At 68.9% G+C, this 55829-nt stretch carries 58 protein-coding genes and 2 tRNA genes (2 of these 60 running past the window's edge); 30 read left to right on the forward strand and 30 right to left on the reverse strand.

Annotation, left to right across the window (positions count from 1 at the left end):
- From AB0J87_RS30090 to AB0J87_RS30100, 3 genes are all read right to left on the reverse strand, one after another.
- Positions 1-1338, reverse strand: partial view of a DUF4132 domain-containing protein gene (locus tag AB0J87_RS30090; protein ID WP_363970470.1) — the 5' portion only. Its footprint begins 738 nt before the window's first position; only the first 1338 of its 2076 coding nucleotides appear in the window; its start codon is at positions 1336-1338; the stop codon falls past the left edge of the window.
- 118 nt (positions 1339-1456) lie between these two features.
- Positions 1457-1849 (reverse strand): hypothetical protein, encoded by a 393-nt coding sequence (locus AB0J87_RS30095; protein ID WP_363970472.1) that lies wholly within the window; start codon positions 1847-1849, stop codon positions 1457-1459.
- A 126-nt stretch (positions 1850-1975) separates the two neighbouring features.
- A complete protein-coding gene (locus tag AB0J87_RS30100) occupies positions 1976-3229 on the reverse strand; it encodes a hypothetical protein (RefSeq protein WP_363970474.1) in 1254 nt (417 codons plus the stop codon).
- Positions 3230-3463: 234 nt separating this feature from the next.
- On the opposite strand from AB0J87_RS30100, the gene AB0J87_RS30105 reads away from it, so the two are divergent.
- Both AB0J87_RS30105 and AB0J87_RS30110 read left to right on the forward strand, forming a co-directional pair.
- Entirely contained in the window at positions 3464-3775 is a 312-nt protein-coding gene (locus AB0J87_RS30105; protein ID WP_363970476.1) for a hypothetical protein, read from the forward strand.
- A 159-nt stretch (positions 3776-3934) separates the two neighbouring features.
- A complete protein-coding gene (locus AB0J87_RS30110; RefSeq protein ID WP_363970478.1) occupies positions 3935-4453 on the forward strand; it encodes a hypothetical protein in 519 nt (172 codons plus the stop codon).
- Between the two features lie 43 nt (positions 4454-4496).
- Here AB0J87_RS30110 and AB0J87_RS30115 read toward each other — a convergent pair whose 3' ends face one another.
- Positions 4497-7568, reverse strand: a complete 3072-nt coding sequence (locus AB0J87_RS30115; protein ID WP_363970480.1) for a DUF3427 domain-containing protein — start codon at positions 7566-7568, stop codon at positions 4497-4499.
- A 64-nt stretch (positions 7569-7632) separates the two neighbouring features.
- Here AB0J87_RS30115 and AB0J87_RS30120 point away from each other — a divergent pair, with 64 nt between their 5' ends.
- Positions 7633-8511 (forward strand): phosphorothioated DNA-binding restriction endonuclease, encoded by an 879-nt coding sequence (locus tag AB0J87_RS30120; RefSeq protein WP_363970482.1) that lies wholly within the window; start codon positions 7633-7635, stop codon positions 8509-8511.
- Between the two features lie 548 nt (positions 8512-9059).
- Positions 9060-9278: an EF-hand domain-containing protein gene (locus AB0J87_RS30125; protein ID WP_363970484.1), complete on the forward strand. Its 219-nt coding sequence runs from the start codon at positions 9060-9062 to the stop codon at positions 9276-9278.
- 115 nt (positions 9279-9393) lie between these two features.
- Here the strand turns inward: AB0J87_RS30125 and AB0J87_RS30130 are convergent, their stop codons facing one another.
- Positions 9394-9987, reverse strand: coding sequence for a hypothetical protein (locus tag AB0J87_RS30130; protein WP_363970485.1), 594 nt, complete (start codon positions 9985-9987; stop codon positions 9394-9396).
- A gap of 182 nt (positions 9988-10169) precedes the next feature.
- Here AB0J87_RS30130 and AB0J87_RS30135 point away from each other — a divergent pair, with 182 nt between their 5' ends.
- On the forward strand, positions 10170-10391 hold the full coding sequence (locus AB0J87_RS30135; protein WP_363970488.1) for a transposase: 222 nt from the start codon (positions 10170-10172) through the stop codon (positions 10389-10391).
- Positions 10392-10941: 550 nt separating this feature from the next.
- On the opposite strand, the gene prfH is transcribed toward AB0J87_RS30135, so the two are convergent.
- From prfH to AB0J87_RS30150, 3 genes are all read right to left on the reverse strand, one after another.
- Positions 10942-11550, reverse strand: a complete 609-nt coding sequence (gene prfH, locus AB0J87_RS30140; RefSeq protein WP_363970490.1) for a peptide chain release factor H — start codon at positions 11548-11550, stop codon at positions 10942-10944.
- Positions 11547-12734, reverse strand: coding sequence for an RNA ligase RtcB family protein (locus AB0J87_RS30145; protein ID WP_363970492.1), 1188 nt, complete (start codon positions 12732-12734; stop codon positions 11547-11549). Before AB0J87_RS30145 ends, prfH begins: the two co-directional genes overlap by 4 nt.
- Positions 12735-13176: 442 nt before the next feature.
- Positions 13177-13347 carry an isochorismatase family protein gene (locus AB0J87_RS30150; RefSeq protein ID WP_363970494.1) on the reverse strand — a complete coding sequence of 57 codons (171 nt, stop codon included), beginning with the start codon at positions 13345-13347 and terminating at the stop codon, positions 13177-13179.
- Between the two features lie 149 nt (positions 13348-13496).
- Here AB0J87_RS30150 and AB0J87_RS30155 point away from each other — a divergent pair, with 149 nt between their 5' ends.
- Positions 13497-13733 (forward strand): MFS transporter, encoded by a 237-nt coding sequence (locus AB0J87_RS30155; protein ID WP_363970496.1) that lies wholly within the window; start codon positions 13497-13499, stop codon positions 13731-13733.
- Positions 13734-13921: 188 nt separating this feature from the next.
- On the forward strand, positions 13922-14308 hold the full coding sequence (locus AB0J87_RS30160; RefSeq protein ID WP_363971080.1) for a winged helix-turn-helix domain-containing protein: 387 nt from the start codon (positions 13922-13924) through the stop codon (positions 14306-14308).
- A gap of 117 nt (positions 14309-14425) precedes the next feature.
- Here AB0J87_RS30160 and AB0J87_RS30165 read toward each other — a convergent pair whose 3' ends face one another.
- The 4 genes from AB0J87_RS30165 to AB0J87_RS30180 all read right to left on the reverse strand — a co-directional run bounded on the left by AB0J87_RS30165 (position 14426) and on the right by AB0J87_RS30180 (position 16913).
- Entirely contained in the window at positions 14426-14965 is a 540-nt protein-coding gene (locus tag AB0J87_RS30165) for an RDD family protein (protein ID WP_363970498.1), read from the reverse strand.
- Between the two features lie 408 nt (positions 14966-15373).
- Positions 15374-15538 (reverse strand): hypothetical protein, encoded by a 165-nt coding sequence (locus tag AB0J87_RS30170; protein WP_363970500.1) that lies wholly within the window; start codon positions 15536-15538, stop codon positions 15374-15376.
- A 15-nt stretch (positions 15539-15553) separates the two neighbouring features.
- A complete protein-coding gene (locus AB0J87_RS30175) occupies positions 15554-15910 on the reverse strand; it encodes a TetR family transcriptional regulator (RefSeq protein ID WP_363970502.1) in 357 nt (118 codons plus the stop codon).
- Positions 15911-16016: 106 nt separating this feature from the next.
- Positions 16017-16913, reverse strand: a complete 897-nt coding sequence (locus AB0J87_RS30180) for a maleylpyruvate isomerase N-terminal domain-containing protein (RefSeq protein ID WP_363970504.1) — start codon at positions 16911-16913, stop codon at positions 16017-16019.
- Between the two features lie 126 nt (positions 16914-17039).
- Between AB0J87_RS30180 and AB0J87_RS30185 the strand changes: the two genes are divergently transcribed.
- A complete protein-coding gene (locus AB0J87_RS30185) occupies positions 17040-17690 on the forward strand; it encodes a helix-turn-helix domain-containing protein (RefSeq protein WP_363970505.1) in 651 nt (216 codons plus the stop codon).
- A 60-nt stretch (positions 17691-17750) separates the two neighbouring features.
- Here AB0J87_RS30185 and AB0J87_RS30190 read toward each other — a convergent pair whose 3' ends face one another.
- The 3 genes from AB0J87_RS30190 to AB0J87_RS30200 all read right to left on the reverse strand — a co-directional run bounded on the left by AB0J87_RS30190 (position 17751) and on the right by AB0J87_RS30200 (position 20076).
- The gene (locus AB0J87_RS30190; RefSeq protein ID WP_363970507.1) at positions 17751-18995 is read right to left on the reverse strand and encodes a GNAT family N-acetyltransferase; all 1245 of its coding nucleotides are present in this window, start codon (positions 18993-18995) and stop codon (positions 17751-17753) included.
- A gap of 12 nt (positions 18996-19007) precedes the next feature.
- Positions 19008-19343 carry a metalloregulator ArsR/SmtB family transcription factor gene (locus tag AB0J87_RS30195; RefSeq protein ID WP_363970509.1) on the reverse strand — a complete coding sequence of 112 codons (336 nt, stop codon included), beginning with the start codon at positions 19341-19343 and terminating at the stop codon, positions 19008-19010.
- Positions 19344-20000: 657 nt separating this feature from the next.
- A tRNA-Arg gene (locus AB0J87_RS30200) sits at positions 20001-20076 on the reverse strand.
- A gap of 812 nt (positions 20077-20888) precedes the next feature.
- Here AB0J87_RS30200 and AB0J87_RS30205 point away from each other — a divergent pair.
- Positions 20889-21932 carry a D-alanyl-D-alanine carboxypeptidase family protein gene (locus AB0J87_RS30205; protein WP_363970511.1) on the forward strand — a complete coding sequence of 348 codons (1044 nt, stop codon included), beginning with the start codon at positions 20889-20891 and terminating at the stop codon, positions 21930-21932.
- Positions 21933-21936: 4 nt separating this feature from the next.
- On the opposite strand, the gene mscL is transcribed toward AB0J87_RS30205, so the two are convergent.
- The 6 genes from mscL to AB0J87_RS30235 all read right to left on the reverse strand — a co-directional run bounded on the left by mscL (position 21937) and on the right by AB0J87_RS30235 (position 27087).
- Positions 21937-22329: a large conductance mechanosensitive channel protein MscL gene (gene mscL / locus AB0J87_RS30210; protein WP_363970513.1), complete on the reverse strand. Its 393-nt coding sequence runs from the start codon at positions 22327-22329 to the stop codon at positions 21937-21939.
- 22 nt (positions 22330-22351) lie between these two features.
- A complete protein-coding gene (locus AB0J87_RS30215; RefSeq protein ID WP_363970515.1) occupies positions 22352-22939 on the reverse strand; it encodes an RcpC/CpaB family pilus assembly protein in 588 nt (195 codons plus the stop codon).
- On the reverse strand, positions 22936-23742 hold the full coding sequence (locus tag AB0J87_RS30220; protein ID WP_363970517.1) for an S-methyl-5'-thioadenosine phosphorylase: 807 nt from the start codon (positions 23740-23742) through the stop codon (positions 22936-22938). The genes AB0J87_RS30215 and AB0J87_RS30220 overlap by 4 nt, the downstream gene beginning before the upstream one ends.
- A gap of 882 nt (positions 23743-24624) precedes the next feature.
- Complete coding sequence (locus AB0J87_RS30225; protein WP_363970519.1) at positions 24625-24921, reverse strand: FmdB family zinc ribbon protein; 297 nt, start codon at positions 24919-24921, stop codon at positions 24625-24627.
- 67 nt (positions 24922-24988) lie between these two features.
- Entirely contained in the window at positions 24989-26494 is a 1506-nt protein-coding gene (locus AB0J87_RS30230) for a potassium/proton antiporter (RefSeq protein WP_363970522.1), read from the reverse strand.
- A gap of 23 nt (positions 26495-26517) precedes the next feature.
- On the reverse strand, positions 26518-27087 hold the full coding sequence (locus tag AB0J87_RS30235) for a 5-formyltetrahydrofolate cyclo-ligase (RefSeq protein ID WP_363970524.1): 570 nt from the start codon (positions 27085-27087) through the stop codon (positions 26518-26520).
- A gap of 24 nt (positions 27088-27111) precedes the next feature.
- On the opposite strand from AB0J87_RS30235, the gene galU reads away from it, so the two are divergent.
- From galU to AB0J87_RS30275, 8 genes are all read left to right on the forward strand, one after another.
- Positions 27112-28014 (forward strand): UTP--glucose-1-phosphate uridylyltransferase GalU, encoded by a 903-nt coding sequence (gene galU / locus AB0J87_RS30240; RefSeq protein WP_350725960.1) that lies wholly within the window; start codon positions 27112-27114, stop codon positions 28012-28014.
- Positions 28001-29188, forward strand: coding sequence for a gephyrin-like molybdotransferase Glp (glp, locus tag AB0J87_RS30245; protein WP_355197571.1), 1188 nt, complete (start codon positions 28001-28003; stop codon positions 29186-29188). The genes galU and glp overlap by 14 nt, the downstream gene beginning before the upstream one ends.
- Positions 29185-29667 (forward strand): cyclic pyranopterin monophosphate synthase MoaC, encoded by a 483-nt coding sequence (gene moaC / locus AB0J87_RS30250; RefSeq protein WP_185068725.1) that lies wholly within the window; start codon positions 29185-29187, stop codon positions 29665-29667. The genes glp and moaC overlap by 4 nt, the downstream gene beginning before the upstream one ends.
- A complete protein-coding gene (locus AB0J87_RS30255) occupies positions 29664-30143 on the forward strand; it encodes a MogA/MoaB family molybdenum cofactor biosynthesis protein (protein WP_363970527.1) in 480 nt (159 codons plus the stop codon). The genes moaC and AB0J87_RS30255 overlap by 4 nt, the downstream gene beginning before the upstream one ends.
- Positions 30144-30197: 54 nt before the next feature.
- Positions 30198-30842 (forward strand): GNAT family protein, encoded by a 645-nt coding sequence (locus AB0J87_RS30260; protein WP_192788162.1) that lies wholly within the window; start codon positions 30198-30200, stop codon positions 30840-30842.
- A gap of 124 nt (positions 30843-30966) precedes the next feature.
- Positions 30967-31554, forward strand: a complete 588-nt coding sequence (locus AB0J87_RS30265; protein WP_363970529.1) for a hypothetical protein — start codon at positions 30967-30969, stop codon at positions 31552-31554.
- Positions 31555-31603: 49 nt separating this feature from the next.
- Positions 31604-31677: transfer RNA gene (locus AB0J87_RS30270), tRNA-Ala, on the forward strand.
- A 618-nt stretch (positions 31678-32295) separates the two neighbouring features.
- On the forward strand, positions 32296-33165 hold the full coding sequence (locus tag AB0J87_RS30275) for a hypothetical protein (protein WP_363970531.1): 870 nt from the start codon (positions 32296-32298) through the stop codon (positions 33163-33165).
- 57 nt (positions 33166-33222) lie between these two features.
- Here the strand turns inward: AB0J87_RS30275 and AB0J87_RS30280 are convergent, their stop codons facing one another.
- Positions 33223-34149 carry a tyrosine-type recombinase/integrase gene (locus AB0J87_RS30280; RefSeq protein WP_363970533.1) on the reverse strand — a complete coding sequence of 309 codons (927 nt, stop codon included), beginning with the start codon at positions 34147-34149 and terminating at the stop codon, positions 33223-33225.
- A 336-nt stretch (positions 34150-34485) separates the two neighbouring features.
- On the opposite strand from AB0J87_RS30280, the gene AB0J87_RS30285 reads away from it, so the two are divergent.
- Together AB0J87_RS30285 and AB0J87_RS30290 are read left to right on the forward strand one after the other, a co-directional pair.
- Positions 34486-35013, forward strand: coding sequence for an NUDIX domain-containing protein (locus AB0J87_RS30285; RefSeq protein WP_363970535.1), 528 nt, complete (start codon positions 34486-34488; stop codon positions 35011-35013).
- A 263-nt stretch (positions 35014-35276) separates the two neighbouring features.
- On the forward strand, positions 35277-36221 hold the full coding sequence (locus tag AB0J87_RS30290; RefSeq protein ID WP_363970537.1) for a C45 family peptidase: 945 nt from the start codon (positions 35277-35279) through the stop codon (positions 36219-36221).
- A gap of 553 nt (positions 36222-36774) precedes the next feature.
- On the opposite strand, the gene AB0J87_RS30295 is transcribed toward AB0J87_RS30290, so the two are convergent.
- Positions 36775-37578, reverse strand: a complete 804-nt coding sequence (locus AB0J87_RS30295; RefSeq protein WP_363970538.1) for an integrase — start codon at positions 37576-37578, stop codon at positions 36775-36777.
- A gap of 273 nt (positions 37579-37851) precedes the next feature.
- Here AB0J87_RS30295 and AB0J87_RS30300 point away from each other — a divergent pair, with 273 nt between their 5' ends.
- Entirely contained in the window at positions 37852-38784 is a 933-nt protein-coding gene (locus tag AB0J87_RS30300; RefSeq protein WP_363970540.1) for a pyridoxamine 5'-phosphate oxidase family protein, read from the forward strand.
- 24 nt (positions 38785-38808) lie between these two features.
- Here AB0J87_RS30300 and AB0J87_RS30305 read toward each other — a convergent pair whose 3' ends face one another.
- Positions 38809-40095, reverse strand: a complete 1287-nt coding sequence (locus tag AB0J87_RS30305) for an MFS transporter (RefSeq protein WP_363970542.1) — start codon at positions 40093-40095, stop codon at positions 38809-38811.
- Positions 40096-40167: 72 nt separating this feature from the next.
- Here AB0J87_RS30305 and AB0J87_RS30310 point away from each other — a divergent pair, with 72 nt between their 5' ends.
- Entirely contained in the window at positions 40168-41010 is an 843-nt protein-coding gene (locus AB0J87_RS30310) for a LysR family transcriptional regulator (RefSeq protein WP_363970544.1), read from the forward strand.
- A 264-nt stretch (positions 41011-41274) separates the two neighbouring features.
- On the opposite strand, the gene AB0J87_RS30315 is transcribed toward AB0J87_RS30310, so the two are convergent.
- The gene (locus tag AB0J87_RS30315) at positions 41275-42150 is read right to left on the reverse strand and encodes an alpha/beta hydrolase (protein ID WP_363970546.1); all 876 of its coding nucleotides are present in this window, start codon (positions 42148-42150) and stop codon (positions 41275-41277) included.
- 48 nt (positions 42151-42198) lie between these two features.
- Between AB0J87_RS30315 and AB0J87_RS30320 the strand changes: the two genes are divergently transcribed.
- Complete coding sequence (locus tag AB0J87_RS30320; protein WP_363970548.1) at positions 42199-42579, forward strand: hypothetical protein; 381 nt, start codon at positions 42199-42201, stop codon at positions 42577-42579.
- A 102-nt stretch (positions 42580-42681) separates the two neighbouring features.
- Here the strand turns inward: AB0J87_RS30320 and AB0J87_RS30325 are convergent, their stop codons facing one another.
- Positions 42682-43533 (reverse strand): helix-turn-helix transcriptional regulator, encoded by an 852-nt coding sequence (locus tag AB0J87_RS30325; RefSeq protein WP_363970551.1) that lies wholly within the window; start codon positions 43531-43533, stop codon positions 42682-42684.
- 128 nt (positions 43534-43661) lie between these two features.
- Here AB0J87_RS30325 and AB0J87_RS30330 point away from each other — a divergent pair, with 128 nt between their 5' ends.
- The 3 genes from AB0J87_RS30330 (at position 43662) to AB0J87_RS30340 (ending at position 46567) form a co-directional block, all read left to right on the forward strand.
- Complete coding sequence (locus AB0J87_RS30330; protein WP_363970553.1) at positions 43662-44657, forward strand: aldo/keto reductase; 996 nt, start codon at positions 43662-43664, stop codon at positions 44655-44657.
- A gap of 118 nt (positions 44658-44775) precedes the next feature.
- The gene (locus tag AB0J87_RS30335; RefSeq protein WP_363970555.1) at positions 44776-45345 is read left to right on the forward strand and encodes a TetR/AcrR family transcriptional regulator; all 570 of its coding nucleotides are present in this window, start codon (positions 44776-44778) and stop codon (positions 45343-45345) included.
- A gap of 16 nt (positions 45346-45361) precedes the next feature.
- Positions 45362-46567: an FAD-dependent monooxygenase gene (locus AB0J87_RS30340; protein ID WP_363970557.1), complete on the forward strand. Its 1206-nt coding sequence runs from the start codon at positions 45362-45364 to the stop codon at positions 46565-46567.
- On the opposite strand, the gene AB0J87_RS30345 is transcribed toward AB0J87_RS30340, so the two are convergent.
- Both AB0J87_RS30345 and AB0J87_RS30350 read right to left on the reverse strand, forming a co-directional pair.
- Complete coding sequence (locus AB0J87_RS30345) at positions 46554-47414, reverse strand: LLM class F420-dependent oxidoreductase (RefSeq protein WP_363970559.1); 861 nt, start codon at positions 47412-47414, stop codon at positions 46554-46556. The two genes, AB0J87_RS30340 and AB0J87_RS30345, sit on opposite strands and share 14 nt — an antisense overlap.
- 81 nt (positions 47415-47495) lie before the next feature.
- Positions 47496-47789 carry a helix-turn-helix domain-containing protein gene (locus AB0J87_RS30350; RefSeq protein ID WP_350725932.1) on the reverse strand — a complete coding sequence of 98 codons (294 nt, stop codon included), beginning with the start codon at positions 47787-47789 and terminating at the stop codon, positions 47496-47498.
- Between the two features lie 66 nt (positions 47790-47855).
- Between AB0J87_RS30350 and AB0J87_RS30355 the strand changes: the two genes are divergently transcribed.
- Positions 47856-48776, forward strand: a complete 921-nt coding sequence (locus AB0J87_RS30355) for an alpha/beta hydrolase (protein WP_363970561.1) — start codon at positions 47856-47858, stop codon at positions 48774-48776.
- A 43-nt stretch (positions 48777-48819) separates the two neighbouring features.
- Here AB0J87_RS30355 and AB0J87_RS30360 read toward each other — a convergent pair whose 3' ends face one another.
- On the reverse strand, positions 48820-49638 hold the full coding sequence (locus AB0J87_RS30360) for an NmrA family NAD(P)-binding protein (protein ID WP_363970563.1): 819 nt from the start codon (positions 49636-49638) through the stop codon (positions 48820-48822).
- A gap of 173 nt (positions 49639-49811) precedes the next feature.
- Between AB0J87_RS30360 and AB0J87_RS30365 the strand changes: the two genes are divergently transcribed.
- The 4 genes from AB0J87_RS30365 to abc-f all read left to right on the forward strand — a co-directional run bounded on the left by AB0J87_RS30365 (position 49812) and on the right by abc-f (position 54517).
- The gene (locus AB0J87_RS30365) at positions 49812-50666 is read left to right on the forward strand and encodes a hypothetical protein (RefSeq protein WP_363970565.1); all 855 of its coding nucleotides are present in this window, start codon (positions 49812-49814) and stop codon (positions 50664-50666) included.
- On the forward strand, positions 50663-51865 hold the full coding sequence (locus tag AB0J87_RS30370) for a S8 family serine peptidase (protein ID WP_363970567.1): 1203 nt from the start codon (positions 50663-50665) through the stop codon (positions 51863-51865). Before AB0J87_RS30365 ends, AB0J87_RS30370 begins: the two co-directional genes overlap by 4 nt.
- Positions 51866-52007: 142 nt before the next feature.
- Entirely contained in the window at positions 52008-52829 is an 822-nt protein-coding gene (locus AB0J87_RS30375; RefSeq protein WP_363970569.1) for an SDR family NAD(P)-dependent oxidoreductase, read from the forward strand.
- A 20-nt stretch (positions 52830-52849) separates the two neighbouring features.
- Entirely contained in the window at positions 52850-54517 is a 1668-nt protein-coding gene (gene abc-f, locus AB0J87_RS30380) for a ribosomal protection-like ABC-F family protein (protein ID WP_363970571.1), read from the forward strand.
- A 52-nt stretch (positions 54518-54569) separates the two neighbouring features.
- Here abc-f and AB0J87_RS30385 read toward each other — a convergent pair whose 3' ends face one another.
- A protein-coding gene (locus AB0J87_RS30385; protein ID WP_363970573.1) for a carbohydrate-binding protein crosses the window boundary here: on the reverse strand, positions 54570-55829 show its 3' portion. 297 nt of this gene lie beyond the right edge of the window; only the last 1260 of its 1557 coding nucleotides appear in the window; its start codon lies off the right edge, out of view — the gene reads right to left on this strand; the stop codon is at positions 54570-54572.

Here is a 55829-nt window from a genome sequence, read left to right on the forward strand (position 1 = left end):
CTCCTCGGCGGGCGTGAGCAGGTAGACCTCGCGGAAGGCCTGCTTGAACGGCTGGCGCAGCTCCTTGCCCTGCACCACCTCCCGCCAGGCGCGGACCTCCTCCACCGACGCGCGGGCCGGATGCCACAGGCGTACGGGCACGTCCGGCACGCTCATCCCCAGCTCGCCGCGCCACACGCCGGGCGAGACCTCGAACTCCCAGATCAGCCGGTCGACGACCGAGCGGCCCTCCAACTGCCGGTAGGGAGCGGCCTTCTCGCCGGTGTATCCGGCCTCCAGCGCCCTGAACAAGGTCACCTGCTGCTGCATGGTCTGCTTGGCCAGCTCGCGCAGCCGCTTGACCTCGTCCGGGTGCTCCCGCCTGACCGCCGCCGGGACCGCCTTCAGCTTCCTGTCGCCGTGCCACCACGACAGCTCGACCTCGCCGTCGGTCGAGATCACCGCCGTGTGCTCGCCGAACGCCTGCCGTAAGCGCCCGTCGGGCAGTCTGAACGCCACCTCCAGCCGCTCGGCCAGGGCGGGCTCGATGCGCTTGAACATGCGATCCAGCTGCTTGGGCACCCCGGCGTGCCGCGTGACCTGTCGGGCGGCGCGCAGCGCGGAGATCGCCTCGGGCGTCGGGTGATCCCGCACCGCGCGGGCGATCTCGAACAGCAGCCCCTGAGAGGGCAGGGTCCTGGCCTGCGTGGGCGCCACCGCGATCCCGCGCGCCAGCGGGTCCAGCAGGCCGGGCAGCCAGGGCTCGTCCCGGTAGAGCGCCAGCCGTACGGCCCGGCCGAGGGTCGACTTCTCGTCGTCGCCGAACGCCTTCTCCGCCGTGTAGGGAATCTCACCGGCGTGGATCGCCGCGACACGGGCCTCGGCCGCCTCCAGCGCCGTCCGGGCGAAGCCGGGGTAGCCGGGCAGGGCGTCGAGCCATTCGATCACGCCGGGCAGCGACTCCTCCCACCGCACCCGCGTCGCCTCGGCGAACAGCGCCCGGCGTTCCACGTCCCAGCCGAGCAGCATGTCAGTCTCGGCGACCGCGATCGGCCCGCACCTCTCGGCGAGCCGGGCGCTCACTTCGGCGTCCATGCCCGCCAGCCCCGCCGCCACCAGCATGGGGAAGCGTCCGTACGACCATGCGCCGTCCTCCGGCATCAGAAACCCGACCAGCTCGCGGGCCGGCGCGACGAGCTGCTGCCTGGCGCGCTCGTCGACCGCGTACCGCCCCGGTGCCGAGCCGGCGACGCCGGTCAGCCCGACGTTCAGCTGGGAGGCGTCGGGCCAGCGCGTGGGGTCGTTCGCGGTCCCGTTGATCAGATCGAGCAGGCGCTGCGCGAGGGGGGAGAGGTGCATGCCGGTGGGTCCTGTCAGAAGTGGATCTGTCGGGTGATGGACGGGTCGGTGATGGCGGCGTCGGCGGCCAGCAGGAACGCCTTGGACAGAATGATCGACAACATGCCGCCGCCCTCCGTCAGCCTCCGACCAGCGGGACGAGCTTGACGAAGGAGACGACGGGGTCGGCGATCAGGTCGATCTCGTCGTCCAGATCCAGGATCTGCCGGTCACCGACCAGCAGCAGGAAGCCGTTGCGGGCGAACGCGGCCTCGGCGGTGTCGGCCTGCTTCTCCCAGTCCAGCCTGCGCGCGCTCCGCATCCGGTAGCCGTTCAGCTCGGCCTCGGCGTCGGTCGGTTTGACCAGACCGCGGAAATGGTGGGAGGGGGAGGCGTTGTAGCGGGCCACCTCCTCGCGTACGCGCAGCCGTACCAGCTCCCGGGCCGAGATCCGCTCGGGCAGCTCGGGCACGGAGAACTCCTCCAGAGCCCGGCCGGTCGCGGTCTCGTCGCGAAACGTCACTGATGCCATCGGACACCTTGCTTCCATGAAGATCAGGCGGTGCGGCAATCTATAGCAGCGGCGAACGACAGAAACCCCGACGGCGGCGGGCCTGCTGTCCGAGACCTGCGCCGTCTTCCCTGAGGGCTGAATCCGTCAGGGACGTCGCGGCCTGGGCAGCGCCGCGATGACCCCGGCGAGCACCGGCAGTCCGGTGGCCAGGGCGGCGATCGCCCACCACGGGGTCTCGAAGGGCACCCGCGGCAGCACGTCCCAGTCGATCGAGGCCGTCATCGGCCACGCCAGGAACAGCCCGACGACGCACCCCGCGAACGTCCCCAGCGCCGTTCCGCAGAGCATGCTCCAGCCTGCGCGACCCGCGGCGAACATCCGCAGCGCCAGGGGCGAGCCGGCGCCGACCCGCAGCAGCACCCGTCTCGTCCGGCCACCGGCGCCCGCCTGGCCACCCGCGACCAGCGCGCTGGCGATCGCCACGACGATTGCCGCCGCGACCTCGCCCATCCATTCGGCCGACTCCTGGAACGCCCGCTCGACGTAGGTGTTCAGGTCGCCGCCCAATCGCTGGTTGATCCGCTCCTGCTCGGCCTCGGTCGTCCGGTGGGCTGAGGGATCGACGATCAGTTCGATCGGCTCGGGGCGAAGGCCCAGGTCCCGTATGACCTTCGTCGGGATGAAGAGCTCGTTCACGTACGGGTCGGCGGATTCGACGGCGATCGCGGGGATGGACTTGCTCGATAGTTCTTTCGCCTGGTCGTCGTCGGCGTAGAAGATGGTCACCGTGTCGACCTGGATGTCGTTGGGCGTGACCACCACGGCTTTGCCCTCGTCGTACGGCGTGTCCGGATCCCCTGTGAGATAGCGGAGAAGCGCCCGGTCGCCGATGAAACCCTCCGGATCGATGCTCTCCGTGTCCGGCAGGTCCTTGACTTCCATACTGAAGTGCCCGCGATGGTTCGGAGCGTCTCTCTGGGCGATCGGCACCCCGGGCAACTCCTGCTGTACGGCTGCCCGTGAGACTGCCGGGTCATCCGACCGGACATCCACGACAAGCGCGCCCGAACGAGCCTGGGGAAAGTACCCGGCCCGGGTCTGCGCCGCCTCGGCGACCGAGACGATCATCCATGCGATGGCGATGGCGGTCATCACCATCGTGATCGCGATCGGCGGAGCCGTACGGGGGCTGTTACGGGCCACGTCACGGGCGGCCAGGCGGATCGCCGGCGACAGCCGTGCGGTGCGCCGCCGCAGGACGCCCAGCAGCCACGGAGTCAACGGCCCCAACCCGGCGAGAAGCAGCGCACCCCCGTTGATGGCCGCCAAGGTCTGCAGAGCCGATCCGAAGTCGTCATAATGCTTGTCCTCGTGCGTCGCCCGGGCGATGACGGCCATCACCATGAGGCCGAAGGCCGCCGAAGCCGCCCCCCACAACAGGAACCGCGATCTCAGATGGGCATGCCGGGCCGACCCCCACGCCAAGAGCACTGAGCTGCACGCTAACGCCACAGGAATACCCAGGACCACAAAGAACAGCCCTACGCCCACGATCACGGAGGAAGTGTACGCAACACCACCCGGAGAATTAGGATATTTCTACTTTCCCCGTGAAAGAGGTCGACTGTGCGTGTGTGGAGGCTGTTCGCGTACTGGTTCTGGCGCGCGGACAAATCCCTGGGCGGTGATGCGGAGCCGCACCGTGGTCAACGTTTCTCCGCGGCCCACCCCGTGCGCCTCGGCCTGATCATGGGACCCGCTTTCGGCGCTCTGATCGGCATCCTCCTGCTGGTCATCGCCCTGGTCGCCGCGCAGCGACCCCTCACCTTGACCACCCTGCTCTTCTCTCTCGGCCTCTCGATTTTCGTCGGGGTGTTCTTCGTAGGCCTGGGCTACTTCGAACGCCTGCGCCAGCGCCACTATGGCCACTATCGGGAGCCATAGCCCTCTTGGGAAGTGCCAAATTGTCAACAATCGAAGCTTCCGCGCCAAAGAGCCAGTGAGCGATTGCCGTTTCCATCATGGCGCTGATCGTCGGCTACGTGGGCATCTCCATTTACGCCACGATGGCCGTCCGAGCGCTGCCGCTTCTACGCTCGCTCCGTGGCAGACATCGGCTATCTGGACGCCCTGCAGATGTGGTTCTCGGGCAACAGCGCCTTGCAGGACTCCACCATGTACGGCCTGGGCATGCTGTGGTGGGGGCGATTCGGGAAGATCGCCGCGTTCCTCGGCGGAATGACGGTCGTCCTCGACATCCTCGGCCCAGAACGGATCCGTGAATACGGCGGACGCCTCCGAGCCGTCCCCCGGTCCCGCACCCAGGGAACGCTGACAGGTTTGACCACGGGAGGGGGCGCGATCGTCGTCGGTGCCATGGCGGCCGCCGTCGACGTCGCCATGGGTCTCGGCAGCGGCCGGCTCGCCCTGGCGGTCCTGATCGCGACGATCGTCCTCGCCGTCGGCTGGGTGGCGATATCGACCGCCAGGAGCAAGCTGTTCGAGAACACCCTCAAAGGCGTGGCCTGGGTGCTTGAGCATCCGAAATCCCTGGGGTGGTGGCGCGTGATCAGCCTCCTCGGCCTGGTCGTCGGCTTCCACTTCGACCTGCTCGCCTCATGACGCCCGCGTCGGCTCAGCCCGCGTCGGCTCAGCCCGCGTCGGCTCAGCCCGCGGTGGCCTTGGCGTAGTGGAACACCTCGGGTGGAAGCGGGTGTTCCAGGCGCCAGACGAAGCGGATGGGTCGCTCGCCCTCGTGGCTCACGTACCGCATGGGCCCGGCGTAGGTGTACGGCGGAGCACCAAACCCTTCGTCACGTTTGGACTGCCGTACCAGGAGATGGACCGTGGATTCACCCGTCAGATAACGGCGGGCAGTGGCGGCGGAGGCCCGCAGCGTGCTCTGCGACTCCCACTGGAACAGCTCCTCGCTGATCGCCCGGTCGTGGTACAGCGTGGTGGGGGAGTAATGGTCCTCGGCCTTGTCGACGGTGACGAAGAACAGGTCCGCCCGGTGCTCCTGAACGCATTTGACCCCTTCCCGCATGTGCGCGGGCCGGTCGATGCCGAAGGCGGCCAGCACCTCGTTCTTGCTGTAGCGGGCATGGACGTGCAACGGCACGACGGCGTCCAGCCGCGGGGCGACGTGCCGGATTCCCGAGCGGAGCACGTTCGCCAGTTCCCCGAGCTCCACGGCACGGGCACCGGTGAGCCGCGCCAGGCGGGCCTCCACGCCGGAGACGGGCTCGGTGCCGCCCCACAACATCGCATCGAGCATGGCCATGAGGCGTAGCTCGCGCGGAGACCGGGGAGCCCGGCCGGCCAACACGTCGCTCACAAAGGTCAGACGCTCGACGTCGTCGATGTGCAGCATCCGGCCCAAGGCGCGCCCGAGCCCTTCGTCCGGGGCCACGGCGTCGAACCCCGCGGCGTGCCGAAGGGCGGCCCAGCCCTGGCGGCGCCGGTAGAGGTCCTCCACGTCCAGCCCGGTCTCCCGCAGGAACGCGGACATGCTGACGTCCCCCAGCTCGCGGAGCTCGCGCGCCAGGTCCCGCCAGTTCAGGCTGAGCGCCTGCCGTACGTTCTCGAGAACGAGCCGCCGCACGTCACGATCCAGATCGATCACGCACCCGGCGGGCAGCGTCGGAAACCCCCGCTCGATCTCCCGCGCGATGCCGGTACGGCTCGCGCCCGTGAGCGCCCGATAGCGCCGATCGAAGCGGAACTGCTTGTGCTGATGGCCGACGAAGTCGAGCACGGTCAGGCACGGCTTGTCATCGGCCAGCCGCAACCCACGTCCGAGCTGCTGCAGGAAGACGGTGGCGCTGTCGGTGGGCCGCAGGAAGAGCACGGTGTCGATCTCCGGAACGTCGACGCCCTCGTTGAAGAGGTCGACGGTGAAGACCGCGTTGATCCGGCGTTCCCTCAGGTCACGCAGCGCCTGGTCACGCTCGTCGTTCCGGCTCTGCACGGTCACGGCCACCGACGGGAGCCCCGCCCGGGTGAACCGGTCGGCCATGAACCGGGCATGATCGACACTCACGCAGAATCCGATGGCCCGCATCCGTCCGGCCTCGCCGACCTTCCGCCGCAGCGTCTCCAGCACCACGGCGGCGCGGCGGTCGTTGCCGGTGTAGACGTTCGAGAGCTGGCCCACGTCATACCCCTGGCCCCTGCGCCAGCCGATCTGGCGCAGGTCGGTGCCGTCGTGGACGCCGAAATACTGGAACGGGGCCAGCAGCCCGCGCTCCAGCGCCTCCCACAGCCGCAGCTCGGCGGCGATCCGGCCGTCGAACCAGTGCTTGATGTCCTGCCCGTCGGCGCGTTCCGGCGTCGCGGTCAGCCCCAGGAGCACCGTGGGCCGCACGCCGGAGAGCAGCTGCCGGTACGTGGCGGCCTCGGCATGATGGAACTCGTCCACCACCACCATGTCGAACCGGTCCGGCTCCGGCAGCGGGTTGGCGTGCAACGTCTGGACCGAGGCGAACACGTGCCGCCACCGCTCCGGCCGGGCTCCGTCGACGTACAGCTCGCCGAACGTCTCGTCCCGCATCACCTGCCGGAACGTGAGCAGGCTCTGCCGCAGGATCTCCTTCCGGTGCGCGACGAACAGCAGCGACTCCGCCTGCCCGGCCGCACGCAGCCGCCGGTAGTCGAGCGCGGCGACCACGGTCTTGCCGGTGCCGGTGGCCATGACGACCAGGTTCCGCCACCGGTCGTGGATCTGCCGTTCGGCGGCGAGCTCGTCGAGGATCTCCCGCTGGTAGGAGTACGGGCGGACGTCCACGTGCGCGAAGTCGAGCACCACCGCCCGGCCCCCGGCCCGCTCGGTGGACAGGGCTCGGTCGAGCCGCTCCGCGTCATGCGCCGGATTGTAGGGCTCGAACGACGGATCGCCCCAATAGTCGTCGAACGTGGCTGCGAACGTGTCGATCAGATGCGGCTGTTCGGCCTGAGCGAGGCGTACGTTCCACTCCAGCCCATGGCTGAGGGCGGTGCGCGACAGGTTGGAGGAGCCCACATAGGCCGTGGACAGGCCGTTGTCCCGCTGGAACAACCACGCCTTCGCGTGCAGCCGGGTCATCCGCGTGTCATAGGAGACGCGGATCTCGGCGCCCATGGCCGCCAGCCGGTCCAGGGCCAGGCGGTCGGTGGCGCCGATGTACGTGGTGGTCACCACCCTCAGCCGGCCGCCCCGCGCCACGAACTCCTCGATCGCCTCCGCCAGCACCCGCACGCCGTTCCACTTCACGAACGCGCACAGCAGATCCACCCGATCGGCCGAGGCCAGCTCGCGCTTGAGCTCATGGCCGATCTCCGGCTGCCCACGGCCGTTGACCAGCAACGCGCTACCGGTGAGGGGGATCACGGGCCGCGCGGGAAACCGTACCCGACCTGCCGCATCCCGATCCCGGCTCCTGGCGACGCCCAGCAGCTCCTCGGCGGCCTCCAGGAGTTCCTCGGGCGAGGCGGCCTCGGGCACCAGGTCGCCGATGAGGTCGGCGACCTTGTTGACGATCTCCACCTGCCGCGCCAGCCGTACCGCGTCGTTCTCGCCCCGGACGGAGCGCAGCGCCCGGCGGGTGAGCGCGGCCAGATGCCGGGCCAGCGTCTCGTGGGAGTCGGCGATGTCCAGCGCCCGCCGGTCGACCAGGTCGCGATCGGGTACGGCGCGCAGCAGGCCGTCCAGCTCACGAGTGATCAGATGCTGGTAAACGCCCGGCTGGAGATCGCTCACTCGGCGACTATAGGGCGCGGCCGGCCACCGCGACAGGCGGACAATCGCTCTACACTGGCCGATCGTGGACTGGATCGAGCGGGTCGCTGAGATCCGGCGCTGGACCAGAGGCGGCGAGCGCGCACCGCACAAGCCGCTCCTCCTCCTGTACGCCTTGGGCCATTTCCAACGGCACGGCAACCGGCCCATCACGTTCAGCGCCGCCGAGGCCGAGCTCAAGAAACTGCTCAAGGAGTACGGCCCGCCCCGCGACACCAGCCCCGGCTACCCCTTCCACCATCTGACGAACGACGGCCTCTGGCTGGTCGACACCCGCCACGGCCCGGGCTCCCCGGGCCCTGAGCTGGGCCGCCTTCGCGACAGCCAGGCCGCCGGCCGCCTCCACCCCGACCTGGCCCGCGCCCTGTCGGAGGAGCCCGGCCTGCTGGGGCGAATCGCCCGCCACCTCCTGGACGCCAACTTCGCCCCATCCCTGCATCCGGACCTGTGCCTGCTGACCGGCCTCGACCTGGAATCCGGCGAGGAGCTCCGGACACCGCCCGTCGCACGCCGCGACCCGGGCTTCCGTGACCGGGTGCTCATGGCGTACGAGTACTGCTGCGCGTTCTGCTCCTATGACGGCTGGCTGGACGGCGCGGCGGTGGGACTGGATGCGGCACACGTACGCTGGTGGGCCTTCGACGGACCCGACAACCTGACCAACGGGCTGTGCCTGTGCGCCATCCACCACAAACTGTTCGACAAGGGCGTCCTCGGCCTGACCATCGACCGCACCATCGCCGTCTCCGCCAGGTTCGTGGGCCGGTCACAGGCATCCCGCGACCTGGTCCTCTCCCTGTCCGGCCACCCCGCCCGAAGCCCTCAGCCCGGCCTGGACGCGGTGGAGCCTGACCACATCAGCTGGCACAGCCGCCAGGTCTTCCGCACCCCAGCCCGCGGCTGACGCCACCCTGGTCTTCATGCGCAGGCACACGGCATGACGAAGCCACCGAACCCGACAGCCACCGGAGCATCAAGATCCTGCCCCACTCGTCCGGCGCCATAGACGGTTCCCCTTCATCCAGCGCGGACCCAACACGCGCCCGCGCTCCCTGGCGACCTTTCCTCCGGGTCGCGGCCGCCGGGTGCGCGCTTGATCCCGGGTAGCAGCAGGCACGTCACGGGGGCTTCGAGCCTCGTCCACGCACACGCCGTCGTCGAGCACCCCACACCCCGCGACCTGCACCCGCAGCCCAGCGTCCGCAACGCCGTGATCCGCTCCCCCTGGCTGCCCATCCACGGTCACCCGGTCACCTCGGCACGTCCGATCTACGCCGGTTCGTGCGAGCAGACGGTAGCGATCAGCTCGATCGACTTCCTGCCGTCGCGGATCCGAAACAGGGCGCCACGACCGGCGCTTTCGCCCCGTCATTCCTCGCGTGAGGGCACAAGCTCGTGCTTCGATGTTGCTTTGCCGGCACATCGAATGAATCGCACGATGAGAGGTCACCCATGCCAGATCTCAACGACCCGACCGCCACGTTCCAGGAGTTCGACCGTGACGGGGACGGATACATCACGCGCGAGGAGTTCACGCTCGCCATGAACGCGCGCGGCGAGCAGGTCACCACCACCGAGCTCGACTCGATCTTCAAGGTCTCGGACGAGCACGACGGGGACGTGGACGGACGCATTTCGTTGGCGGAGTTCCTGGTGGCCTGGAACAAGTGACGACCCGCTCGCCGACCCCTAAACGATCAGGATTCGAATCTGCGGCCCCCGCTTTGGGAGAGCTCGAGCCGTACGGAGGCAGGGGTTACGTCGTTTCCATGACTCCGGCTCTCAGTTACGGGGCGATGTAGTGGTTCATGAACCGGTGTATTTGCACAGGCATACGGATCTCGACGGCGTGGGGGAGAATCATCGCGCTCTTGAACGTGTGCGCTGAGGAGGGATAGCTGAAGTGGCGGCCGCAGGGGTGCGCGGCGGCGGTTTTCACGTGCCACACACTCGCGCGCAGGGATAGCGAGTCGACTAGCCACAGTTGGTAGTCGTCGCGGTGTTCGGCCAGGTGGGTGATGTAGTGAGTGAGGACGGTATGCGCGACCGCCTCGGCCGTGTCGGCCAGGATGATTCCCTGGGAGTGCTCGCTGGGAGCGGGGTGCCAGCCTTTGGCGTGCAGGTCGGTGTATTCGATGAGATAGGTGTATTCATCGGCAGTGTCGGCCGCATCCGGCCTGCCGAGTTGTTCGGTCGCCTGAGCCGATAGTCGAGCCCAGTCAGCGATGCCGGCGTACAGCACCGCCTGCTGGTTGATTTGCGGAGCGTTTTCGCGCGCGGCGCTCTCATCCAGGCGCGGCATGTTGAGCAGGGCCGCCACCTGGTAAAGCCGGCGGAGAGGAACCAGGCGGTCCCACGCGTCGGTGAGATCGTTCGTCACGGCCTTCAGTGTGGGGGGTCGTAAACGAACGGTCAGGAGAAGACCAAAAGATCTTCCATGGCGCCTTCCAAGAAGTCCTAACAGGATGATTTTGTTGTGCTTTGATCTCTCGCCGGAGCCGAGCGAGAGGGAGCGCGGGTGGCGAAGCTGAAGCCGTGGGAAGTCAGCGACGAGCTGTGGGCGTGATCGAGCCGCTGTTGCCCCAGCGTCAGCGGCGCTTCCGCCATCCGGGACGCAAGCGACTACATGACCGCCTGGCGTTACAGGACATCTTCTTCGTCCTGCACACCGGCATCGCCTGGGAGCACCTGCCACAAGAGCTGGGCTACGGCTCGGGCATGACCTGCTGGCGACGCCTGGCCGAGTGGACGCCTCCGGCGTCTGGCAGCACCTGCACGAGGTGATGCCGGACTGCCTGCGCCCGGCGGACGCGCTCGACCTCTCTTGGGCCGCAGCGGACTCTACCCAGATCAGGGCGGCAGCCCGGCCCGTCCCCGGTCGATCGCGCACGGGCCAGCAGCAAGCACCACCTGATCACCGACACCATCCTCACCGGTCCCAACCGCAACGACTTCACCCGGCTCATCCCGCTCCTGCAGGCCATCCCGGAAGTACGCGGCAAGCGCGGCCGTCCGCGCCAGCGCCCCCGACGCCGTCCTCGCCGGCCTGGGCTCCGACCACGACAAGTATCGGCGTGGTGCGCGAACTACAGATACGCCTACTGATCGCCCGCCACGACACCGCACATGGCTCCGGCCTGGGCAAACACCGCTACATGTCGAGCAGACCTACGCCTTGCTGCACGCCTTCCGACACGGGAGAGCTCGTCAAGGGCAGCACTGCACGCTTTTGCCCCACCGACCTCATGTCGACTGATGCGATCCTCCTTTCACGGTGGGCGTGATCGGGGTGGATTGTCGCCGGCGCCTCTGGGGCCAGCTTCTGTTCCGACGTTTACGGGCGTTCGATGCGGCTGGGGTTGCCGCGTACGAGCTCATCATGGATGCGCCAGCGGGCGGTGGTGACGGCGCGTCCCGCCGCCTCGTCGCCGTGCTCGATGCGCTGTCGCAGCAGCCGCATGGCGATGCGCCGGTTGAGGCTGAACTGCCGCTCGGTGTCGACCACGACGACGATCCCCGTGGGCCGGTGGGTCGCCCGTACGGCCGTGCTGGCCTTGTTCCGATGCTGACCGCCGGGGCCGCCGGTGCGGCAGGCGACGACGTCGACGTCCGCTTCCGCGAACGTCGTACGCGGGGTGTCGACCTGGCATGGCTCGGCGATGACGTACCAGTTCTTCCGGCCGGTGCTGGCCCGGTACGGGCTGGGGGCCTGCCAGCACAGAGTTCCGGTCCACGAAGCGGCGAACGCCGCGGCGCCGTCACCTGCGATCCGGACGAGAACCGATCGATAGGTGCCGGGCCGATCACCGGGAACAGTCTGGGCCCGATGGGTCTCCAGACCCTGCCGGGTGGCGTCAGTTTCCATGCGGTGCAGCAGCTGCGCCAACGCCCAGGCACACTCCTGCGGGCCGCGCCCGGCCGACAGCAGCAGGTGGACGCTCACGGCCGCCCCCGCTTGCGGCGCTGCTCCCGATGGTCCCTCTGGGGCGCCGACCCGAGGTCGGGCGTCTTGTAGGTGACCAGAGGGATCGTGGTGGCCACGGGCGTGGCCAGGTCATGGTCGACGAGGTCGGCGATCACTTGCTCAATGCGCTTGTAGGCCGTCGGCGCCTCCTCGAAGAGCAGTTGCCGGTCGCCGCACACCACCAACGACCCCATCGGCGTACGGCGCAGCTCCTCGACCGTGTGCTTGGCCCGCCCCCGGCGCAGAGCGTCCGCACGCGACATCTTGCGGCCCGCGCCGTGCGCCACGGAATGGCCGGCGTCCGGCCCGGCGTGACCGGCCACCAGGTAGGACGGGGTGCCTCGCGTACCGGCAATGAGCACGTCTCGGCCGTCACCCGGCGCCGCCCCCTTGCGGTGCAGGTAGATCCCGTCGCGGACCTCGACGAGGTTGTGGCACTGGTCGACGATCGGCTCGGTGGGCTCGAACCCCAGAGCATGGGCGACCCGGGCGGCCAGCAGCCGCCGATTGAGCGATCCCCAGCGTACGGCGTCGTCATGCATCGCCAGATAGGCGCCGGGATCTGGGGCGGGGCCCGCTCCATGGACCTCGGTGTGCGCCCGCAGGATCCGTTCGCCCAGCCCACGGGAACCACTGTGGACGATGAGAACCAGGTCACCGGCGGCGAGTTCGAGCCGGCTCGCGTGGTCCGGCTCGAAAACGGTCCCGATGCGCGCCAGCTCGACGAAGTGGTTCCCCCTGCCGACCGTCCCGAGGCCCTCGACGTACCCAGCGGGAATATCACCCTTCACCACGGCCCAGGCCGGGTCGTCGGCATCCTGCTCAGGGTTCAGCGCGCGATCGAGATCGGGAAACCGGGCGGCAAGCTTCTCGGGTACGGCCCGCTTGAGCTTGACGGGGAACACGGCGATGCCACAACCGATGTCGGAGCCCACCAGGAACGGATACAGGATGGTCGATGCCATGGCGGCGCCGATAGGAGCGCCCTTGCCGGGGTGCAGGTCCGGCATGGCGGCGACGTGCATCATGCCGTCGAGAGCGGCCACCTGATGGCACTGCGCGACGGCATCGGACTCGATCCAGCTCGTGGGGGAGGCGAACACGGTGACACTGGCCGACGTGGCCGTCGGCAGGAGCTCGTGCCGGGAGTGTTGTTGAGACAAAGACGCTCTCTTCGCTGAACAGGGCATGGGCGGGCGGCATCACGGCGCGAGTCGGCGCCGTGGCATCTCGAAATAACGGGGGATGTCCGTCAGAGCATCATGGACACCACGTTTCCCTGAGCCCGCCACCAGAGGCAAGCGATTTTCGGCCCTACGGGACAGCGCATATGACGGCGCTGTGGCTTGGTCGTGTTCGGTCAGGCGCGGCGACGCCTGGTCCGGGAGCGGCGCCGTCGCGCGGCAGGGACGTTCACGTCCCGCCTCCGTCGCGGCTTCGCGCGTCGAGTGCTGTCGACTGGTTTTGCTGATGACTGGCAGCAGCGTTTGGCAGGTGGGACCTGTCCCACGACACCGGACCTTGAGCTCTTGTCATCGAAGGCTGAGCGGTCAAGTATGCCGTCCCATCGCGGGCATGGCTCAGATCTTCAATGCTGACGGCCGGTCACAGGCGGGCGGTCCACTCTCGGCCTGTGAGGACGTCAGCACCTCTGGCCGGGAAGACGCGGTTGATCAGGAAATCGTGCACGTTCGGTTCCCCGTCGGCGCAGGCGTCGCTGAGCACGGTCACGTGGTAGTCGCGGTCGGAGGCGTCGTAGAGGGTAGCGGCGATCATCGCCCCGGTCGCGACACGCTCAAAGGCGAAAGAACCACCTATAGCGTTCAGGCGATTACTGATATGGATGGCGGTGCTGGCCGTCGCCTACTTCGTGGAGGGGTTCGGCATCGCGGTGTCGGGCTCACATCACGCTGCGGCAGATCGCCGTGCCCGCCGCCGTGGTCGGGCGCGCCGACGCCGCCTACCGCACGCTGTCGTTCGGCGTACTCCCGCTTGGAGCCATGGCCGGCGGCCTGCTGGGCGATCTGATCGGCCTGCGCCCGGCGCTGCTGGTGGGAGGCATCGGGCTTGCGCTGGCACCCGTGTGGGTGCTGCTGTCGCCCGTACGCCATCTGCGCACTGCTGAGGACGCCCGTCCTCGCCAGGCCGAGGTCAGCGTCTGAATGCGTGGTCAGCGGCGCCCCGCGAAGACCAAGACCGCTCCAAGCCCTGGAGCGCTGTGCTTGGGGCCCATCCCCGCGTGTGCAGGGAGCACAGCGGAGCCGACCGTGGTAGCTCCTGCCGGGGGTCCGTCTTGCTCGGTTAGGGAGCCCCATGAGTTAAGGCAAAACTCAGCCCGCGTACGGCCACGCTGGCCAATGACTTCCGCCAGCGGATCGCGACGCGGAAGTACCCACCGGGCGCGATGATCCCGTCGGAGGCGACTCTGATGGCCGAGTTCGGCGTGCCCCGTGGGACGGTACGCCAAGCGCTCGCGGAGCTCGAACGCGACGGCCTGGTCGTCAGCCAAATGGGCCGAGGCCGCAGGGTCCAGGGTGAGGCGACCCCGGTGGATCGAGGACGAGGAGTATGCACAGGCTGTGGATGCCTATGGCTTCGATATCGCCGAGTGGCCTGGCCTTCGCACGATGCGCCGCATTCGCGAGGGAGCCATGACCACGTGGCTCATGCAAAACGTGGACCACAGTCCCGACATCCGCTCCCAATTCGACCGCCGCATGGCATCGCTGCGGCATGACGACTTGCCGCGCGTCTGGCGCCCCTTCTAGGAGGGTGTTTTGTGAGGATTTGATGCCTGTGTTTCGGTAGGGATTTTCGATCAATAGTCCTCAGCACCGGCACATGACGCGGAGGGCTACTGTGACGGTACGACTCGAGTGGCCACCACCACGTCGTGCAAAGCGGCCCTGTCGCGGCGCACCAGCAGTAGCGCGATCGAGACCCCGGCCAAAGCGTACGCGGCAACCAGAAGGGGCATGGCGATGATTACTTCGTGGCCGCCTGCCAGCCGAGACACCGCCATGTGAGCGCACTGCCACGGGAGCAACTTCACGACATTGCGTACTACGATCCGTACCGCACCGGGCCGCTTCCCCCTCGTAGTGGCCACAACAAGCCCTGCTCGTCGCTTGCCCCACGTGGCCTGGTGCCGTCCTGCCTCGCCGATGGTCAGATACGCTCCGACAGGCAGCACGCTCAGCACAGTGATCAGCAGATCAATGCTCACCATGCCGAGCCCATCGAACGGCCGTACTCCCGCGAGGTACAGCGGGACGAACACCACGGCCAGCAGGGCCAGCCAGGCGACGATCACCAGATAATCCCAGCCGGCCGCCACCAGCCTGGGACGTAACGCCGCCCGACCAGCCTGCGACTTCCTCAACTCGTTCAGCACGCGCTGCCTCCTCGACCAGCACAATGATTCCACCTGGGTTCGTTACGTTCGCGATAGCAGTCGATACAACGCCCCGGCGCCGATCGTGAACCCGGCTACCGAAATCCCAACCGAAACACGTGTATCAACGCCTCAAACCCTCGCAAAACACCCCTAAGGGCCATCCGGCTCTGATGGCCCGCATCGGCGATGGCGGGCGCCCCCACGGCTACACGGCGATGGCGGTCTCCGAGCGCGCGCGGGCTAGTCGAGCCTCGGCGTAGCGTACGGGCGGATCGTTCTGGTACTCACGAACTCCCGTACGTAGCGCCTGGTGCGAGCCGATCGGAGATCGGCCACCGTGGTCACCACTTCGCGTGCCGCCGAGCGGGGTGTGGGCAATGTGGTTGGTGTAGTTCGACAGCGTCTTCATCCCCACCCCAGGACGACGTCGAGCACCTGGCGGCGGGTGTAGCCGGCTGCCAGGAACGCCTCGATCCCGGCGTCGTCCACCCAGCCTCGCTGGGCGACGATGAGCTGGGTCAACCGGCGTACCGCCTCCAGTCCGGCTCCTGCAGCGGTTTGCCCGTGCACAGGTTTTCCACCACCTCAGCGGGCACCCGCGCCTTGAGCGCAAGCGTGAAGTGCGCGGCCACGCAGTACTCGCACCCGTTCTCCACACTCGCGGTATGACCAGGCAACCCCCAGCGGGCATGCTGCACCGGTGCAGCGGGCAGCCACCGACTGCTCGAAGAAGCCGGTGATGGCGGGCAGGCCGCGGCCGTCGGCGGCCAGGGCGTCGAACACCGGCCGTGAGCGCCGCTCCAGGTAACGTCGCAGAGCGGCCACGTGCAATCGTTGCTTGCCGCCGAACGTCGCGTACAGGCTGGAGCGGCTCAGCCCGGTCGCCTGCATCACCTCGGCGATGCCGGCGGTATCCGCGCCGCGCTGCCGAAACAGGCACACCACTTCCTCCTATCTTGGATCGTTCGTTCCAAGTTGGCCCCGATGGTGGGGGCGTGCCCCGGAGCCGACATGACCGATATTCCTGGTCGGCAGTGCGGCGAACGGGCTACGGCGGGCTGATGACAGTGAGCATGCGGGCGAGTTTCCATGGCCGACGGCCCCAGGCGACGAGCTTTCCTTCGACAAGCGGCTTCCCTATTCCTTGCCGGCCGATGAACAGCAGCATGAGAGCCGCGGGGTCGGCAGACAGGTGGGCGTCAACGTCGCGTGCGCTCCCCGCGTCGAGTGTCAACGAACCGCGGTCGAAGACCATCACCGTGCGCCCGCCTCCACGCAGGCGCAGGTCGAAGCGGGCTCGGAAGGATCGAGCCTTCTCCTGGTTCAACAAGGCCGTGGGCGGTAGAGCCGCAATGAGCGGAAGCACGCCGCCCTCGACCGCGAGCAGGGCGTGGTGACGCTGTATCGGCCACGAGCGCCCAGTGGCCGCGGCGATGTCATGGCCATGAATCAAACATTCCTCGAGCAGGTGACACGCCACCGCCGAAGGCGACAGGCGGGCACCTTGCAGCCAATCAACGGTGGCCGCTCGCGAACGCGACGCGACGTCGTCGAACTCGTTTGCCAGCGTGCCGATGCGATCTGCGAGTACGGCTGGGTCCCGTTCGCCGTCCTGGGCCAGCATCGTCGCGTTGGCCTCGGCCATTCCCGCCGCCGTCACCGTGGCCTGCGGGACCGGCCTTCCGGCGACGGCGTCGGTGTCGAAGCGAAAGACATGAGCCAGATGAGCCGCGACATCGCCCACCGTCCAGGCACCGACCGAATCGGCGTTGGCGTCCGGGATGCTCCGCACAAGTTCGACGAGGCTGGGAACAACGTCCCGCAATGCCGTACGCGCCTGGGTCATGGTGTCGGAGGGGCCGCTGTGCGTCGCAGCCGGGACCGTGCCGGCGCCTTCCTGGGCGTCAGGGTCTGGGCCCCGCCTGGAGGATGGGGTGTCGGTCATCGTTTCATTCCTGTGGCGTGAGTGCTGGTGGCGGTGGCCGTCCCATGGCCCGGACGGGGTGACCACACCCTTGCCGGCGCTGTGCTGGATATTGTCAGGCGGACTTGAGAATGTAAAGTGCTTGCCATGAGTCGGAGCTATGGCCAGTACTGCGGTCTCGCCCGGGCGCTCGATGTCGTGGGCGACCGGTGGAATCTGCTCATCGTCCGCCAGCTCCTCATCGCTCCCGCCCGCTACCGCGAGCTGCTCGACGGGCTCGGCGGCGTGGCCACGAACCTGCTCACCGACCGTCTTCGCGACCTGGAGAGCGCCGCAGTGGTCGAGCGGCGACTGGCCGAGGAGGGCAACGCCATCGTGTACGCACTCACCCCATGGGGCACCGAGCTGCGGGAGCCGGTTGAGGGCCTCATCCGCTGGTCCACGCCGCTCATGGCGCGCGGACCCGGCGGCGACAGCTTCCACATCGAATGGCTCACCGTCGCCCTCCGCGCCTTGCTCGCCGGCAGGGCCGCCGCACATGAGGCATCGACGGTGGGGATCGCGGTCGACGGCCAGTTGCTCCAGGTGCGGGCGACGCGCTCGGGCATAGAGGTGACCTTGCATGATGGCGGCGATCTCGATGCCTTCGTGCGCGCTGACGCCCCGATCATTCTCGGGCTGGCAGCAGGTGCGCTCACCCTCGACGACACCTCTGGGCTCGTCGACATCGAAGGCGATGAAGCTGCGGTACGAGCCCTCTTCAACTCCCGGCGGGCCATGCCGGAGGGCCCACTCTGACCGGCATTTCTCGCGCATACCGGCCCTCAGCGCTGTTCGAACTCACCGAAGTAATCACACCTACCTAGACTGTCCGCCACCGCCTACCAGTGAGCTACGGCGCTCCACCGTCAACACGTCCCGCCAGACGCCGTGATGGCAGCCGATGCGCTCACGCGTGCCCAACACGCGGAAGCCGACCGCCTGATGCAGGGCCAGGCTCGCGGTGTTCTCACCGAAGATTCCGGACTGGATCGTCCACACCCCGGCGTCCTCACTCGCCGCGATGAACGCCTCCAGCAGCGCCCGTCCGACGCCCCGCGCCTGGCAGCCAGGGTGAACGTACACGCTGTGCTCCACCACACCCGCGTACACCGGCCTGGCCGACACCTGTGAAGCGGCTACCCAGCCCAGCACCTGACCGGTCGCGGTGTCAGCGGCCACGTAACGCAGGCGCGGCACCTTGGCCGCGGTGAAGCCCTCCCAACTCGGCGCCGTGGTCTCGAAGCTGGCCTGCCCGGTGTCCAGCCCGGCCTGGTAGATGGCCAGCACCTGCTCGGCGTCGTCTTCCCGCATCGGCCTGATCTCCACCCCGGGACCCGCCGCGGGCTTGACGGCCTGGACGATCGCCGAGTGGACACCATCGCCGTGGCCAGCGGTCAACGTGATGCGGATGCCCACGAACCCGGCCGCCGCCAGCAGCTCGCGGTACTCGCTCGCCGGCAGCGCCCCGGCCACGCACCCGATCCGCTGCTCGGCAGCCAGGCGACGGGCCGGGTCAACGTCGCCGTCGACCACCACGTCGCTCACCCCGAACCGACCGCCCGGCCGCAACACCCGGAACGCCTCCGCCAGCACCGCCGCCTTGTCGTCGGACAGGTTGATCACACAGTTGGAGATGACCACGTCCACCGACCGATCCGGCAGCGGCACCCCTTCGATGCCGCCCTGCAAGAACTCGACGTTGCCCACCCCCGCCTGCTCGGCGTTGCGGCGAGCCAGCGCCAGCATGTCCGGACTGGCGTCCAGCCCATACGCCTTGCCGGACGGACCAACCCGCCTTGCCGACAGCAGCACGTCGATGCCGCCACCTGAGCCGAGATCCAGCACGGTTTCGCCCGGACACAGATCGGCAACCGCAACGGGATTGCCGCAGCCCAGGCTGGCCCGCACCGCACCCTCGGGCAGGGCACTGGTGCCGTCATAGCCGGCGGCGCCGAAACAGCCCTCCTCGAAGGCATCCGGCCCGCAGTCGGCGACGACCTGGCCGTCGGTCGCGGCCCGGGCCAGAGCGGAGTAGTGATCGATGATCTCGTCATTCGCCATGACAACGCTCCTTCACTCACAGGTGGGCGCGCCTGGGGCGGGGTTGCCCATGACCACGTCGGCGGCGGTCGGGAAGCAGCTCACGCAGTTCTCGTTGATCCGGTACAGGCTGGAGGTGCCCTGCTTCTCGACCAGCACGAACCGCACCTCGGCCAGGATCTTCAGGTGATGTGAAACGGTGGACTGCCCCACCCCTGAGGCTGTCACGATCTCGCCCACGCTCATCGGCTTCCGCTGCCGGGCCAGCAGCGACACGATCTGGATCCGCGTGGCGTCGGCCAGGGCCTTGAACCAGCTCGCGTACTCCTCGGCCTCCGCCCTCGGCAGAGGTCCCTTCTCTTCGTTCATCGTTAATCGACGATAGACGATAAAAAGGCGACAGGAAAGACCGCGAGTCGATGATCCACACAGGCCAAGGGTACGAGCCCTTCGATGGCTGGCCGCTACTCTCTGTGCGGCAGTAGCTATTCGTCGATCGTGACTCGTGGCAAGCTGATGCCCTCATGCGCACGCAGCCACCTGCGAAAGTTCGGGCTCAAGCGTGCCAGCACCGTCACAGGTTTGGGATAGATCCAGGCGAGAGGGTACTCCTGCCGCTGTCGGCTCCACCATCGGAGACGTCGGGCCTGCTTGCCCTTGATATGGCGGGTCTCCCATACACGTCCTGCATTGTCGACGACCAGCGTCCAGCGGATCCAGCAGGACCATCCCCGCGTGCGCGGGAGCACTCTCGCTGACCTGCGTGGTTAGCGGCGAAAGAGGCCGTTCTGAAGCACTTTTGCGGAATCGGTCATTGCGGACTCCCGTGAGGATTAGCGAGAGGGCGATGATCGCGAGTGGGGTGGTGAAGGGGCTCAGCAAGAGTGTTGCATGCCGTCAGTCGTGCGCACGTATTTGGCACGATCACCCGCAAGCGATCACCCACAGCCGTACGCCACCGGACACATCAAAAAGCCCCTGACTCGCGTTTCCACTGGTCAGAGGCGCTTTGCTGCTGGTCGGACCTGGTGCCCCCGGCAGGATTCGAACCTGCGGCACCCGCTTTAGGAGAGCGGTGCTCTATCCCCTGAGCTACGGAGGCGGACTCTCGTAAGCCTAGCGAAAGTCTGGCACTGCGTGGGACGTGGAGCCGGGGTGAGTTTGGTGGGGTTGGTTATGGGTGCTCTGAGCTGCGGTAAAGGCATGACAAGTGGTTGGAATCTTGTGGATCCGGCGTGGATAGCGTCTGCCTGTGACCAGGAGGCGATGCAAGCAGGCGCGGCGGCGGCCTGTCGTGTTGTTCGGGGCGTTGTTGGCGCCGGCGATCCTTGCTGGGGGGTTGTTGGCTGGGGAGATGCGGGGGTTTGAGGGGAGTGTCCCGGCGGTGGTTCGGGAGCGGGTCGTGCGGGTGGGGTTCGGGCCGATGGTGGTTCGGGCGCCGGCGCATCCGGATCGGCTGTACGAGGGGAGCGTGCCGGCTCCCGTTCGTGTGGTGAGTCGGCCGCGGGCTGTTGTCCCGGTGGCGGTGCCGCCTGTCGGGGATGTGGAGCCTGGGGTGGAGGAGCCTGTTATGCCGGCTCCGGTGCGGACTCAGACTCAGGTGGGGTGTTCGGGGGAGTGGGTGAACACCTGGCTGTGGGATCTGTGCCGGGACGAGGAGGAAGGGGTGGGGTTGAAGGTCGGTGGGAGTTTGGTGCCTGGCATCTGATAGGCCCTGTTTCGGGTGGCGGGATCTGGCTGGTCGCGGGGGGTGGGCGGACAGAGTGCGCTTTTTGTCTCATAACAGCTCTCCCGAGTTCGGTCCGGGCACTCGGGGGGCTGTAGTAACGTGCGTGCCTGACCCAGGTAACGAGTTTGCAAACGGAGGAGTCGAACGTGCCAGCCCCTCGATCAGCGGGTCTGATCGCGGTAGTCATGGCGGTGGCTTCTCTTTTCGTGCCTTCCGGGCAGGGGCGCGCTCAGGCGCAGGTGGCGCAGAAGCAGGAGCGGCAGGCGCCGGGCGACCTGGCGGCTCTGCGCAAAGAGGCCGAGCGGTCGGCCAAGGAGCTCGAGGACGCCACCAGGGCACTGGAGAAGCGCCGGTCGGACATCGCCGCCTCCGAGAAGCAGCTGAAGACCAAGCTGGCGGCTCTGCAGGATCTGGAGCAGCGGGTCGCGGTGATGCGGCAGCCGGTGTCGCAGATGGCCGAGCTGCTGTATGAGCAGCCGATCATGGCGGACGGGATCGTGCCGTTCCTGTCCGGGACCGCGGACGAGACGACGCTACGGGCGCTCAGCGACGTGACTCAGATCGTCTCTGTACGGCAGCAGGCCGTCGAGCAGACCAGCGTGCTGTACCAGCAGGCCGAGGGGCTGGCCGCGGAGGCGCAGGAACTGCGGGCCGGCAACCTGCTGGCCGAGGCACAGCTGGCGGTTGAGGTGGACACGCTCCGGCAGCGTTCCGACAAGATCGTGAAGTCGCTGACCGCCGCGCTCGTGAAGATGGGCATCAAGATCGACAAGGTCGGGCGGGCGGCGCTGGGATGCAACCCGTTGCGGGCGGCGACGGCCAACGACTATCCCAACGGGCTGATTCCGAAGAGCATGCTCTGTCCGTTGCAGCAGAAGGGTTTCAGTCTGAGGGCCGACGCCACCATCGCGTTCGTGAGCCTGAACGAGGCCTATCGGAAGCGGTTCGGGAAGAGCATCTGCGTGACCGACGCCTATCGGAGTCTGGCCGAGCAGCAGTCGGTCTACTATCGGCGGCCGGGGTTCGCCGCCGTGCCGGGGCGGAGCAACCACGGGCTCGGGCTGGCCGCGGACCTGTGCGGCGGGGTGGAGAGGTCCGGGTCGGCGGAGTTCGTCTGGATGGAGAAGAACTCGAAGAGGTATGGGTGGTTCCATCCCTCCTGGGCCTACACCGGCCCGTTCGAGCCATGGCACTGGGAGTACGATCCCAAGATCGATTCGCTGCTCTAGCGCACTAGGCGACCTGTGAACTGCAGAAGGCGCAGCGGGACGCGGCCTTGGGGATTTCCGACAGGCATTCGGGACAGTCACGGGTCTTCGATCCGATCTTGGCGACGCTGCGGTCCTTGAGGTGCGTGTACGGCTTCACCAGCAGGAAGTAGATCACCGCGGAGACCATCAGGAACGAGATGACCGCGTTGATGAAGTTGCCGTACATGAAGTTGGATCGGCCGACCGTGACCTTGAGTGAGGAGAAGTCGGGCAGGCCACCGAACGCCGAGATCAGCGGGGTGAGGAGGTCGGCCACGAACGACTGCACGATCGAGTTGAAGGCCGCCCCGATGACGACCGCCACGGCCAGGTCGATGACGTTCCCCTGCATGAGGAACCTCTTGAATCCGCTCATGGGGAAAATCGTAGCTGAGCGATTACGTTGAGTTAGCTTTGATGGTGATCGAAAGGTGGCCGGTCGTCTGGGCGGAGGCGAGTTCGGCGGCTTGGGTCGGGGTGGTGGCGAGCACCACTAAGGCGCCGTGAGTTTCGCTCGTCGTCTTGGGCGTCTGCGGGATCGTGATGATCCGTACGTCCTCGGCTACTGTGCGGGCCGGATGGACTTCCTCGTCGGATGCCAGGATGGTGATCGTGGCTCCTGGGGTGAGGAGGCTCGCGGTCGCGGCGTCGGCGATGCGGACCGGGGTGGCGACCATGCCCGGTGGGAGCCGGTAGGAGTGGAGCAGGCGGACATCTGTCAGCGGCTCGCCCTTGCGCATGGGGCTCGCCAGGATCTGGCCCGCCGCGGCTGTGCGTACGGCACCTGTGGGTGGATGGTTGAGGGCCGCAGGGGTCAGGTCGGCTGGGCCGAGAGGGCCGGGAGACAGGTCGCGGGCCGCGACCAGGACCGTGGGGGCCGGCTCGGGGCGGGTGGCGATGAAGGCCGACATGACGGCCAGGGCGGCCAGCGCCGCCGCGACGAGGCGGCGGCGACGGCCGTAGCGGATCAGCCAGGCCCGGATCACGGCAGCTCGAAGGGGAGCTTGATGCCGTCGAGAGTCGCCCCGCACGGGCAGGTGCGCTCGTCTGGGAGGGCTTGTACGGTCTCCGCCACCAAGGTGCGCATGCGGGTGACGTTTTGCGCGAAGAACTCCAGAACCTCGTCGTGCGTGACGCCCTGGCCGGCCTCGACGCCGGCGTCATGGTCGGTCACCAGAGAGAGCGAGGTGTAGCAGAGGGCCAGCTCTCGGGCCAGGACGGCCTCGGGGAATCCGGTCATGCCGACGATCGACCACCCGTTGCCCGCGAACCACTGGGACTCCGCTCGCGTCGAGAAACGCGGGCCCTCGATGACCACCAGGGTGCCGCCGTCGACCGTCTCCCAGCCGGTCGAGCGGGCGGTTTCCACCGCGACGGCACGGCCTGAGGGGCAGTAGGGGTCGGCGAAGGAGACGTGGACCGCACCGTCCACGTCGTAATACGTCTGGACGCGGCCTGAGGTGCGGTCTACGAGTTGGTCGGGGACGACCATGGCGCCGGGGCCGTACTCGGCTCTCAGCGAGCCTACGGCGCTGGGGGCGAGCACCTGGCGCACGCCGAGCATGCGCAGAGCCCAGAGGTTGGCGCGGTAGGGGATGCGGTGTGGGGGGAAACGGTGATCTCGCCCGTGTCTGGGGATGAACGCCACCGAACGGGTGCCGATGCGTCCGACTGTGACGACGTCGCTCGGGGGGCCGTAGGGGGTGGCGAGCTTGATCTCTTCCGCGTCGTCGAGCAGTGAGTAGAAGCCGGAACCGCCGATGACGCCGATGTCTGCGCGAGGGACCATGGCCGAGAGAGTAGCCGGATCGGGGACGGGGCAGGGTGAGCCGAATTCCGTTCTGGGGATAACTTGATTTCTGCTGCTCGAGGGTCTCGGATTTAGGGGTTCGGCCGGCCTGGTGTCCAGGGGGTCCTGGTGTCCAGGGGGTCGGAAGCTCCGGTGGATCCGAGAGGTCCCAGCAGGGGGAGGGCGGGATGGCCGATGCGCGGGGATTCGGGATCCCTGGTGGGTGGAGGCCGGCCTCAAATTTCTGCAGTCGGCGGCGGCGCGCATGCGGGCGGGTTGCTGGGGCCGCCGACGCCGATGTGGGCGAGGAGATCCGCGTGGGGCTGGGCATGGGTGCGGTGGCGCGCGAGTGTGGCCAGGCTGAGGGTGACGTGGGCCGGCGTGAGAGTTAGGTGTGAGGGCCGACGCCTGTGTCTCGCTGCGGTGGCGCGCGGGTTTGGGCCTTGGGTGAGGCGTGCATGCGGGGCCGACGCATGCACCTGGCCGCAGTGGTGGACGGTGTGGGTCGCGCGAGGTGTGGAGGTCGCGGTGGTGGACGGTGTGGGTCTGCGGCGAGGTGTGGAGGTCGCGGTGGTGGACGGTGTGGGTCTGCGGCGAGGTGTGGATGGTCGCGGTGGACCGGTGTGGGTCCGTGTGAGGTGCGGGTGTGAGGCCGACGTGGGCCTACACCAGGCGCACGTGCGGGGCCGATGTCGGTCCCGTGTGAGGGCTGGGTGTGGGGTCCACCGGGGGCCTGTGTCCCAGGTCGGTGCGCGCACGCGGAAACGTACGCGCGCGAAACCCACCCAGGTGTCCATGGCCGCGGCGGTCGACGCTGGGCGGCCAGGTCCTGGGGCGGCTACTGAAAAGATCCGCGGGAGGCCGCGGTCGCTGACGGGAGGGTCAGTTGGAGGCTGCGGCGGGGGCGGCGGCAGGGGTGGACGTGCTCGTGTCCGCGGACTTGCTCTCCGCGGGCTTCGACGACGAGGAAGAAGAGGGCGTCGTGGAAGTCGAGGTAGACGACGAGCGGTTGTCGGTCCGGTAGAAGCCCGAACCCTTGAACACGATGCCGACAGCCGAGAAGACCTTCCGCAGGTTCCCCTCGCAAGCAGGGCAAATCGTCAACGCGTCGTCAGTGAACTTCTGAACGACCTCAAGCTGCTCGCCGCAGTCGTTGCAGGCGTACTGGTACGTCGGCACGCGCTCCTCCTTAAGGTCTGGCACTCGAGGGATGCGACTGCTAATGGTAACCGATTAGGTCAAACGCCTATTCCAGTCCCCGCTCTCCGTACCAGCCCGCCAGCTTTCCGCTGCGGCTCACGGCGCGCAGGCGGCGTTCGACCTGGTCACGGCAGGAGGCGGTGGTGACCAGCAAGATCTGGTCCTCCACCCTGATCCTGGTATTTCCGGTGGGGACGAAGGATTTGCCGTCGCGGACGATCAGGGTCACCTGCGCCCCGGCGGGCAGGCGGAGCTCGAAGATCTCCACGCCGTGCAGCCGCGAGCCGGGAAACACCTTGACCTGCAGCAGGTCCGCCTTGAGCTCTTCGAGCGGCGCGGCCTCCACCTCCAGGTCGTGCGCCTCCCCGGGCGCCGCCACCCCGAGCAGCCGGGCCACGAAGGGCAGTGTCGGCCCCTGCAGCAGCGTGAACACGATGACGATCACGAAGACCTCGTTGAAGATCTCCTTGGATCCCTCCACGTTCGACGCCCAGGGGATGGTGGCGAGCACGATCGGGATCGCGCCGCGCAGCCCCGCCCACGACAGGAACGCCTGTTCGCGCCAGCTCACCCTGCCCGCCCGCAGCGCCCACGACAGCAGCGAGCTCACCATGACCGAGAGCGGCCGCGCCAGGAGCACCAGGACGGTGCCGGCGATCAGGCCGGGCACGATGGACGAGGGCATCTCCTTGGGGCTGGCCAGCAGACCGAGCATGACGAACAGCCCGATCTGCGCCAGCCACGCGGCCCCCTCCGCGAACCCCCTGGTCGCCGCCCGGTGCGGCAGCCGCGAATTGCCCAGGATCAACGCCGTCAGGTAGACGGCCAGGAACCCCGAGCCGTGGATCAGCACGGCCCCGCCGTACGAGACGAATGTGAGCGAAAGCACGGCGAGCGGATAGAGGCCGGAGGCGGGGAGCGCGACGCGGCGCAGCGCGTACGCGCCCGCGGGGCCGACGGCCAGGCCGACCGCGGCGCCGATGATCAGCTCGACCGTGGTCTCGAGGAGGAACGTTCCCGGCGACGCCGAAGAGCGTCCCGCCCCGCTGAGCAGCATCACGGCGATCACCGTGGGGGCGTCGTTGAAGCCGGACTCGGCCTCCAGCACGCCCGCCAGCCGGGGCGGGAGCGGCAGTCTGCGCAGCACGGAGAAGACGGCGGCGGCGTCCGTTGAGGCCAGCACCGCGCCGAGGATCAGCGCCGTCGTCTGGTCTATGCCGAGAAGCGCCTGTACGACCAGCGCCACCACGACGATGCTGACCGTCACGCCCACGGTCGCCAGGATCATGGCCAAGGGGACTGAACGCCGTACGTGAGACCAGTTCGTAGTAAGTCCGCCTTCGGCCAGGATCAACGCCAGCGCCGTGAGGCCGATCTGCTGGGCGAGCTGGGGGTTGTCGAAGGGGATCCCGAACCCGGCCTCGCCCAGGACCAGGCCGAAGCCGAGGAACACGAGCAGGCTGGGCAGGCCGGTGCGGTGCGCGACGCGTACGGACGCGATGGCCGCGATGACAATTGCGGCACCAAGAAGAAGCCAGACATCTAGTGTCATCTGGCCCCCTCTCGTACCTGCGGTCACATAAGCCTAGTGAGTCCCTCCGGGGTCGCGGCAAAACGGACGTGCCGGTCATGAGGCTCCGCCGGGATGCCGTCGATCAGCTCGCCGTCGTGCAGCAGGGCGACCGTCGGTACGTTGGGGCCCACCCTGGCCAGGGCACGATCGTACGAGCCGCCGCCGCGACCCAGACGTACACCCGTCGCCCTGTCCACCGCCAGGGCCGGGACGATCACGAGGGCGGCGGTGCGGATGGCGTCGACGCCGCGGCGGGTGTCGACCGGCTCCATGATCCCGAAACGGCCCGGGGTGAGCGAGTCCGGTCCGTCGTACACCGCCCAATCCAGGTCATTGTCCTCAAGCAGGACGGGGAGGATAACGGTGGCTCCATGTTTCCAGAGAGCGAACACGAGCCCGTGTGTATCCGGCTCCGACCCCGTTGACCAGTAGCAGGCCACGAGACCGGCCATCTGGACCCACGGCTGGTCGAGCAGCGTTTCGCGGATCTTGATGGAGTTTGCCCGCTGTTGTTCGGGGGAGAGGGAGGCACGTGCCGAGCTCAGCTCGCGACGCAGGTTCAGCTTGTCCACAGATACCTCCACTAGGGTCTACTCATGGCTGACTTCGACCCTGTGACGAAAGCCGTCGTGCCCGCCGCGGGTCTGGGCACCCGGTTCCTTCCGGCGACCAAGGCGACACCGAAGGAGATGTTGCCCATCGTCGACAAGCCCGCGATCCAGTATGTCGTCGAGGAGGCAGCCTCCGCTGGGCTCCTCGACGTCCTCATGGTCACCGGCAAGAATAAACGCTCCATCGAGGATCACTTCGACCGCGCGTTCGAGCTGGAGGAGGCCCTTGAGGCCAAGGGCGACGAGCACCGGTTGTCCCAGGTACGCGAGCCGGCCTCGCTGGCGACGCTCCACTACGTACGTCAGGGCGAGCCCAAGGGGCTCGGCCACGCGGTGCTCTGCGCCAAGCAGCACGTCGGCGGCCACCCCTTCGCCTGTCTGCTCGGCGACGACCTGATTGACTATCGCGATCCGCTGCTCAAGCGCATGATCGAGGTGCGTGACACGTTCGGGGGGAGCGTGATCGCGCTGATGGAGGTGCCCAAGGAACAGGTCTCCCTGTACGGCGTCGCGACCATCGAGGCGACCGCCGACGACGACGTCGTACGCGTGACGGACCTGGTGGAGAAGCCGCCGGCCGACGAGGCGCCGTCCAACTGGGCGATCATCGGGCGCTACGTGATCGACCCCGCGGTGTTCGAGGTGCTGGAGAACACGCCGCCGGGGCGCGGGGGCGAGATCCAGCTCACCGACGCGCTGCGCACGCTCGCCGGACGCGGGTCCGGGGACGGCGGGCCCGTGCACGGGGTGCTGTTCAGAGGGCGCAGGTACGACACCGGCGACAAGTTGGACTATTTGCGGACGGTGGTGAAGTTCGCGGCGGGCCGGGAGGACCTGGCGCCCGATTTCGTGCCGTGGCTGCGGGAGTTCCTCGATGAAATCGGTTGACGAGCATCTGGCTGAGATCCTGGCCACTGTTCGTCCGCTGGCGCCGCTGGAGCTGGAGTTGGAGCAGGCGCTGGGGGCGACGCTGGCCGAGGAAGTGGTGTCGCCGGTGCCGCTGCCGCCGTTCGACAACTCGGCCATGGATGGCTATGCCGTACGGTCTGCCGATATTTCGGATGTTCCGGTTACGTTGCCGGTGACGGACGATGTGGCGGCCGGGTCCGAAGAGCTGCGGGCCGTGGGGCCCGGGCACGCCGTTCGGATCATGACCGGTGCTCCCATGCCCGCCGGGGCCGATGCCGTGGTGCCGGTCGAGTGGACGGACGGGGGGACGGTCACCGTACAGATCTCCCGCCCGGTGAGCGCCGGCAACGCGATCCGGCTCGCGGGCGAGGACGTGCAGGCCGGCGAGGTCGTGCTCAAGCCGGGCACGGTGATCGGGCCCTCCCAGCTCGGGATCATCGCCGGGGTGGGGCGGCGGCGGGTCTGGGCGCGGCCCCGGCCCAGGGTCGTCGTCATCTCGACGGGCGCGGAGCTGGTCGAGCCGGGTAGTCCGCTGGCTCCCGGGCAGATCTGGGACTCCAACAGCTTCACGCTGACCGCCGCCGTGCGGGAGGCCGGAGGCGAGGGGTTCCGGGCGGGGTCCGTCGGGGACGATCCGCGCGTACTCCTCGATCGGCTCGACACCCACCTGATGCGGGCCGATGCGATCATCACCAGCGGTGGTGTGTCCATGGGGGCGTACGAGCCGGTCAAGGAGGCTCTGTCGCCGCTGGGAACCGTCCGGTTCGAGAAGGTGGCGATGCAGCCGGGGATGCCGCAGGGGTTCGGCGTGCTGGGGGAGGACCAGGTGCCGATCTTCGCGCTGCCCGGCAACCCGGTGTCGTCCTATGTGTCTTTCATGCTGTTCGTACGTCCGGCGCTCGACAAGATGCGCGGGCTCCCGGCGGACATGCCGGAATCGGTGACCGCCCGCCTGACCAGGCCGGTGCGCTCGCCCGCCGGACGGCGGTCGTTCCTGCGCGGCGTGCTGGCCTCGGACGGCACGGTGTCGCCGGTGCACGGGCAGGGCTCGCATCAACTCGCCGCCCTGGCCTCGGCGAACGCGCTGATCGTGGTGGCGGAGGACGTGACCGAGATGCCCGAGGGGGCGACTGTCGAGGTGATCCGGCTGTGAGCGACTCGGGGCTGACCCATGTGGATGAGACCGGGGCCGCTCGCATGGTGGACGTCTCCGCCAAGGACGTGACGGCTCGCACCGCCACGGCGACCGGGCGGGTACTGCTGTCAGGCGAGGTCGTGGAACTGCTGCGGTCCGGCGAGGTGCCCAAGGGCGACGCGCTGGGCGTGGCGCGGATCGCGGGGATCATGGGGGCGAAGCGGACGCCCGATCTGATCCCGCTCTGCCATCCGATCGCGTTGCACGGGGTGAAGGTCACGCTGGACGTCGAGGACTGGGGCGTGGCGATTACCTGCCGGGTGAAGACGGCCGACCGCACCGGTGTGGAGATGGAGGCGCTGACGGCGGTCTCCGTGGCCGCGCTGGCGCTGATCGACATGGTCAAGGCGGTCGATCCGGCCGCGGTGATCACCGATGTCCGGGTGGAGGAGAAGCTGGGCGGCAAGACCGGCCGCTGGACCAGGGAGCCGGAATGATCCGCGCACTCGTGATCACGGTGTCGAACCGGGCGTCGGCCGGGGTTTATGCGGATAAATCCGGGCCGCTGCTCGTCGACCTGCTGCGCCGCGATGCGGGCTGCGAGGCCGTGGGCCCCTTGGTGGTGCCCGACGGAGAGCCGGTCGAAGGAGCGCTCCGTGACGGGGTGGCGCAGGGGTACGACGTCATCGTGACCACCGGGGGGACTGGGTTGACGCCCATGGATCTGACCCCGGAGATGACGGCCCGAGTAATTTCTCGGGAAATTCCCGGTATAGCTGAGGCCATTCGGCTGGCGAATCGGGAAAAGGTCCCGACCTCGATTCTGTCCAGAGGACTGGCCGGCCAGGCGGGCGCTACCTTGATCGTTAATTTGCCCGGATCGTCGGGTGGCGTACGCGATGGCGTCGCCGTACTCGCGCCGATTCTCCAGCATGCGGTCGATCAGATCCGGGGAGGCGATCACCCGCGCTGATCGCGGTTCCCTGATGCGTGGCGACATCGTGCCCGTTGGGGGGATGATGAGTGGGTGGATCGACTTCGTGGCTGGCCGGTGACCCTGAACGAAGGTCCGGTAGGCCTCCGGCCGCTGCGGCTGAGCGACGTGCGCGTGTGGCGCGAGACCCGGCTGCGAAACGCCGACTGGCTACGCCCCTGGGAACCCAGCAATCCCGAGACACCGCTGTTCAGGACCGGGCTCGGCCCGTACGTCTCCATGGTCGGTACCCTGCGCCGCGAGGCCCGGCAGGGCCTGGCGATGCCGTGGGTGATCACGTACGGAGGGCGCTTCGCGGGGCAGCTGACCGTGGGCGCGATCGTGTGGGGCGCCGCCCGTTCCGCCCAGGTCGGCTACTGGATCGACGGCGCGCTCGCCGGGAAGGGGATCACCCCCACCGCCCTCGCCATGGCCGTTGACCATTGCTTCTTCACCACGGGGCTGCACCGGCTGGAAGCGAACATCCGCCCCGAGAATCAAGCCAGCCGACGGGTGGTTGAGAAGCTCGGATTCCGGGAAGAAGGCATTCGGCGGCGCCAACTCCACATCGACGGGGCCTGGCGCGATCACATTTGCTACGCGTTGACCGCTGAGGACATTCCTGGCGGCCTGCTCGTGCAGTGGCGTCGCGCGCGTGAGTCAGCTGCTCACGGGGGGCCTTCCGTCGAAGAGGTTTGACGATCTCGCGACACACCGCACCGAATGCTCGTCAATTAGTGACACGCGGTCTTACGGTGCGTGACGTGAGCACATTGAAGGCGCGACGAGCACACTCGCGTCTTTGTGCTGCCCGGAGGTGCCCATGAGTAGCGCCTTCCTCTATCTGGTCATCGTCGTGATGTGGCTTTGCGTCCTGATCCCGATGTGGCTGCGCAAGGACAAGACGAACCTGGCCGAGCTGGCCGAGCTCGAAGAGCACTACACCGGCGAACACCAGCTTCCCGATCTCGACAACCTGGACCCATCGGACGCGGACGAGGACGACGGGTCGTCTCCTGCCGAGGTCGAGAAGGTCGATGTGCGCCAGTTCCGGCTCCGGCGCCGCGCCATCATCGTGGCCCGCCGGCGGCGGCTGCTGTTCTTCACCACGCTGCTGGTGCTGGCCTCTGTCGTGACGGCCGCGGTCAAGATGATCCCGTGGTGGGGCGTGGCTCCCTCGGTCGTCATCATGTTCGCGTACATGGCGTTCCTCCGCATCGCCGTACAAGTCGATAGGGAACGCCGCGAACGGGGCCGTCAGGCGCGCGCTGAGCGCCTGCGGCGCGCACGTGAGCGGCGGCGGGCCGCGGAGGAGGCCGCCCAGGCTGAGGTCATCGATCTCGCGGCGCTGCAGGCGGACGTTCTGTTCGATCAGTACGCCGAACCGCCCAAGCGGGCGGTGGGCGACTGAAACGTTGGCGCGAGGACCCCTCAGAGTTTGCTAATCTGGTCGAGTCCTTGGGGATGTAGCGCAGTCCGGTAGCGCACTTCGTTCGCATCGAAGGGGTCAGGGGTTCGAATCCCCTCATCTCCACCCAGGTCGAAGGCCGCTTCCCGGTAATGGGAGGCGGCCTTCTGCGTTGCTGGGTGACTAACTGAGTGACTACGGTTCTGATCGTTTCTTCAAGCTCAGCCCCGGAGCGTTCGAGCCGCTCGCATGATCTAGCGCACTGGGACCACTCCCATTACTCTCGGCCATCTGTGATCGCATGACTCCTCCGGCCGCCCCCGAGGTAAGAGCCGGCCACAAGGACGGTGAGCGGTGTCTGATCTGGTGCGGCTGGACATGGGTGATCCCGACGCGTCCGGACATGGTTCGGCCAGGCAGGGCGCGAGTGATCCCCTGGTGGACGACCCATCTGTCCCGTCTACTTGGCCCGGCCCCATAGGCCCCCGGACTGATGGCTACACGGTCCCTGTCAGTAGGAGCGTGGGTACGTCAGCTGTATCGATGCGGCCATCATTCTTTCGTCGAAGCCTCCCGTGGATTGTCGCGCTGGCACTTGTGGGAGCGTTAGCCGTCGCTGTGTGGCCTTCCTCGGATCTGCTGGGGCATCACGACGACCCTGTCGGGGCGATGGCGGTAGGGGAACTGGAAGGCCGCCCCGTCACCGTAAGCGCTGGCAGTGGCTACGACGACACCACCTTACGGGTGTGGGATCTGACCACAGGCGATCCCATCGGCGAACCGATTGTCGCTCACCCGGTCGGTGTTGTAACGCTGGCGCTCGGGGAAGTGGCCGGCCGGCCGGTAGCTGTCACAGGCGGCTACGACGACGCTGTACGGATTTGGGATCTGACGACACGCGAACTCGTGGGCGAACCGATAAGGCTCAGCAACGCTGACCGCGTCGATGCGGTGGCGGTTGGGGAGGTGAACGGTCGAGCCGTCGTCGTCGCTGCGGGAGGCTGGGGCGACGCCACCCATAAGTTACCTGTGCGGGTGTGGGACCTGGTGACGCATAAGCCTTTCGGCGAACCAATGGTCGGACACTCCGACCTGGTCTTGACCGTGGCGCTTGGAGAGGTGAACGGTCGAGCAGTTGCCGTCACCGGCAGCGTTGACGGGACGACACGTATATGGGATCTGGCCACCCGCAAGCAGATGGGCGATCCGATGGTCAGCGGTACCGGTGTCGGGGATGTCGCGCTCGGGCGCGTGGATGGCAGACAGGTGGCCGTCTCCAGCGACGACGAGAACATGCGGGTGTGGGACTTAACCACCCACAAACTCATCGGTGTACCGATACCGACAGGTCTCGCCTATGGGGTCAGGACAGTGGTGGTTGGAGAGGTTAACGGCCGACCTGTCGTCCTCGCCGGTGGTGGTTACGACGAAGACGGCGGAGGTGCCGTGCAGGTTTGGGATCTCAGCACGCACCAACCGTTGGGCGGACGAATGAGATACACCAACTGGGTTGGGGACGTGGCGATCGGACATGTGGATGGAAGAGTGGTCGCCGTCACCGGAGACGGTGACGGCGACGTGCGAATGCGGGACTTGAGTGGCCACACACAATGAGCCAGTGTCGCCAAGGACACGCCTCAGGTATCCGCGCATCGTGGATGCATTTATGGGTTACCTATCTGGAAAGATCTGATCCATTGCCTCGGCACCCTCCAGCATCACGGGTCGGAGTTGCTTCCGGTATACGGTCTCGGTGACGGTGGTGTTGCGGTGGCCGACCAGGCGTGAGATGGCCTCGATCGGCATGCCGGAGTCGGAGAGCAGTGAGACGAAGCTGTGCCGCATCTCGCGAGGAGTCCAGTCCTTCGGGTTGAGGCCGGCCTTTTTGAGGACTGCCCGGAACGAGCGGCGGACGTTGTGCGCGTCGAGCTCTGTGCCGACCTTGGAGGCGAACACGACGTCGTTGTCCTGCCAGCGGTCGCCCGCCGCCTTCTTGGCTACGTCCTGGCGTTCGCGGTGGAGCTTGAGAGCGTCTACGCAGCGCCTCGGCATGGCCAGGGTGCGACGGGATTTCTTGGTCTTGGTGTCGCCACCCTCCCGTACCGAGCGCCATACCATGATGGAGGGCGGCGTGCTGGCCATATTGACGTGTGACCAGGTGAGCGGGCGTAGCTCCTCAGTGCGTGCGCCGAGAAGCAGCGATAGCACGATGTAGGCGTGCAGAGCTGTGCCCTCGGATGCCTTAAGCACGGCTTCCGCCTGATCGAGAGTGAGCGACTTGGACGGGCGACCCTCCGTGCCCTTCGGGATCTCGCAGAGCAGCACGACGTTTCGCTTCACCTTGTCGCGAGCCTGAGCGCGGGAAATCGCGCGGACGAGGATGGAGCGCAGCTCGCGCAGGGTCCGCGTGCTGAGGGTCTTTGCCTTGTCGGCCAGCCAGCGGTCAACATCATCCGCTGCAAGGTTGATGAGCTTCCGCGCCCCAAGGGCCGGAGTGATGTGCTTGCTCGCGAGGATCGTGCACTTCTCCAAGGTCGCCGGGTCGCGTCCGCTGAGCCCGTAGTCCAGCCAGTTCTGTACGGCGTCCTGCTTCGGCACTGTGCGCACCCTGGAGCCGCATAGGTGCTATCAGCAGGCCAGCGCGGGAGCCTGCCCGTCCCGGACCTCATACAGGTGCGCGACGGAAGCTGTATTCGTTAGTCCGAGCTGATGCGGGGTGACTGAAGACATGCCGAAGGCGGCCAGGCTTCGGTCAGGATGGCTTTGCCGCTGTGGTGGATCGAGACCATCAGACAGACGAGCACCGCCCGGATCGGCACTCCCGCCGGTCCGGGGCGTGGGCCGAGTTCCGTCGATCACTGTCATGATGCCGGAGTCATCCGGCAGCCGGACGTGGCCAGTCCTTCTGCCCACAAACCTCAATGGGAGAGCCACATGACACCTATCGTCCCTGCCCGCGACGGGGAGCGGATGCTGACGCATTCGAACGGCCAAGATTGGCTTGTGTCATGGCACCCTGTCGACGACCCACAGGAAGGCAAGGCTCATGGAGCCGCCGGCATCTGCGTGACGGCTGCCAATGAGATGGTCCTGATCAGCCATGACGGCGAGCACTGGGGTTTCCCAGCCGGACGTCCTGAAGGAACAGAGACTATCGAGGAGACCCTTCGCCGGGAAATGCTCGAAGAAGCGTGCGTCACCGTCATCGGTAGCCGCCTGCTTGGATATTCCCGCAGCGAATGCGTGCGCGGGCGCGAGCTTGGCCTGGTCCTCATCCGCTCTTACTGGCGCGCGGAGGTCCGGCTGCAGGAATGGCAGCCGGAGTTCGAGATACGGCATCGGCGGGTGGTTCCCGAGTCCGAGGCGAAGAAATACGTCCGCGATCCCGACCTGGCCGCGACCCGGGTCTCCTTCCGTGCTCTGGACGAGGCAGTGGCAGGTGACGGCCCCCGACCCTCCTGAGCGCCATACCCGTCCGCCCGAGACCCTCGCTGGATATGCCTCGGGAAGCGATCTTCGACATACCCTCAGCGCCCCAGGCCAGACCTACTCGTGAACACCCCAACGCGGGACATGTTCGCCTACTTGGAATCGGCCACGCTCGCGTTCAGCGGCTTCATCAGATCCAGCGCCTGGCCGTCGCCGATGGCGGCCACCTGGTGAACACCTGCCCAATTAGCTAGGTTGCTCTCACCTCGTCCGATTCTCACAGGGGAGTGGCAGCCGTGCGGCAACAGCACAAGACCTTCCAGGCGATCGAGGTCGGCGACGGCGGCGACGGGCGGTGGGCCGCCCACGCCCAGGCCCTGTGGCAGGAGATGGAGGGCCTGCTGACCGCGGAGGGCAGGACTCCGGAGGGCGCGGATCGTGTTCGGGCGCTGTTCCGTGCGCACATGCCGGAACTGGTCCCGGTTCTGGACCGCCTGGCCGGCCGACTCGACCGGCCCGAGGCGGAAGTCTTCCTCACCCACGCGGCACTGCGGCCGTTCTCCCAGGCCTGCACCCAGATCGGCCAGAACGGCACTCTGCTGCGCAACTATGACCTACGGCCCGATCAGTGCGAGGGGACCATCGTCTCCTCCTGCTTCCTGCGCCCCGTGATCGGGATGCAGGACATGCTGTGGGGCTTGCTGGACGGGATGAACGACGCCGGTCTCGCGGTCTCGCTCACCTGGGGCGGACGTTCTGTCTACGGACGTGGCTTCGCCATTCTCATCCTCGTGCGCTACCTGCTGGAGACGTGCGACACCGTCGATGAGGCGGTCGACAGGCTGCGGTCCCTGCCGGTCGCCGTCCCCCAGAACCTCACCCTTGTCGATCCCAAGAAGGCGATGACGGTGTTCGTGGGACCGGATATGCCGCCGACGGTGGCACCGGACGCCTGCGCCTCCAATCACCAGCACCTGCCGGTGACCGACGAGCAGGAGCGAACCATGCGGACGCAGGAGCGGCTGCGAGCCATCCGCGCCGCGGGCGCGGACGTGGCGGCGATGCTCAAGCCGCCGCTGTATCGATCCGTCGACGAGCAGGGGACGGTAACGCTCTACACCGCCCACTACCGGCCCGCCGAGGGCCTTGTGACGTACTACTGGCCCGGTGAGTCCTGGCAACAGTCCTTCGGCGACTTCACACCCGGAACCCGCACCGTGACCTTGGGCCGGGCCAGCTGAAAAGCTTTCCGGACTCCTGCTCACCCCTGCACGAAGATCTTGCAAGAACGTGATTTCATCCGCCGCAGACAAGCCCTCCCTCGGCTGGCCCTGCCACGTGGCAATCCCCCTGAACGGTCAGCGCCCGGGCTGCCTACGCGGGAAGCGATCATTCTCTTCTCGGGAAGCGATCTTCTCAACCCCTCTTGCGCCCCAGGCCAGCCCTATTCGTGAACACCCCACCAGGAAGATGCAAGTGAGATGGGCCTTCGGAGTAATCCGGGGGCCCTTTTCTCATGTCTGGAAGTCGATGGGAGCCGATCGGGGAGCCATCCCGTCGGATTCTCTGCGGCGGTTCCGAGGCCCGGTCGCTTGGTGATCTTGCGGAATGCCGGCCCGCACGTTCGAGGCGTTCGGTGGGGCACCCGTGCAGCGGACCGGGTGGTGATCTTGGCGAGCGTGGTGTTGCCGGGGCGCCTCGGCGTACGACGTGGGTCTTGGGTCCCCGGGCCGCAAGGCCAGACGCATACCGCGGACGGGTGATCGGACCATCGAGGTTGCAGGGCAGGTGTCGTCAAGCCTGCCCGAAGTCGGTGCAGTGTGCGATCGTCGCATCGTCCGCCGCCACCGCGTGATGTGCCTCCGCCTGCCGGACCCGGCGAATGATTTCGTCTGGTCCGCTCGACGCCAGGACGGCCATGACCCCTGGCCAGTCGGTGAGCCCGAACCGGTCCACGATGCCGCCGGCGCCATTGCTGAGGAGCACGACGCCGGCATCGGTCAGCTCGGAGATCGGGCAACTGCCGGTGATGGCCTCGTCCGCCGCCCGCGGGTCGTCCTTGGCCACCCAGAAGCCGCCCGGTTGGTTCCGGTTCGAGCGTAAGTCGTTGAGGATCCGGTGGTACTCGTCACTGCCTCTGGCGGCGGTCTCCAGCGCGGGCTCGTACGAGCGGCTGATCACGACCTCCCGGGGATCGGAGACGACGAGCGGCGCGCTGTCCGCTTTGTCGAGCACGACGTACGCGTCGCCGAGCACCAGGTACTCGACGAGGCCATTGGACAGGCGCAGGATGGCTACCGCCGCCGACGGGCTTATGCGGTTGGCGACGTCGCAGGTGTCCCGATGATCGTCCGTAACCTGCTCGATGGCATCGGCGAGCACTGCCGGAAGGTCGCGGTCCTGTGCGAGTGACAGGAGACCGAGGAGACTGCCTCCCAAGCGGTTGGCATACCAGGCCACGCCGTGCCGGCAGATCGATTCCGTGCCGGGGATGCCGGCACCGTCGACCAACACGGCCGCCGTCGGCAAGGCTCCGGTGAAGTCCTCGTTCGCGCGGTCGGCCCGCCCCGCGGCAGCGCTCGCCATGGCCACCCGCATGTCCTACCGCCGCCCTCTCGCCGATCAGAGCGTCCACCGTAACAATCACCGGCCCGCTGAAACGTACACAGCTGCAGTCGGGGAAGCTCGTCGTCCCTGCGGGTCCGTGGAGCGGCGAGCCCGTGTGCTGGGCTCCAGCCGGCCCGCGTCCGCCGTGTGATGGAGACCACGGATTGCGACGCTCTTCTCCGTTTTCCACCATCGCTTGCCGAATGACGAGAAGATCACGCGCATGTGCTTACGCCGTCACCGCCTTCCCTCAGGAGCAGCCCTGTGACCACGACACCGATCGACCTCGAGGTCGGCGCCATCATCGATGCCTACCGGACCTGCGAGTTCGCCACCCTCGGGGCTGACGGCACCCCGCTGACCTGGCCCACTGCGGCCTGGCGCCGGGCAGATGGCACGCTGCTCGTCACCACCAGCCTGGCCTTCGCGCAGAAGGCGCTCAACGTCCGCCGGGACGGACGCGTCGCACTGCTCTTCTCCGACCCCACTGGCAGCGGCCGCGCCGATGCGCCTCAGGTCTTCGTCAGCGGAACCGCGACCTGCCCCGATGAGATCCGGACCGGGCCGGACGAGGCGGTTGAGTACTGGCGTACGCTCTTCGAACGGCAGCCGCACAGCCGAAGCTACGTCCGAGCCCCCGGCCGGTGGTTCATGGACTGGTACTACCTGCGGCTCTTCATCACCGTGACACCCACCCGGGTCGAGGTACGGCCACCGCTCGCCGAGTTGACCGCCGCCGAACAGCCCGCGGCACCAGCCACCACGGACCTGCCCGGCGCTGACCTGATCGCCCGCTTCCCGAGCGCGGTCCTCGGCGCCCGGGACGACTCCGGGGCACCGCTGCTGGTGCGCACGCGGCCAAGGGCCACCGCCGACGCCTTCACCATCGCGACGGACGCCGCCGATGGCATCGTGCCGGGCACGGCCAGCCTGCTCGTGCACCGGCACGACGAACGGCTCAACGCCATGCACAACGCGCTGATCCGCGGCGAACTTCACGCCGACGGCGACCAATGGACGATGGTCCCGCGGAAAGTGATCGAGCCGGCCGGATCCGGCCGCATCAGCGACGCGTTCCCCACCCTGCGCAACGCCCGCCGCTCCACGCTCCGCTACCTGGAGCGGCGCGGCCTAGCCCGGCCCCGGGTTCAGTGGGACCAGTTCCAGCTGCTCGCCACATCCGGCAACGACGCATAACGCCGGCTGGGCAGGACGGCAGGGTCACCGGCCCTGCAGTCCGCAGCCCTCACCGGGCGTCGGTGAGGAGCCGACGAAACGCCGAATTCGGGTCGGCGCGACGGCGTCGCAGGGCTCGAGTGCCTGCGATGAGGACGACGGAGACGGCGCGGCGGCGGGTGACCGGCGCGAGAGCAGGTATCCCGTCAGCGCGGCGAGCAGGCCGGCCAGACCGGCCGCCGCGAAGCCGCCCGCCGGCACGGACGCGTCGATCGCCACTCCCACGACCGGGGAGCCGAGCGCGAACCCCGCGCTCGCCGCCGAGGACTGCAGGCCGGTCGCCTCACCTCGTACACCGGCCGGCGTCAGCCGGCTCACCGCGTCGGAGACCGTGGAAAGGGTCGGTGCGGTGAGCAGCCCGGCACCGATGACGGCCACGCACAGCCAAGGCCAGTCATGGGCGAGTCCGGCCGGAATCGTCACCAGCCCGAGCAGGCTGAGCAGCAGCCAGGTGGGCATCGGCCGGGGCAGCGCTCCGTACACCAGACCGCCCACGACGGACGACACCCCGAGCACGGCGATGACCACGGCCGCCCACGAGACCTGGCCGGCTTCTCGAAGAGTGGCGACGATGGCCAGGTCGACGCCGCTGAGCAGCATCGCGACGCCGAACCCCATCGTCAGAACAGCGACCATGCGCGCTCCCAGCCACTCCCGGCGCCGGGGCCGGCCCGCTGCCTCGCCGTCCACCTCGTCCTCGGCCCGCAGCGGCGGGTTGAGCAGGGCGATCCCTGCCCCGCCGGCGACGATCGCGGCGCCCACTCCCCATGCCACCACGCCGGGGGACACCGTCGCCGCGCACAGGATGACCACCGCCGGCCCCACCATGTACGACAGCTCGCCCGCCACCGACTCCAGCGCGAACGCTGCCCGCCGCTGCTCTGCCGCCGTCATCGCGGTGATCGCCTGCCTGGTAACCGATTGGACCGGCACCATCAGCAGACCGGCGGCGAATGAGGCGCCCAGCAAGATCACGTACGGCAGCACGGGCACGGTCAGCCAGAACACGAGCTGCGGCACAACCGTGGCCAGCAGCACGGTCCGCAGGCCCCGCCGGTCGGTCATCCGCCCCAGCAGCGGCCCGCCCAGCGCGACACCGGCGGTGAGCGCCGCCACCACGGCTCCCGCCGCCGCGTAACTCATGTCGAGGGCAACGACGACGTACATCGTCAACGCCATCGCGTCCGCCGTGATCGCGGTACGCGCGAGCAGCGAGATGCCAAGCAGCGGCGTCATCCCCCGCACCGCGAGCACCTGGCGAAATCTGGTCACCGTTTTGACGGTAGATCACCCGTTGTGCCATAGGAAGTCGTTAATTCATTGGAACCGACATAATGAACGCTTATGGCACGTGATCTGGAGACCGCACTGCTGCGCTCGTTCGTCACCGCCGTACGAGCGGGCAGCATCAGCCGTGCGGCGGCGGCGCTCGGCCGCACCCAGCCCGCGCTCAGCCAGCAGTTGCGCAAGCTCGAGAGGGATGTCGGCAGCCCGCTGCTGCACCGGGCGCCGTCCGGCGTCTCGCTGACCCGGGCGGGTGAGGAACTGCTGCCCTACGCCGAGCGCATTCTCGCGCTGTCGGCACAGGCACTCGCCGAAACGGGACGTACGCTCACCGGGCATTGCGGGGTGGGACTCCTCGAAGATCTCGCCGCTTCCCGCCTTCCTCAGGCACTCGCCGACCTCGCACGGCTGCACCCCGACGCGACACTGGAGGTCCTCAGCCTCTCCAACGCGGCGATGCGGGAGGCCTATGACACGGGCCGTGTCCAGCTCGTGCTCGACGAGGCCGCGGTTCTTCCCTGGCCGCCGCGCTGGACGGTGCGTCTGCCGCTGGTCTGGGCGGTCGGGCAAGGTGTCGCCACCGACGCCGATCCGCTGCCGGTGGTGCTGTTCTCGAACGCGTGCGCCTGGCGAACGTCCGTGCTGGAAACGATGGAAGGCACAGGGCGCCGCTGGCGGGTGGCGTTCGAGAGCAACAGTCTCGCCGGAGTACTCGCCGCGCTACGGGCCGGGCTCGGAGTCGCGGCACTCCTGCCCGCCAACCTCGAGCCGGCCATGGCCTGCCACGACGCGGCGGCGTTGCCTGCTCTGCCGGACGTCGAACTCGGCCTTGCCCGCCACCCCGGTACCGAAGGTGATGCGCTGATCGACGCTGTGGAGACCGCCCTGCGGCGGATGCTCTGAGCCGTAAGCCTGTCCCCGCCGGCCGCCGGGAGGTCTCAAGGGACCGCATCGGGGTGGCGCGGCGTACCGGCGGTTCCGTTGCCGCTGGACGTCCGACACCCTGCACCCCGAGGGCGACTCGCCTTCCGCCCGGTCGGGGACGACGAGGAAGTCGTCGTCCCCGCAAAGCCCGACGAGGTGGCATGGAGACGGCCGCGTGTGGAGATCGCGTGATGGCCCGCCGATGTCACTCCTGGTCGCGAGGTGTCACTGGAGTGCCAGGGGCTAACTGATCAGGCTTCTGATCGCCGCGGCGACGGCGTCGGGTTGAGTTTCCGGTAGAAAGTGCCCACCCGGCAGCATCAGGGTGCGGACATCCGGCGCCCAGCCGTGCCAGATTGCCGAGGGGTCGAACGGCAGCACCATGTCGCCGGGGTCCTGCCAGATCGCCAGGGTAGGAGGCTTGACGCGCCGGTCGGCCTGCCGATCCTCGCTGTCATGGGCCGCATCGACGAAGGCGCTGGCCCGGTAGTCCTGGCAGATGGCGTGGATCGTTTCCGGATTGCGCGTCGCGGCCAGGTATGCCTCACGGACGTCGGCGTCGAATGTGCCGGGCTCGGCCCAGGCATCGAGGAAGTGGCCGAAGAACGTGTCGGGGTCAGCGCCGATCATCCGCTCGGGCAGGTTGTTGAGCTGCGCGAGGAAATACAGGTGGAAACCGAAGACGCCACCCACGCCCGCCAGCGACGCCCACATGTCGACAGTGGGGATGACGTCGATCACGCCGAGGTGAGCGACGGCGTCGGGGTGATCCAACGCGGCGCGGAAGGCGACCAGCGCTCCACGGTCATGACCGACCAGGCTGAAACGGTCGTGGCCGAGCTGCCGCATCAGTGCCACCATGGTCGCCGCGGTCACACGCTTGGCGTACTGTTCGTGGCCACCCTCCGGCTTGGCGCTGGCCCCGTAGCCGGGCAGGTCGGGGCAGATGACGCGGAAGCCGTCTGCCAGCGCCGGAGCGACATGCCGCCAGGTCAGATGGGTCTGTGGGAAGCCGTGAAGCAACAGCAGCGGCGGTCCCTCTCCTCCTGAAGCCACATGGAGATCAAGGCCGTCCACCCGGACCGTGTGTTCGTCGAAGCCTGAGATCGTTGAGGGCATCGGCTCAGGCTGCCATCAGCAACCGACAATTCTTCGCCCAGCGGGAAATTGGCACTCCGGAACGGCGACGCCCGCGCGGGCATGCCCAGCGGCGGCGTGCTGCTGTGGCTCGTGCCGCAGGTCACGTCGAAGAACGCGCCGCCGACCGCGCTGGGGGCGACGATGGCGCTCTGCGTGGGCGCGTCCGCGCTGGGCCCCGTCGCGGTGCGGGGGATGGGATGGCTGCTCGGAGCCCTGGCGGCCCGGCTCGATCCGGGCGCCGGGATGCCGGCCAGGTCCTCGCTGGTCGCCCAGCCGCGCCGGGCGATGGCGGTGGCGTCGCCGGTGATGTTGACCGTGGCGCTGGCGTGCACGTTCCTGTTCGCCGTGGCGACCTCCGATGCGGTGGCGGGGGTGACCCGTACCGGGCCGTCGGCGTGGGCGGCCTAGTGCTGGTCTGCGCGGTGAGTGGCCTGGCGGGAGGACTGGCCGTCACGCGGCGAGTACGGCGCCGGGCCCTTCTGTCCGATTGAGGCAGGGAGGAAGCGGTTTTCACCGTACGTGCGTGCCCGTGGGGAACTCCTCGATGCCGAGCACCAGCAGCAGCTCCAGCCGCTCGCGGGATTCGGCGTCCGCCGGGGTGAGCACCAGCAGTTCCTGACCCTGATCGGGGGTGACCAGGGTCTCGCAGTCCATCACCAGGCGGCCCACCCGCGGGTGCAGCAGGGTTTTGCGGTCGCCGCGCCGTACGGCCACCTCGTGCTCGGCCCATAGCCGGCGGAAGTCGGCGCTCGCGGCCTGCAGCCGGTCGACGAGCCCGGCGACCACGGGGTCGCCGGAGCGGCGGCCGGCCGCCGCGCGCAGGTCGGCCACGAACTGACGGGCCCGATGCTCCTGCTCCTCGGGCGGGCAGACGGCGCGCGTGGCGGGGTCGGTGAACCAGCGGTAGACGATGTAGCGCCGGTCGCCGGAGAAGCCGGTGTGGTCGCCCGTCAGCAGGACGGCCGCGCGGTTCTGGGCGAGGATCTCGCCCAGGTCGGACAGCACGAGGGCGGGGGTGTCGCCGAGCAGGTCGAGCATGCGGATCAGGCCGGCGCGGGCCAGGCGGGCCACCCCGTCGGCGGGCTGCGGCCGGTGGCCGGCCAGGTGGAACAGGTGGTCGCGCTCGTCGTCGGACAGGCGCAACGCCCGGGCCAGCGCGCCGAGCATCTGGGTCGAGGGCTGGCTGCTGCGGCCCTGCTCGAGGCGTACGACATAGTCCACCGACATGCCGGCGAGCAGCGCCACCTCTTCCCGGCGCAGGCCGGTGGTGCGGCGGCGGGGGCCGTCGGCGAGGCCCACCTCGGCCGGCCGGATCCCCTCGCGGCGGCGGCGCAGGAAGTCGGCGAGCTGGTCACGTTGCATGGCTTCATACTGCCTCGCGGCCTGCGAGCCGAGCCAGGGAGCGGCGCTCCCACGATGAACGCTCCGCTCCCGCCCGTCCCGGTTCGGGCGCATGGTTGGGGACGACATCGAGAACGAGGGAGAACGTGATGCAGAGACGAACCCTGGGCCGCACCGGACCGGCCGTTTCCGCGCTGGGCCTGGGCGCGATGGGCATGTCGGGCGCGTACGGCACGGCCGACCGCGCGGAGAGCATCGCCACCGTGCACGCCGCGCTGGAGGCCGGCGTCACGCTCATCGACACCGGCGACTTCTACGCCATGGGCCACAACGAGTTGCTGCTCGCCGAGGCGCTGCGCGGCCGGGATCGCGACAGCTACCGGCTGAGCGTCAAGTTCGGCATGCTGCGGGGGCCGGGCCACGAGTTCGGCGGGCATGACGGCCGTCCCGAGGCGGTGAAGAACTTCCTGGGCTACTCGCTGGCCCGGCTCGGCACCGACCACATCGACATCTACCGTCCCGCCCGGCTGGACCCGGCGGTCCCGATCGAGGAGACGGTGGGCGCGATCAAGGAGCTGGTCGAGGCCGGGTACGTACGGCACATCGGCCTCTCGGAGGTCAACGCGGCGACGATCCGCCGGGCCCACGCCGTCCACCCGATCGCGGACCTGCAGATCGAGTACTCGCTGATCTCCCGCGCGGTGGAGGCGGACGTCCTGCCCACGCTGCGGGAGCTCGGCATCGGCCTGACCGCGTACGGCGTGCTCGGCCGCGGCCTCATCTCCGGGCACTGGACCGCAGGCCACACCGCCGGCTCCGGTGACAGCCGCGGCTTCAGCCCACGCTTCTCCAGCGGGAACGTGGAGCACAACCTCGCCCTCGTGGACGCTCTGCGCCGGGTAGCCGAGGCGAAGGGCCGCACCGTCGCCCAGCTGGCCATCGCCTGGGTGGCCGCGCAGGGCGACGACATCGTGCCGCTGGTCGGCGCCCGCACCCGCGAGCGGCTGGCCGAGGCGCTGCCCGCGACGGACCTGAACCTCACCGCGGACGACCTCGCCGAAATCGAGAAGGCGGTGCCGCCGGGCTCGGCGCGCGGCGACCGGTACCCGTCCGTGTTCATGTCCGGCCTCGGCGTGGGCAACTGATCGCGCGATCACGCCCCATCCGCTCCACAAGAGGCTTTTGCCGGAGTAGATCGCGTGCTACGTTTTGGACATACGTCCAGGGCGATCGTCCAGGGCGATTGACCAGGGGTGTGGACGAGTGAGTGCGACGGCGGCGGAACGGGGGCGGGAGGCGCGTCGGCGCCTGCTGGGGGTGGCGGCCGAGTTGATCGCCGAGCGAGGCTGGTCGGCGGTCAGTACGCGGATGCTGGCCGACCGGGCCGGAGTGGCCCCCGGTGTGGTGCACTATCACTTCGCCTCCGTCCAGGCTCTGCTGGCCGAGGCCGCGCTCGGCGTGATGCGCGCGCTGATCGAGCAGATCGGCGCGGGCCTGGAGCAGGCGCACACGCCCGGCGAAGCGCTGAAGCTGATGGTGGCTTCCCTGAAGGACTACGACGGCCGGGATCCGACCTCGCTGCTGTTCGCCGAGACGTACCTGGCCGCCGGCCGGGACGAGAGCCTGCGCCGCTCAGTGGGTGCGGTCGTCGACGAGTTCCGGCGGCTGCTGGCCGGTCGGCTGGCCGAGCAGGGGGTGGCCGCGCCCGAGGCGACCGCCGCGGTGCTGGCCGCCGCGTTCGACGGCATCATGCTGCACCGCGCGCTCGGCCCGGTACCGGACGCCACGGAGCTGACAACCGTCCTGGAGCGGCTCATCACGCCCGCCGAGTAAGGAATGGTGAAATGTCGTGAAAGTGGTCATCTGTGGAGCCGGAATCGCCGGACTGGCCCTCGCCCAGCGCCTCGACAGCTTCGGGGCCGAGGTCGTGGTTCTGGAAAAGGCGCCCGGCCCTCGTACCCAGGGTTACATGATCGACTTTTTCGGCCCCGGCTACGACGCCGCCGAGGCCATGGGCGTGCTGCCGCGCATCCGGGAGCTGGGCTACCGGATCGATGAGATGACCTACCGGGATCACCACGGCCGCCGGCGCTCCGGCGTGCGGTTCGCCCAGTTCGCCAAGATCGTGAACGGCCGGCTGACCAGCATCATGCGCCCCGACCTCGAACGTGCTCTGCGCGAACACCTCTCCGACCGCGTCGATGTGCGCCACGCCACCACCCTCACCCGCATCGACAACCGCGCCGACGGCGTCACCGTCACCCTCACCGACGACAGCACCATCGAGGCCGATCTCCTGGTAGGGGCCGACGGCATCCACTCCACCGTCCGCGACCACGTCTTCGGGCCCGAACGGCAATTCCTGCGATACCTGGGATTCCACACCGCCGCGTACTCGTTCGACGACGCCGGCATCCACGCCCAGGTGGCCCGGCAGTTCTGCCTGACCGACACCGTCAACCGGCAGATGGGCCTTTACGGGCTGCGAGACCGGCGCGTGGCGGTCTTCGCCGTGCATCGCACCCCCGACCCCACGCTGCCGGTCGATCCACGTGCGGCGATCCGCCACGAATACGGCGCCCTCGGCTGGGTCGCGCCACGCGCTCTGGCCGCCTGTCCACCGCCGGAGCAGGTCTACTACGACCAGGTAGCCCAGATCGACATGCCGACCTGGAGACGGGGCCGCGTGGTGCTCATCGGCGACGCCGCCCACGCGGTGTCCCTCCTCGCGGGCCAGGGCGCCTCGTTGGGCATCACCGGCGCGTACGTCCTGGCCGAGCACCTGTTCCGTGCCGACACCCTTGACAGCGCGCTGGAACGTTACGAGCGGGCACTGCGACCGGTGGTCACCGACAAGCAGCAGGTGGCCCGCGACGGGACACGCTGGTTCATCCCCGCCACCACCCGGCAGCTGCACCTCCGGCGAGCCGCACTCAAACTGGCCCGGCTCCCGGTCATCGACCGGTACGTTGCCGGCGCCCTCGCCGGCAAGTCCACCGCCATCATCACCAACCTGCGCGCGACCGGTGCCGTTTCGGGGGTCAGCCGGCGCTGAGGAGGGCGAACCGCTCGGCGAACGCGGACATCTCATCGCGCTGCTGTTCCGGATCCGCCGAGGTGGGGCCGACCACGAGGCGGGTCACGCCTTGCGCGGCGAAGGTCTCGACCCGTTCGGCGGACATGTCGATCGAGCCCCATCGGGTGTGCTCCAGCGCGCCGGGGTCACGGCCGGCCTCCACGGCGGCGGCCCGGGCCAGCTCCCACTGGATCGCGCGTTCCTCCGGGGTGAGGGCGCCGCCGGGGAAGTAGCCGTCGCCGCGCCGACCGGCGCGCCGCGCGGCCGCCCGGCTCGATCCGCCGACGTGGATCGGCAGGTGGGTGCCCGAGTACGGCTTCGGGTAGCTGGTCACGTCGTCGAAGCCGAAGAACTCGCCGTCGAAGCTGACGCCCTTCTCGTCGCCTTCCCACAGCAGCCGCAGCACGTCGATGGCCTCGTCGGTACGGCGTCCGCGGGTGCCGAAGTCGACTCCCATCGCCCTGGCCTCGCTGGGCAGCGTGCCCAGCCCCACGGTGAGCAGCCGCATCCGTCCCTTGGACAGCACGTCGATGGTCGCCAGCCGCTTGGCCAGGACCACGGGGTGGTGGTACGGCAGCAGCAGCACGGCGGTGCCGAGCAGGATGCGACGGGTTGCCGCCGCGACGAAGGCCAGGCAGTCGAGCGGATCGGGGAAGGGCAGGGACGGCGGGAGCTCGAAGGGGCCGACCGCGGCGCCGGGATACAGCACGACGTGCTCGGGCAGGTACAGCCCCTCAAAGCCGCAATCCTCGGCATGGCGGGCATACGTTACGAGCCTGTCGGGGTCGAGCCCGTCGGCCGCGGAGTAGCTGATCGCGAATTTCATCGTCATCCTCGAGGTCAGAGTCCGCGGGCACGCTACATCCTTGACGTCAGTGTCAGGGCAAATGCGTGGCCGACGCCGTGCTCACCGGAACACGACGGCGAGGAGCCCGGGAAAGCGTTCCTCGAGATCGTCTCTGCGCAGGGTGAGGTAGTTTCTGCGTCCCGAGTGGCGCAGGCGGATCACGCCGCTCTCCCGCAGGACCCGCCAGTGATGCGTGAGGGTGGATTTCGGCGCTCCGGTCTCGATCGCCCCGCAGTATGTCTCCTCGCCGGAGGCGAGAGCGCGCACGATCTTCATCCGGACCGGGTGCCCGAGCGCGGCGAGTACGTCCTCCAACTGCAACTGCTCGGTCGTCGGATGCAGAAGAGCAGCCATGGTCCGATCGTACGGTACCGCCGTAGTCGGCTAATGTACGGTACTCCCGTACATTGGGAGGATCACATGCCGAAAGCACTGTCCGACGCCGAGCTGGCACGGTCGTTGCCGGGCGGGTTCGTCAGCAGTCACGCCGACGTCGACGGGACTCGCCTGCACTACGTGACGGGCGGGCGGGGCAGGCCCTTGGTGCTGCTGGGCGGATGGCCGCAGACCTGGTGGGAGTTCCACAAGATCATGCCGCCGCTCGCCGAACGCCACCAGGTGATCGCCGTCGATCTGCGCGGCATGGGCGGCTCGGACAAGCCCGCCTCCGGCTACGACAAGAAGACGATGGCCGCTGATATCCTCGGACTCGTGCGTCGGCTGGGCCACGACCGGGTGGACATCGCCGGCCACGACATCGGCGGCATGGTCGCCTACGCCTTCGCCGCGAACCATCCCGCTCACGTCCGACGCATCGCTCTGCTGGACATCGCCCACCCTGACGAGCGCTTCTACACCTTCTCGTTGCTCCCTCGGCCCGGACGCCAGCAGGTCGACGGCGACATCCACGCCGGGCCGGGCCGCTTCCTGTGGTGGTTCGCCTTCAACCAGGTGCCCGGCCTGCCGGAACGCCTGCTCGCCGGCCGGTCCCGCGAGCTGATCGACTGGATGTGCGACTACCTGGTCGAGGATCCCGCCTCCATCGGCGACCGAGACCGCGACATCTACGCCCGCGCCTACTCCACGCCGGACGCGATCCGGGCGGGCAATGCCTGGTACCGGGCGTTCGGGCAGGACATCGCCGACGAGAAGACCTATGGCAAGGTGACCGTTCCGCTGCTGGGCCTGGGCGGCGGAGAGGGGGGTCACCTGCTCCTTCAGGCGGTGCTGCCGGACAAGGGCACCGACGTCGAGGTGGTGCCGGTGCCGGACAGCGGCCACTACATCCCCGAGGAGCAGCCCGAGATCGTCGTCAAGCACCTGACGCGATTCTTCGCCTGAAGCCGAGCCGCACGGCGAGACCCCGCCGATCCCGGTGGGCGACCTAACGGCTGATCTTGAAACGTTCGGCGTGCTCTGCCACCCACTGCGCGAACGTACGCGCCGGACGGCCGATCACCCGTTCAACGGTGTCGTCCACGGTCGTGGCGGAATCGCTGGGGGTGGCGTACCAGTCGATGACATACTCGGCGTCCGCACGGGAGACGCCGGTGGCCATCAGCCTGTCGACGGCCTGTTCATGGGTGATGGGCATGAAGGCGATGTCGCTGTGGACGGCCCGGGACAGGAGAGAGATCCGCTCGCGCGGGGTCAGCGCCTCGGGACCGGTGAGGTTGTACGCGCGTCCCGCATGGCCGTCGTCGAGCAGCGCGACGGCCGCCACGGCCCCGATGTCGGCCTCGTGGACCAGCGCACTGGGAAAGTCGTACGGCTCTCGGACGACCCCCTCGGCCCGGATCGATCCGGCCCAGGTCAACGTGTTGGACATGAACTCCTGCGGCTCCAGACGCGTCCATTCCACGCCCGAGTCGGTCACGGCCTGCTCGACGGGTCCCACCCAGCCGCCCCACACCACGGTGATACGCCGGACACCTGCGGCGACCGCCCGCCGGACCAACCCGGGGCCGACCTCGGCGAGTCCCGTCGTCACCGTGATGTGCAATCGGCCGGCGCCGTCGAGGGCGGTGTCCAACGTCGCCGGTTCGTGGTGCGTGCCGGCCACCAGCTCCACCCCGGCCGGCAACTTCCCGGCCGCCGCGACCGGATCGCGGGTCAGCGCCCGAACGGGCTCTCCGCGGCGGAGCAGCTCCGTCACCACGTGGCGGCCGGTGTTCCCGGTGGCACCCGTGACAAGTGTCGTCACAGTCGAACTCCTTTCGTCCGTCGCCGACGACGCTAGAAGCTGAATCGCACTTGAGGTCAAGGAAGTCCGGGGAGGTGATCCGCCGAGCACCGATAGGGTCAGAACGCGCAAATCGATCAGAGGGGCTTAAACGGAACCTTGATCGGCCCGCTCGCACGACAGGAGAGACATTGATGTACCCCCCGTCCAGTTCCGGGCCGGGGTTCCATCCCCCTCAGCCGCCCCCCGGGCCTCCCCAGCCGTACCCACCCGGCCCCTACCAGCAGCCGTCACCGCCGACCGGGCCGGTGCGGCCCCGGCGCAGCGCCTGGCGGGTCCTCGTCGGGCTGGTCGTCGCGGGTTTCGGTCTGCTGGCCGTGCTCGGCGGTGGCGCGCTCATCGCGCACGCCTACTCCAACAGCCGGCAGGTCATCCACAACTCGGCGTACTCCAAGGAGCTGTGGCGCAACGTGCCCGTCGAGAAGCTGTTGCCGCCGCGGCTCGGCCGGGAGCACCCCGACAAGGGCTACTCCTCCCCGAACGACGAGCGCGGCTGGACCAGGGCCGCGATCTCGTCCGACACCTCCTGCCGGGCGGCGCTCTCCGGTGAGCTGGCCCGGGTCGCCACTGAGCGGGGCTGCGTCGCGGCCGTGCGCGCCACGTACGTGGACGACACCGGAGGGACGGCCGCCACCGTGGCCCTGGTCGCCTTCCGCGAGTCGCTGCCCCGCGTCGACCTGGAGGGCATCGTGCGTGAGGCGCAGCGGAAGCCGGACCACGCGGTACGCGCGCTCGCCGCGCCAGGCACCCAGTGGAAGGACTCCGCGCGCACCGGGAACGGAGGAAGGACCGTTGGGGACGTGCCCATGTTCGTGGCGGTCACCGCGGGGCCGGCGGACGGCCGCAGGCCCGGACGCCTGCCCGAACCGTGGGGCAGGAGGGAGTACCCGCAGCGGGAGGACCGTGAGGCGTGGGCGTACACCGCGCAAGGGCTCGCGGAGAGCCTGGCCACCCGGCTGTACGCGGAGGCCCGGAAGGTGGGGGCATGATTCGCAGGCTGACCTGCGCGGCCGTCATGGTCGCCGGACTGGTCGCGGCCACCGCCGCGCCGGCCGTGGCCGAGGCGCCGCGGGGCTGGGAACAGCAGATCATGAAGGTGCCGGCCGCGCAGCGGCTCGGACAGGGCAAGGGGATCACCGTCGCGGTCCTGGACACCGGGGTCGTGAAGAGCCATCCGGAGTTCCGCGGACGGGTGACGAACGGCCCCGACTTCATCGGCGGCGGCGCGAAGCCCGGGCAGTCGTACTGGGGCGCGCACGGCACCGCCATGGCCTCCAGCGTGCTGCGGGTCGCCCCGCAGGCCCGCGTGCTCTCGGTACGGGTGATCTGGGACCGGGAGGACCCGGCGCGCAAGCGCGCGGAGTCCGCCGCCAAGTCCGGCGGCACCGCCGCCGACAAGGAGAGCATCAAGGCGGCCACCGCGCTGGCCAAGGGCATCCGGTACGCCGTCGACAAGGGCGCCCGCGTGATCTCCATGTCCCTCGGCACCGACGAGTGGGGCCTCGGCAGCGGTTACGACGAGACCACGGCCGCGGCCGTCGACTACGCCCTCGGCAAGGGGGCCATCCTGCTGGCCAGCGCGGGCAACGGCGGATCCACCGACCCGCTGGAGGTCGACGCGAACAACGTCGTCTCCTACCCGGCCGCCTACCCGGGAGTGATCGCGGTGGCGGCGATGGGGCCGGGCGGCGCGCGGGCGGACTTCTCCCAGGTGCACACGTACAACACGATCACCGCACCCGGCGTGGACATCTACGCCGCCGACAACCGCGGCGGCTACCGGGCGGGGGACGGCACCTCCCCGGCCTGCGCGCTCGCGGCGGGCACCGCGGCGCTGATGCTGTCCCGCAATCCCGATCTGACGCCCCGGCAGGTACGCGACATCCTGGTGCGGACCGCCAGGAAGCCGCCGTCCGGCTACAACGTGTTCCTCGGCTTCGGGCTGATCGACGCGGCGGCGGCGGTGCGGGCGGCGGGCGCCGCCAAGGACGAGAAGATCGAAGCGGCCCCGTACAAGGGGAAGGAGTACCTCGGCGGCGGGCCGGTCGCCGCGCCGACCACCAACCCGCCGATCGACATGACCTACGTCGTCGTGGGCGGCGCGGCCGCCGGGGTGGGGCTCCTGTTCCTGCTGGTCGCGGTGCTGCTGATGCGCCGGCCCCGCGCACGCCCGGTGCCCGGCGCCTGACCTGGCGAACCCGGTGGCGGTGCGGGCAGCCGCATGCCGCCCATGCGAGACGAGACGGTCCGTCTTGACGTAGAAGCGAGGTGCCTGTATACCTTGTCATCACGAGACGGACCGTATCGTCTCATGATGGTGAGGAGTCCGTGTGACGACTGCCCGAGTCTGGTTCATCACCGGCGCGTCGAGAGGCCTGGGCAGGGCCTTCGCCGAGGCGGCGCTCGCCGCCGGAGACCGCGTCGTGGCCGCCGCCCGCGACCTCGGCCCCCTCGCCGACCTCGCCGCCGCCCACCCCGACAGCCTCGTACGGCTGACGCTGGACGTCCGCGACCGCGCGGCCGTCCGGAAGGTCGTGGACGAGGCCGCGGCGGCGTTCGGCCGCCTCGACGTCGTGGTCAACAACGCCGGCACGCTGCTGTTCGGCATGGTGGAGGAGGCCACCGAGGAGCAGATCCGCGCCCAGTTCGACGTCAACTTCTTCGGTGCGATCTGGGTGGCCCAGGCCGTGGTGCCGCACCTGCGGGCGCAGGGGTCCGGCCACATCCTGCAGGTCACCTCGATGGGGTCCGGCGGCGGGTTCGCGTCCGTCGGGTTCTACGCGGCGAGCAAGTCCGCGCTCGACTCGGTGAGCCAGGCGCTGGCGATGGAGGTGGCGCCGTTCGGGATCAAGGTGACGATCGTGCAGCCGGGCGGGTACGGCACGGACCTGTTCACGCGGGGCACCACGCTCGCGGAGCGGCGCCCGGAGAACGAGCCGCTGCACGCCCAGCTGGCCGAGATGTGGGGCGAGGACGCCGGTCCCGACCCGAGCACCGCGGCGCCGGTGATCATGGAGCTGGTCGAGCTGGCGGAGCCGCCGCTGCGGCTGATCGTCGGCGGCGCCTCGTACGACATCGTCCAGCAGATAGAGCGGGCCCGCACGGAGGAGTACCGGGCCTGGGAGCACCTCAGCCGGAAGGCGCCGGGCTGACCACCCCACCCCGTTTGTTCATGCTCGAAAAGGAGGCATGCCTTTTGCGTACCGCCGCCCAACTCGCACTCACCGAGATCACCAAGCGTTACGGCACCCGCGTCGTCCTGGACCGGGTGTCGCTCACCGTCAGACCCGGCGAGCGGATCGGAGTGATCGGCGACAACGGGTCAGGCAAGTCCACGCTGCTCAGGCTCATGGCGAACGCCGAGCGGCCGGACAACGGCGAGCTCCTGGCCGTCGCGCCCGGCGGCGTCGGACACCTGCCGCAGTCACTCGCGCTGCCGCCGCACGCGACGGTGGCCGACGCCGTCGATCTGGCGCTGGCCGATCTGCGAGAGATCGAGGCCCGGATGCGGGCGGCCGAACGGTCGCTCGAAGAGGCGGACGCGGAGGCGTACGCGGGGCTCGTGGCGCAGTTCGAGGCACGGGGCGGCTACGAGGCCGACGTCCTGGTGGAGATCGCGCTGCACGGGCTCGGGCTGCCCGGGCTCGACCGGAGCCGCCCGCTGGGCACGCTCTCCGGCGGCGAACGCGCCAGGCTCGTCCTGGCCGCCACGCTGGCGTCCGCTCCCGAGCTGCTGCTGCTCGACGAGCCGACCAACGACCTGGACGACCAGGCCGTGGCCTGGCTCGAACAGCGCCTGCGCGCCCACCGGGGCACGGTCGTGGCGATCACGCACGACCGGATGTTCCTGGAGCGGGTGACCACCGCCATCCTGGAGGTCGCCGACGGGCAGGTGCGCCGCTACGGCGACGGCTACGCCGGGTACCTCGTCGCCAAGGCCGCCGAACGCGCCGCGCAGGCGCGGGCCCACGAGGAGTGGAAGACGGAGCTGGACCGGCACGCCACGCTGGTGGCGGCCAACGCGGGCCGGCTGGCCGGGATCCCGCGCAAGGTCGCCAAGGCGGGCATGGGCACCGGCGCCTGGCGGGCGCGCTCGCGTACGCACGGGGCCGCCGGGCGCATCCGGCAGTCCCAGCAGCGGCTACGGTGGCTCGCCGAGCACCCGGCGCCGCCGCTTCCCGAGCCGCTGCGCTTCGCCGCCACCCTCGCCACCGCGGGGGCCGCTTCCGAAACCGAGGTGGCCGCGCTCGACGGCGTGGTGGTGGCGGGCCGGCTTCGCCTCGACTCCCTGGCCGTCGGCGCCGGTGAGCGGCTGCTCGTCACCGGTCCGAACGGGGCGGGCAAGACCACGCTGATGCGGGTGCTCGCCGGGGAGCTGCGTCCGGACGCGGGCGAGGTACGGCGGGCCGGCCGGGCCGGGTTCTTCCGGCAGGACGAGGGGGACCTCGGCCGGGTCGGGCCGGCGGACCGGACGGTGTTGCGGGCCTACGCGGACGGGCGTCCCGGGAGCCTGGACGAGCACGCGGACACGCTGCTCGCCCTGGGGCTCTTCCGGCCGTCGGACCTCGGGCTGCGCCTGGGGGAGCTCTCCTACGGGCAACGGCGCCGGATCGAGCTCGCCCGGCTGGTGAGCGAGCCCGTGGACCTGCTGCTGCTCGACGAGCCGACCAACCACCTGTCGCCGATGCTCGTGGAGCAGTTGGAGGAGGCGCTGGCCGCCTACCGGGGCGCGCAGGTGGTCGTGACGCACGATCGGCGCCTGCGGGCCGCGTTCACCGGCTCCCACCTGGAGCTGGGCGCGGCGGATCGCGGGGTCGGCGCCGGAACGAGCCGGCGTTGAACACCATGAGTGGGGCGAGTACGGTGGCGTACTCGCCCCCTCTGTCACGGCGTCACCCGAAGGTCACGACGAGGCGGCCGTCCGAGGCGAAGGACCAGCGCAGGGCGCCGCTGTAGGACGAGCACCGGGACCCGTTCGAGCCGGACCAGAACTGGTTCGAACTGTCGGAGTTGCCGACGATCCGGTCGTTCGTCCCGCTGCCGCTGCGGCACGAGGTGTTGTTGCGGAACACCGAGGTGCCGGCGTCGAACGAGTAGTTGCGCTCGGTGTTGTCGATGCTGACGTTGTCCGACACCGTCATCGTGCCGGGATTCCGGTTGTAGGTGAAGCCGTGCTTGCCGTTGCGGTACGCGATGCTGCGCCGGATGGTGTGGTTGACCGCGATGTCCTCGCCGCCGAGCTTGTAGCCGTTGCGGTCACCGTTGCCGGCCTGGCTGCCGTCGCTGAGCGTGCCGTTGTTGTACGACAGGGAGTCCTCGATGGTCACCGGGCCGATGGCTCCCGTGTCCGTCTTGGTGTAGAGGTCCCAGCCGTCGTCGATGTTGTTGCGGGACACGCAGTAGCGGAAGACGTTGCCGGAGCCGACGGTGAGCTTCGCGGCGAAGCCGTCGGCGTCCTCGCCGTCGGAGTCGGCGTTGTCGTGCGACAACGCGCTCAGGATGAGGTTGTTGGACGGCCACTGGTCGCGGGGCGTGTCGGAGGCGATCCGCGAGAGCTGCAGCCCCGTGTCCCGGTTGAACCGCGTCTCCGTGCGCTCGAAGATGTTGTTGCTGCCGCCGACGAAGATGCCGTTGTCACCGGCACGCTCGACGACGATGCCGTAGATGTGCCAGTACGACCCGTTCACGGCGAGTCCGCGGTTGGCCGGGTCCTCGCTCTGGGCCGAGAAGTTCAGGATCGGGGTCTCGCCCGGGTAGGCGGACAGTTTCTTGCGGGCGCTCGAGGTGCCGTTGTTGCCCGCCGCGATGGTGACCGTCTGGGAGAAGTTGTAGGTCCCGCCGCGTGCGTAGATCGTCCCGCCGGCGGTGATGCGGGTGATCGCCGAGGTGAGGGTCGTCGGGTCCGACTGCGTCCCGGTCGCGCCGTCCCTGCCGTTCGGCGCCACGTAGAGCGTGCTGCCCGTCGGCGGGGTCGTGCCGCCCGCGTCGACGTCGATGTAGTCGAGGTTGGCCAGGCCGTTCGAGGTGGTCGGGTTGAACTGGATGGTGTTGCTGCCGGCCCGCACCGACACGGTGAGCGTCTTGGTGACCCAGGTGTCCCACGTGCCGGTGCCCTCGTACGAGACGTTCTGGACCGTCGACCCGTTGACGAT

Source organism: Nonomuraea sp. NPDC049625, from assembly GCF_040675285.1.
GTDB classification, from domain to species: Bacteria; Actinomycetota; Actinomycetes; order Streptosporangiales; family Streptosporangiaceae; genus Nonomuraea; species Nonomuraea angiospora_A.

Excerpts from the sequence above, each read along its gene's own strand:
- AB0J87_RS30095 (WP_363970472.1), bottom strand. The coding sequence starts at position 1,849 with ATGGCATCAGTGACGTTTCGCGACGAGACCGCGACCGGCCGGGCTCTG.
- AB0J87_RS30100 (WP_363970474.1), bottom strand. The coding sequence starts at position 3,229 with ATGGCCGTCATCGCCCGGGCGACGCACGAGGACAAGCATTATGACGAC.
- AB0J87_RS30125 (WP_363970484.1), top strand. The coding sequence starts at position 9,060 with ATGCCAGATCTCAACGACCCGACCGCCACGTTCCAGGAGTTCGACCGT.
- AB0J87_RS30150 (WP_363970494.1), bottom strand. The coding sequence starts at position 13,347 with ATGATCGCCGCTACCCTCTACGACGCCTCCGACCGCGACTACCACGTG.
- AB0J87_RS30180 (WP_363970504.1), bottom strand. The coding sequence starts at position 16,913 with ATGACCGACACCCCATCCTCCAGGCGGGGCCCAGACCCTGACGCCCAG.
- AB0J87_RS30185 (WP_363970505.1), top strand. The coding sequence starts at position 17,040 with ATGAGTCGGAGCTATGGCCAGTACTGCGGTCTCGCCCGGGCGCTCGAT.
- AB0J87_RS30190 (WP_363970507.1), bottom strand. The coding sequence starts at position 18,995 with ATGGCGAATGACGAGATCATCGATCACTACTCCGCTCTGGCCCGGGCC.
- AB0J87_RS30195 (WP_363970509.1), bottom strand. The coding sequence starts at position 19,343 with ATGAACGAAGAGAAGGGACCTCTGCCGAGGGCGGAGGCCGAGGAGTAC.
- AB0J87_RS30205 (WP_363970511.1), top strand. The coding sequence starts at position 20,889 with ATGGCGGTGGCTTCTCTTTTCGTGCCTTCCGGGCAGGGGCGCGCTCAG.
- mscL (WP_363970513.1), bottom strand. The coding sequence starts at position 22,329 with ATGAGCGGATTCAAGAGGTTCCTCATGCAGGGGAACGTCATCGACCTG.
- AB0J87_RS30220 (WP_363970517.1), bottom strand. The coding sequence starts at position 23,742 with ATGGTCCCTCGCGCAGACATCGGCGTCATCGGCGGTTCCGGCTTCTAC.
- AB0J87_RS30230 (WP_363970522.1), bottom strand. The coding sequence starts at position 26,494 with ATGACACTAGATGTCTGGCTTCTTCTTGGTGCCGCAATTGTCATCGCG.
- galU (WP_350725960.1), top strand. The coding sequence starts at position 27,112 with ATGGCTGACTTCGACCCTGTGACGAAAGCCGTCGTGCCCGCCGCGGGT.
- glp (WP_355197571.1), top strand. The coding sequence starts at position 28,001 with ATGAAATCGGTTGACGAGCATCTGGCTGAGATCCTGGCCACTGTTCGT.
- AB0J87_RS30255 (WP_363970527.1), top strand. The coding sequence starts at position 29,664 with ATGATCCGCGCACTCGTGATCACGGTGTCGAACCGGGCGTCGGCCGGG.
- AB0J87_RS30265 (WP_363970529.1), top strand. The coding sequence starts at position 30,967 with ATGAGTAGCGCCTTCCTCTATCTGGTCATCGTCGTGATGTGGCTTTGC.
- AB0J87_RS30285 (WP_363970535.1), top strand. The coding sequence starts at position 34,486 with ATGACACCTATCGTCCCTGCCCGCGACGGGGAGCGGATGCTGACGCAT.
- AB0J87_RS30295 (WP_363970538.1), bottom strand. The coding sequence starts at position 37,578 with ATGCGGGTGGCCATGGCGAGCGCTGCCGCGGGGCGGGCCGACCGCGCG.
- AB0J87_RS30310 (WP_363970544.1), top strand. The coding sequence starts at position 40,168 with ATGGCACGTGATCTGGAGACCGCACTGCTGCGCTCGTTCGTCACCGCC.
- AB0J87_RS30315 (WP_363970546.1), bottom strand. The coding sequence starts at position 42,150 with ATGCCCTCAACGATCTCAGGCTTCGACGAACACACGGTCCGGGTGGAC.
- AB0J87_RS30325 (WP_363970551.1), bottom strand. The coding sequence starts at position 43,533 with ATGCAACGTGACCAGCTCGCCGACTTCCTGCGCCGCCGCCGCGAGGGG.
- AB0J87_RS30330 (WP_363970553.1), top strand. The coding sequence starts at position 43,662 with ATGCAGAGACGAACCCTGGGCCGCACCGGACCGGCCGTTTCCGCGCTG.
- AB0J87_RS30345 (WP_363970559.1), bottom strand. The coding sequence starts at position 47,414 with ATGAAATTCGCGATCAGCTACTCCGCGGCCGACGGGCTCGACCCCGAC.
- AB0J87_RS30350 (WP_350725932.1), bottom strand. The coding sequence starts at position 47,789 with ATGGCTGCTCTTCTGCATCCGACGACCGAGCAGTTGCAGTTGGAGGAC.
- AB0J87_RS30355 (WP_363970561.1), top strand. The coding sequence starts at position 47,856 with ATGCCGAAAGCACTGTCCGACGCCGAGCTGGCACGGTCGTTGCCGGGC.
- AB0J87_RS30365 (WP_363970565.1), top strand. The coding sequence starts at position 49,812 with ATGTACCCCCCGTCCAGTTCCGGGCCGGGGTTCCATCCCCCTCAGCCG.
- AB0J87_RS30370 (WP_363970567.1), top strand. The coding sequence starts at position 50,663 with ATGATTCGCAGGCTGACCTGCGCGGCCGTCATGGTCGCCGGACTGGTC.
- abc-f (WP_363970571.1), top strand. The coding sequence starts at position 52,850 with ATGCTCGAAAAGGAGGCATGCCTTTTGCGTACCGCCGCCCAACTCGCA.